The sequence below is a fragment of the sulfur-oxidizing endosymbiont of Gigantopelta aegis genome (assembly GCF_016097415.1).
Classification (GTDB): domain Bacteria; phylum Pseudomonadota; class Gammaproteobacteria; order GRL18; family GRL18; genus GRL18.
On sequence record NZ_JAEHGE010000001.1, the window covers coordinates 197146 to 254816 of the forward strand.

At 41.1% G+C, this 57671-nt stretch carries 53 protein-coding genes and 6 pseudogenes (2 of these 59 only partly in view); 21 read left to right on the forward strand and 38 right to left on the reverse strand.

Annotated features, from left to right (window positions below):
- The 9 genes from mnmL to JEU79_RS01120 form a co-directional block, all read right to left on the reverse strand.
- Positions 1-361: the 5' end (the start) of a tRNA modification radical SAM protein MnmL/YtqA gene (mnmL, locus tag JEU79_RS01085; protein ID WP_198262609.1), read on the reverse strand. 569 nt of this gene lie to the left of the window's left edge; the window shows 361 of its 930 coding nt (coding positions 1-361); its start codon is at positions 359-361; the stop codon falls past the left edge of the window.
- 65 nt (positions 362-426) lie between these two features.
- Positions 427-597: a hypothetical protein gene (locus JEU79_RS25720; RefSeq protein WP_214660467.1), complete on the reverse strand. Its 171-nt coding sequence runs from the start codon at positions 595-597 to the stop codon at positions 427-429.
- 149 nt (positions 598-746) lie between these two features.
- Entirely contained in the window at positions 747-998 is a 252-nt protein-coding gene (locus tag JEU79_RS01090) for an acyl carrier protein (RefSeq protein ID WP_198262610.1), read from the reverse strand.
- Positions 999-1060: 62 nt separating this feature from the next.
- Entirely contained in the window at positions 1061-2185 is a 1125-nt protein-coding gene (locus JEU79_RS01095) for a GNAT family N-acetyltransferase (RefSeq protein ID WP_198262611.1), read from the reverse strand.
- Positions 2182-2697, reverse strand: coding sequence for an acyltransferase (locus JEU79_RS01100; RefSeq protein ID WP_425511158.1), 516 nt, complete (start codon positions 2695-2697; stop codon positions 2182-2184). Before JEU79_RS01100 ends, JEU79_RS01095 begins: the two co-directional genes overlap by 4 nt.
- A complete protein-coding gene (locus JEU79_RS01105; RefSeq protein ID WP_198266121.1) occupies positions 2684-2932 on the reverse strand; it encodes a hypothetical protein in 249 nt (82 codons plus the stop codon). The genes JEU79_RS01100 and JEU79_RS01105 overlap by 14 nt, the downstream gene beginning before the upstream one ends.
- Positions 2914-3207: a type II toxin-antitoxin system RelE/ParE family toxin gene (locus tag JEU79_RS01110; protein WP_198262613.1), complete on the reverse strand. Its 294-nt coding sequence runs from the start codon at positions 3205-3207 to the stop codon at positions 2914-2916. Before JEU79_RS01110 ends, JEU79_RS01105 begins: the two co-directional genes overlap by 19 nt.
- Before the next feature lies 1 nt (position 3208).
- Complete coding sequence (locus JEU79_RS01115; protein WP_246539885.1) at positions 3209-3496, reverse strand: addiction module protein; 288 nt, start codon at positions 3494-3496, stop codon at positions 3209-3211.
- Between the two features lie 51 nt (positions 3497-3547).
- Positions 3548-3865, reverse strand: a complete 318-nt coding sequence (locus JEU79_RS01120) for a pepsin/retropepsin-like aspartic protease family protein (RefSeq protein WP_198262614.1) — start codon at positions 3863-3865, stop codon at positions 3548-3550.
- Positions 3866-4059: 194 nt separating this feature from the next.
- Between JEU79_RS01120 and JEU79_RS01125 the strand changes: the two genes are divergently transcribed.
- A complete protein-coding gene (locus JEU79_RS01125; protein WP_198262615.1) occupies positions 4060-4458 on the forward strand; it encodes a polysaccharide deacetylase family protein in 399 nt (132 codons plus the stop codon).
- A gap of 542 nt (positions 4459-5000) precedes the next feature.
- On the opposite strand, the pseudogene JEU79_RS01130 reads toward JEU79_RS01125, so the two are convergent.
- Positions 5001-6154 (reverse strand): annotated as a pseudogene (locus JEU79_RS01130) (IS3 family transposase).
- Positions 6155-6347: 193 nt separating this feature from the next.
- Here JEU79_RS01130 and JEU79_RS01135 point away from each other — a divergent pair.
- The 6 genes and pseudogenes from JEU79_RS01135 (at position 6348) to tnpC (ending at position 10181) form a co-directional block, all read left to right on the forward strand.
- Entirely contained in the window at positions 6348-6791 is a 444-nt protein-coding gene (locus JEU79_RS01135) for a hypothetical protein (protein ID WP_198262616.1), read from the forward strand.
- A 216-nt stretch (positions 6792-7007) separates the two neighbouring features.
- Complete coding sequence (locus JEU79_RS28245; RefSeq protein WP_425511159.1) at positions 7008-7544, forward strand: sulfatase-like hydrolase/transferase; 537 nt, start codon at positions 7008-7010, stop codon at positions 7542-7544.
- Positions 7468-7824 (forward strand): annotated as a pseudogene (locus JEU79_RS27245) (sulfatase-like hydrolase/transferase); the annotation flags it as partial. The gene JEU79_RS28245 and the pseudogene JEU79_RS27245, both read left to right, overlap by 77 nt.
- Positions 7825-7903: 79 nt before the next feature.
- Positions 7904-8134, forward strand: a complete 231-nt coding sequence (gene tnpA / locus JEU79_RS01150) for an IS66 family insertion sequence element accessory protein TnpA (protein WP_198262617.1) — start codon at positions 7904-7906, stop codon at positions 8132-8134.
- 142 nt (positions 8135-8276) lie between these two features.
- Positions 8277-8578 (forward strand): annotated as a pseudogene (gene tnpB / locus JEU79_RS01155) (IS66 family insertion sequence element accessory protein TnpB).
- Between the two features lie 74 nt (positions 8579-8652).
- Positions 8653-10181 (forward strand): annotated as a pseudogene (gene tnpC, locus JEU79_RS01160) (IS66 family transposase).
- Between the two features lie 29 nt (positions 10182-10210).
- On the opposite strand, the gene JEU79_RS01165 reads toward tnpC, so the two are convergent.
- Positions 10211-10423, reverse strand: a complete 213-nt coding sequence (locus JEU79_RS01165; RefSeq protein WP_198262619.1) for a hypothetical protein — start codon at positions 10421-10423, stop codon at positions 10211-10213.
- Between the two features lie 186 nt (positions 10424-10609).
- Entirely contained in the window at positions 10610-12124 is a 1515-nt protein-coding gene (gene ilvA / locus JEU79_RS01170; RefSeq protein WP_198262620.1) for a threonine ammonia-lyase, biosynthetic, read from the reverse strand.
- Positions 12125-12492: 368 nt separating this feature from the next.
- On the opposite strand from ilvA, the gene rpiA reads away from it, so the two are divergent.
- On the forward strand, positions 12493-13149 hold the full coding sequence (gene rpiA / locus JEU79_RS01175) for a ribose-5-phosphate isomerase RpiA (protein ID WP_198262621.1): 657 nt from the start codon (positions 12493-12495) through the stop codon (positions 13147-13149).
- 154 nt (positions 13150-13303) lie between these two features.
- On the opposite strand, the gene JEU79_RS01180 is transcribed toward rpiA, so the two are convergent.
- Positions 13304-17215 (reverse strand): DUF3683 domain-containing protein, encoded by a 3912-nt coding sequence (locus JEU79_RS01180; protein WP_198262622.1) that lies wholly within the window; start codon positions 17213-17215, stop codon positions 13304-13306.
- Positions 17216-17855: 640 nt separating this feature from the next.
- Entirely contained in the window at positions 17856-18086 is a 231-nt protein-coding gene (locus tag JEU79_RS01185; protein WP_198262623.1) for a hypothetical protein, read from the reverse strand.
- 205 nt (positions 18087-18291) lie between these two features.
- Between JEU79_RS01185 and JEU79_RS01190 the strand changes: the two genes are divergently transcribed.
- Entirely contained in the window at positions 18292-18996 is a 705-nt protein-coding gene (locus tag JEU79_RS01190) for a transposase (protein WP_198262624.1), read from the forward strand.
- Between the two features lie 198 nt (positions 18997-19194).
- On the opposite strand, the gene JEU79_RS01195 is transcribed toward JEU79_RS01190, so the two are convergent.
- The 8 genes and pseudogenes from JEU79_RS01195 to JEU79_RS01230 form a co-directional block, all read right to left on the reverse strand.
- Positions 19195-20361: a porin gene (locus JEU79_RS01195; RefSeq protein WP_198262625.1), complete on the reverse strand. Its 1167-nt coding sequence runs from the start codon at positions 20359-20361 to the stop codon at positions 19195-19197.
- Between the two features lie 440 nt (positions 20362-20801).
- A complete protein-coding gene (locus JEU79_RS01200) occupies positions 20802-21239 on the reverse strand; it encodes a hypothetical protein (RefSeq protein WP_198262626.1) in 438 nt (145 codons plus the stop codon).
- A 28-nt stretch (positions 21240-21267) separates the two neighbouring features.
- Positions 21268-21552, reverse strand: a complete 285-nt coding sequence (locus JEU79_RS01205) for a nucleotidyltransferase domain-containing protein (protein ID WP_198262627.1) — start codon at positions 21550-21552, stop codon at positions 21268-21270.
- A 72-nt stretch (positions 21553-21624) separates the two neighbouring features.
- Positions 21625-22500: a Uma2 family endonuclease gene (locus tag JEU79_RS01210; protein ID WP_198262628.1), complete on the reverse strand. Its 876-nt coding sequence runs from the start codon at positions 22498-22500 to the stop codon at positions 21625-21627.
- A 267-nt stretch (positions 22501-22767) separates the two neighbouring features.
- Positions 22768-23157, reverse strand: coding sequence for a 30S ribosomal protein S9 (gene rpsI / locus JEU79_RS01215; RefSeq protein ID WP_198262629.1), 390 nt, complete (start codon positions 23155-23157; stop codon positions 22768-22770).
- 12 nt (positions 23158-23169) lie between these two features.
- Positions 23170-23598, reverse strand: a complete 429-nt coding sequence (gene rplM, locus JEU79_RS01220) for a 50S ribosomal protein L13 (protein ID WP_198262630.1) — start codon at positions 23596-23598, stop codon at positions 23170-23172.
- 160 nt (positions 23599-23758) lie between these two features.
- Positions 23759-23914 carry a hypothetical protein gene (locus JEU79_RS01225; RefSeq protein ID WP_198266122.1) on the reverse strand — a complete coding sequence of 52 codons (156 nt, stop codon included), beginning with the start codon at positions 23912-23914 and terminating at the stop codon, positions 23759-23761.
- Positions 23848-24791, reverse strand: a pseudogene (locus JEU79_RS01230) (IS1595 family transposase). The gene JEU79_RS01225 and the pseudogene JEU79_RS01230 overlap by 67 nt, the downstream one beginning before the upstream one ends.
- A 409-nt stretch (positions 24792-25200) precedes the next feature.
- On the opposite strand from JEU79_RS01230, the gene JEU79_RS01235 reads away from it, so the two are divergent.
- The gene (locus JEU79_RS01235; protein ID WP_198262631.1) at positions 25201-26118 is read left to right on the forward strand and encodes a DUF4351 domain-containing protein; all 918 of its coding nucleotides are present in this window, start codon (positions 25201-25203) and stop codon (positions 26116-26118) included.
- Between the two features lie 11 nt (positions 26119-26129).
- Here JEU79_RS01235 and JEU79_RS01240 read toward each other — a convergent pair whose 3' ends face one another.
- Positions 26130-26444 (reverse strand): (2Fe-2S) ferredoxin domain-containing protein, encoded by a 315-nt coding sequence (locus JEU79_RS01240; protein ID WP_198262632.1) that lies wholly within the window; start codon positions 26442-26444, stop codon positions 26130-26132.
- A gap of 88 nt (positions 26445-26532) precedes the next feature.
- Between JEU79_RS01240 and JEU79_RS01245 the strand changes: the two genes are divergently transcribed.
- The gene (locus JEU79_RS01245) at positions 26533-27768 is read left to right on the forward strand and encodes a (Fe-S)-binding protein (RefSeq protein ID WP_198262633.1); all 1236 of its coding nucleotides are present in this window, start codon (positions 26533-26535) and stop codon (positions 27766-27768) included.
- A gap of 8 nt (positions 27769-27776) precedes the next feature.
- Positions 27777-28427: a 2-polyprenyl-3-methyl-6-methoxy-1,4-benzoquinone monooxygenase gene (gene coq7 / locus JEU79_RS01250; protein ID WP_198262634.1), complete on the forward strand. Its 651-nt coding sequence runs from the start codon at positions 27777-27779 to the stop codon at positions 28425-28427.
- Between the two features lie 121 nt (positions 28428-28548).
- On the opposite strand, the gene JEU79_RS01255 is transcribed toward coq7, so the two are convergent.
- The gene (locus JEU79_RS01255) at positions 28549-29421 is read right to left on the reverse strand and encodes a putative metalloprotease CJM1_0395 family protein (RefSeq protein ID WP_198262635.1); all 873 of its coding nucleotides are present in this window, start codon (positions 29419-29421) and stop codon (positions 28549-28551) included.
- 210 nt (positions 29422-29631) lie between these two features.
- On the opposite strand from JEU79_RS01255, the gene fabA reads away from it, so the two are divergent.
- Positions 29632-30147, forward strand: coding sequence for a 3-hydroxyacyl-[acyl-carrier-protein] dehydratase FabA (gene fabA / locus JEU79_RS01260; protein ID WP_198262636.1), 516 nt, complete (start codon positions 29632-29634; stop codon positions 30145-30147).
- A gap of 114 nt (positions 30148-30261) precedes the next feature.
- On the opposite strand, the gene malQ is transcribed toward fabA, so the two are convergent.
- The 3 genes from malQ to glgC are packed head-to-tail and all read right to left on the reverse strand — an operon-like array spanning position 30262 to position 34891.
- Positions 30262-31785, reverse strand: coding sequence for a 4-alpha-glucanotransferase (gene malQ / locus JEU79_RS01265; RefSeq protein ID WP_198262637.1), 1524 nt, complete (start codon positions 31783-31785; stop codon positions 30262-30264).
- 16 nt (positions 31786-31801) lie between these two features.
- A complete protein-coding gene (locus JEU79_RS01270) occupies positions 31802-33589 on the reverse strand; it encodes a glycoside hydrolase family 57 protein (RefSeq protein WP_246539886.1) in 1788 nt (595 codons plus the stop codon).
- A 33-nt stretch (positions 33590-33622) separates the two neighbouring features.
- Entirely contained in the window at positions 33623-34891 is a 1269-nt protein-coding gene (glgC, locus tag JEU79_RS01275) for a glucose-1-phosphate adenylyltransferase (RefSeq protein ID WP_198262638.1), read from the reverse strand.
- A gap of 269 nt (positions 34892-35160) precedes the next feature.
- On the opposite strand from glgC, the gene glgB reads away from it, so the two are divergent.
- Together glgB and glgA are read left to right on the forward strand one after the other, a co-directional pair.
- On the forward strand, positions 35161-37368 hold the full coding sequence (glgB, locus tag JEU79_RS01280; RefSeq protein ID WP_198262639.1) for a 1,4-alpha-glucan branching protein GlgB: 2208 nt from the start codon (positions 35161-35163) through the stop codon (positions 37366-37368).
- 19 nt (positions 37369-37387) lie between these two features.
- Positions 37388-38947 carry a glycogen synthase GlgA gene (gene glgA / locus JEU79_RS01285; RefSeq protein ID WP_198262640.1) on the forward strand — a complete coding sequence of 520 codons (1560 nt, stop codon included), beginning with the start codon at positions 37388-37390 and terminating at the stop codon, positions 38945-38947.
- Between the two features lie 79 nt (positions 38948-39026).
- Here the strand turns inward: glgA and zwf are convergent, their stop codons facing one another.
- The 8 genes from zwf to JEU79_RS01325 form a co-directional block, all read right to left on the reverse strand.
- Positions 39027-40541 (reverse strand): glucose-6-phosphate dehydrogenase, encoded by a 1515-nt coding sequence (zwf, locus tag JEU79_RS01290; RefSeq protein ID WP_198262641.1) that lies wholly within the window; start codon positions 40539-40541, stop codon positions 39027-39029.
- Positions 40542-40553: 12 nt separating this feature from the next.
- Entirely contained in the window at positions 40554-41972 is a 1419-nt protein-coding gene (gene gnd, locus JEU79_RS01295; RefSeq protein ID WP_198262642.1) for a decarboxylating NADP(+)-dependent phosphogluconate dehydrogenase, read from the reverse strand.
- A gap of 188 nt (positions 41973-42160) precedes the next feature.
- Entirely contained in the window at positions 42161-42544 is a 384-nt protein-coding gene (panD, locus tag JEU79_RS01300) for an aspartate 1-decarboxylase (protein ID WP_198262643.1), read from the reverse strand.
- A gap of 95 nt (positions 42545-42639) precedes the next feature.
- Entirely contained in the window at positions 42640-43524 is an 885-nt protein-coding gene (panC, locus tag JEU79_RS01305; RefSeq protein ID WP_198262644.1) for a pantoate--beta-alanine ligase, read from the reverse strand.
- Positions 43525-43626: 102 nt separating this feature from the next.
- A complete protein-coding gene (gene panB, locus JEU79_RS01310) occupies positions 43627-44424 on the reverse strand; it encodes a 3-methyl-2-oxobutanoate hydroxymethyltransferase (RefSeq protein ID WP_198262645.1) in 798 nt (265 codons plus the stop codon).
- Positions 44425-44648: 224 nt separating this feature from the next.
- Positions 44649-45152 carry a 2-amino-4-hydroxy-6-hydroxymethyldihydropteridine diphosphokinase gene (gene folK / locus JEU79_RS01315; protein ID WP_198262646.1) on the reverse strand — a complete coding sequence of 168 codons (504 nt, stop codon included), beginning with the start codon at positions 45150-45152 and terminating at the stop codon, positions 44649-44651.
- Between the two features lie 221 nt (positions 45153-45373).
- Positions 45374-46690 carry a polynucleotide adenylyltransferase PcnB gene (gene pcnB / locus JEU79_RS01320; RefSeq protein ID WP_198262647.1) on the reverse strand — a complete coding sequence of 439 codons (1317 nt, stop codon included), beginning with the start codon at positions 46688-46690 and terminating at the stop codon, positions 45374-45376.
- Between the two features lie 170 nt (positions 46691-46860).
- Complete coding sequence (locus tag JEU79_RS01325; protein ID WP_198262648.1) at positions 46861-47484, reverse strand: CNP1-like family protein; 624 nt, start codon at positions 47482-47484, stop codon at positions 46861-46863.
- Between the two features lie 247 nt (positions 47485-47731).
- Between JEU79_RS01325 and JEU79_RS01330 the strand changes: the two are divergent.
- From JEU79_RS01330 to JEU79_RS01345, 4 genes and pseudogenes are all read left to right on the forward strand, one after another.
- Positions 47732-47992: pseudogene (locus JEU79_RS01330) on the forward strand (exodeoxyribonuclease VII small subunit); the annotation flags it as partial.
- Positions 47993-48004: 12 nt separating this feature from the next.
- Complete coding sequence (ispA, locus tag JEU79_RS01335) at positions 48005-48889, forward strand: (2E,6E)-farnesyl diphosphate synthase (protein ID WP_198262649.1); 885 nt, start codon at positions 48005-48007, stop codon at positions 48887-48889.
- A gap of 122 nt (positions 48890-49011) precedes the next feature.
- The gene (dxs, locus tag JEU79_RS01340; protein ID WP_198262650.1) at positions 49012-50994 is read left to right on the forward strand and encodes a 1-deoxy-D-xylulose-5-phosphate synthase; all 1983 of its coding nucleotides are present in this window, start codon (positions 49012-49014) and stop codon (positions 50992-50994) included.
- A 128-nt stretch (positions 50995-51122) separates the two neighbouring features.
- Positions 51123-51734: a response regulator gene (locus tag JEU79_RS01345; RefSeq protein ID WP_198262651.1), complete on the forward strand. Its 612-nt coding sequence runs from the start codon at positions 51123-51125 to the stop codon at positions 51732-51734.
- Here JEU79_RS01345 and JEU79_RS01350 read toward each other — a convergent pair.
- Positions 51707-52567, reverse strand: coding sequence for a DUF2797 domain-containing protein (locus tag JEU79_RS01350; RefSeq protein WP_198262652.1), 861 nt, complete (start codon positions 52565-52567; stop codon positions 51707-51709). The two genes, JEU79_RS01345 and JEU79_RS01350, sit on opposite strands and share 28 nt — an antisense overlap.
- 14 nt (positions 52568-52581) lie before the next feature.
- The gene (gene ampD, locus JEU79_RS01355; protein WP_198262653.1) at positions 52582-53130 is read right to left on the reverse strand and encodes a 1,6-anhydro-N-acetylmuramyl-L-alanine amidase AmpD; all 549 of its coding nucleotides are present in this window, start codon (positions 53128-53130) and stop codon (positions 52582-52584) included.
- Positions 53131-53724: 594 nt separating this feature from the next.
- On the opposite strand from ampD, the gene JEU79_RS01360 reads away from it, so the two are divergent.
- Entirely contained in the window at positions 53725-56142 is a 2418-nt protein-coding gene (locus JEU79_RS01360; RefSeq protein WP_214660468.1) for a DUF1631 domain-containing protein, read from the forward strand.
- A gap of 62 nt (positions 56143-56204) precedes the next feature.
- Positions 56205-56678 (forward strand): retropepsin-like aspartic protease family protein, encoded by a 474-nt coding sequence (locus tag JEU79_RS01365; RefSeq protein ID WP_198262655.1) that lies wholly within the window; start codon positions 56205-56207, stop codon positions 56676-56678.
- A gap of 57 nt (positions 56679-56735) precedes the next feature.
- Here the strand turns inward: JEU79_RS01365 and JEU79_RS01370 are convergent, their stop codons facing one another.
- Positions 56736-57671 carry the 3' portion of an alanine/glycine:cation symporter family protein gene (locus JEU79_RS01370; protein ID WP_198262656.1) on the reverse strand. It continues 420 nt past the right edge of the window, so only the last 936 of its 1356 coding nucleotides appear in the window; its start codon lies beyond the right edge, outside the window; its stop codon occupies positions 56736-56738.

Below are 57671 nucleotides of genomic sequence, written 5' to 3' on the forward strand. Positions count from 1 at the left end.
GAGTACCCACCGATAGGCCGATCACATCGGGGTGCGACAAGGCATTATCATAGAGTGATTTTAAATCATTAATATCAGCATAAGTATTCGTATAGGCTTGGAAATAAGCCAAATAGTGAGTTGCCCCCGTGCGTTTCACAATCACCTTTCGCCCGGCATCTAACTGCTCATCTATCGAGGGGGGCTTGCGACTATTGGGACTAAATGACGTATTATTACAAAAAGTACAACCACCGATGCCTTTCGTTCCGTCACGATTTGGACAGGTAAATTGTGCATCAATGGCTAATTTATGTACCTTATGGCCATATTTTTCACGCATGGCACGGCCAAAAGTCAATACAGATTGATCAAGATACATAGAATATGGCTAATTTCTGCTTAGTGATAATAAAAAATCGGCTATTAGCCAAGCTCAAGTAAGGCTTAGCTAATACAAAGACTGTCAATAATATCAGCAGCAACCACCGATGTGCGATTCCTTGCACGCCGGTCTTTACCCATGCGGCGCTCAAACGTGATCTGTTTGCCGTGACAATCTACAAGAGGAAAAGAGGCTTTTTTACTCTGCCTTCTATCGCTACCGATCTGATGCATTTGCTATCCTTTAAAATCATCAAATTTATTAAAAACTACACTTTATTTAAAGCCATATTTAATTTAAAACCCTATACTTCATCAGTATAGTAACTTCTAAAAATTTCGCAAGATTAATACCAAACTGAAAATTTCACCTAAATAGAGCCCTAAGCCCCTATTTTTGTATCAAGAAATTGATCCAGCGTCCCTAATGTTTCAAAAGTATCACCACTGATATCATCATCTTCCACAATAATACCAAATTGTTCCTCTAAAGCAGTAATCACAGAAATCACTCCCATTGAGTCAAATTCTGCAACATTCCCCAACAACAATGTCTCTGAATCACTGTCATTAAAGGATTCATCTAGTTCCAGTGTTTCAATTAAAATACGTTTTATTTGCTCTAAATGTGTCAAAAAAAGTCCCTAACATAAAATTTTATAACGATTATAGCATTCTCACTCTAAAAACCCATTATTTAGGCTTTTAAAATATATTTTTTTACCCAGGGGGCTACAATGGCTTTTAAACCATACCCAAAACCCCAAAGCGTCTTTTTATTGTACGCAACAACAGCCCACCTCTCTCGTCGCTGCGTCATCCAGTCCTTTTTGTAGGCATCGTCACCGGTCAAACAATCAATTTCACTCACCCGATCTTTTTCAATCACAAATTCAAACAAGGCCGCTGTCAAAATAGAACCAATAGAGGTATTTTTAAAGCGTGGGTCATAAGCCAATTTATAAATACTGGCAATCGCACCATCCACCCCATCACTCACCAACCAAATTTGGGCGGCCGCAGGCACATTGTCAATAGTGGCCACGCCCAAACGCAATTGATTTTTTTTAGCCAGCGACAACACCATATTTTCAACAAACAAGGGATAAGTTTCAGCCGTTTTCCAGCTGGCTGCATAAATCGCCTGGTACTGGGGTAACAATGCTTGTACCTCATCAAAAGAGGAGACAATGGTTATTTCAACAGCCTCCAACTTTTTCGCTTTACGACGAATGGTATTTCTTAATTTAGAAGGGCGTTGCTGATAATAGGCTGAAAAATCATCTGAAGTCACCCTCTCATACCAATTACCGAAGGAAAAATAGGCATCCACAAAATAACCACAACGCTTGAGCGATGAAAGCAGGCAAGCATATTCAACCTTGCCATTATCTAAGGGTTCAAAAGTAATGCTCTGATAGTTAAAACGATCAATTGCTTTAAATAAAGTCAAAAAAAGCGCATCCAGCGGCACAGATTCCGTTGCCACCAAAGGCATAGTAAAAAGAGAGGAATAATAATTACTCAAAACATGCAAGTGCCGGCCTTTGTTAACGGATTCATAGCAAGGCAAAATTAATAAGGGCTTTCCATACTTTGGCTCTGGCTCTGGCTCTGACTCAAATTCCAAGGCAAAAATACGCACCGACTCGGGAAAAACATAACGCTCCAACAACTCAAACCAAAGCCGTGAAAAAAAAATACTCTCACGCGATGCTTGTTCAAACAAGGGATTAAAACGCTCCGGCACACTGGCCATCGAATCAAATTCGCCGAACTGAATGCCTTTTATGACAGTGTCTATAGCAATAGGGCTGGTCATTTTCGCATTTTAACCACTTTAGCCGGATTGCCAACCACAATGGCATAATCAGGCACCTCGGTCGTCACCACAGAGCCCGCGCCGACCACACAATGCTTGCCCACATTGGCCATAATCAATGCGCCATTACCAATCCAGCAATCTTCGCCAATGCTAATTTTTTCAAAATGCCCACCTTGCTGCTGTATCGGTTGCTCCAAATCGGCAAAATCATGCTGATGCTTACCACTCATAATATGCACACCACTGGCAATCAAGGCATTTTTGCCAATACGACACATACCGATATTACATTGCGGACCAATATAAACCCCTTCATGGATCTCCGTATCCGCTTGTGAAAACAAGGTCGCAAACGAGATCACCACATTAGGATGACAATAAGCCATCGTATGGCGATAAAAGGCAATTCGCAGATAGCTCCCAAGCTTGCCTGGCAACAGACTCAGCAATTGTGAAAAGGACATAAAAGGACTTTCACGCAATAGCTTTTCACTGCTAAAAAATAACATCAACAATGGCGAAATAACCACCACCAATAATAGGCCTATAAGCCTTTTCAAATTCTGTTTCACCTTGTATTCCTAAAAAAATCATTCCAACACTCACATCAGCAATACATTTTTCTATTTTGCTATTAGCAGGAAGGATATGTTGGAGAGCTTGGCCTATTAAGGACTCACATCTTGCTCTATAATTGAAACAACTGCACCATGAGCAAATTTTTGTTATGTTCGTTTTAGCCAATATTTCGGTTTTCTGCTATTATGCATAATAGCAACAACATAAACAAACTCATTAGCAGTTCGATAAATGATAGAAAAAGGGAATTTACTTAACAGAAATCGTCGGAAGTTATTTTGGAATTTAGGCCATGTATTAGGCATTTCAGAAACTGCTTGATATGCAGATTCCAACTCATTTAAAAAATCATCCCCTAAACCATCCGCCTGTTTTTGATACCAGTCAAATGATTCTTTAATATCAGTAGCGACCTCTGGATGAAATTTAATTTCTTCCATTTTAATTTTTTATTGATTTTTTTAACGTTTGCCAAGAAACACCTTTCACGGTACCTGACTCAAGTTCTAGGTAGCGTTTTTCTGCTAATTCGGCCCATGCATCATCAACACCATCTTCTTGTTTGCTCTCTAGGGAAGAAATCAAACAATGTGCGACCAGCGCTTTATCTTGAGATGAAAGTTCTTTAATACTTTCAATAACTTGCTTTACATTAATAGACATATCAATACCAACTATTTGTAATTGTAAATAAATTCTAGCACACACGGCTATTTTTTCATATTGCAAAAACGGAGTGCTAGTGTTCCCATCAGCAACACGTTTTTCTATTTTGCTTTATTAGGAAGGATATGCTGGAGAGTTTGGTCTAACAGTCACTTTGTGTCTTGGACAATCAACTAACAAATCCAAGCCTTCTAATACCATTTGTCCTATTAAAGGCTCAACACCATAATCACTGATCAGAAGAGGATTTTCGGTTGTTGAATCATCTGCCAAGTAAACAAGCGCTTTGCTATCCGCTTTTAAACCAATAGCTTCTGCAACATCTTTACCTATAATTGAAACAACTGTACCGCTATCAACCAGAGCATCAAGCTCAATAGATTGACCATTGAAAGGATTAATTAATGTAAAATCCCCTCTCACTTCGCCCATGACTGACACCCTTTAATTTTTTAATTTTCTAATTGCGTATTCATAATTTAGTTTTTCCATTTTTCTTTATCGTCATTCTGAAAAATTCGAAATTTCAGTATTTTTTACAATGCGATACCATGATTCTATCAGGTAAATTAACACAAGTAATAAAAAAACTAAAACAGGGCATTTAATGATGTTATAATCCCAATATGCTCAATTACCATGCCCCCATTCGCTTAGCGACAGACACAAGCCCACAGCTGATCGTCGTCATTGATACTGAAGAAGAATTTGACTGGTCTTCCCCACCAGACAAAAATGCAGTTGCTGTCACCGCAATGGAAAAAATCTACCTGGTTCAAGACATATTCGATGAATATCAGATAAAACCCTGCTATATCATCGATTATCCTATCGCTAGCCAAGCTGCTGGCTATGAACCATTACTTGAAATCTATCAAAAAGACAATTGTGAAATTGGTGCGCACCTTCACCCCTGGGTCAATCCACCCTTTGAAGAAGCCCTCACGATCAGCAATATGTACCCGGGCAATCTAAGTCGAGCACTTGAGTTTGCAAAGCTTAAAAATCTCAAAAAGGATAAGTAAATAATATGCAAGTTGATTTCATGATCATAGGTTCCCAAAAATGTGGCACTAGGTAAGCGATCAATCAGCGATTAGATTTCCCCTACTTAACCAAATCGGATAAAAAAGTAACCTTCCAGTATTTTCAATTTTTTTAGCTTGTACCTCAATATAATAGTTGTTAAAGTGACTCTAATTATCATTAATATCACTCGGAAGTTCAATAATAACCTGTCTAAAAAAATAATATTAAATACACGTATTTAATATTATTTTAGCAAAGGAATATCGTGTTTTTTAAATTGAAAATTCAACCAGTTTTTTTTGTTTTTTTATTTGTACTTATTATTAGTTTAGTCATTGAATACAGTGGACCCCATTGTCAAGACAGCTTTCTCAAATATTAAGATATAATTCTGTTGGTTATTTATAGTATTAGTCTTATCCACATATCCACAGGTCTGCCAGTAGTCCAGAGACGCTTGCGATATATCTCAGGGCTACTGGCTTGGCCTGTGGATATGTGGACAAGGCGGTTGCCAGTAAAGTTGATTATCCTCTCATCATGCTGCCCGTTTTAAGTCTGGAACAACTTCTTTCATCACGCCATAGATCTCTGCAGGCGTTTTTCCACCGTGTGTACTGTGTGGTCGTTCATGGTTGTAAAACTCAAAATATTCCTTTAATGAGCTCTTTAGCTCATCAATACTTTGGTAATCCTTGAGGTAAATTTCCTCATATTTTACACTTCGCCAGAGTCGTTCAATCATAATGTTATCCATTGCTCTGCCTTTGCCGTCCATGCTGATTTTTATATCATTGGCCTTTAGAACACCTGTAAATGCTCTGCTAGTATATTGAGCACCTTGATCCGTATTGAAGATTTCTGGCTTTCCATATCGTCGCAGTGCTGTTTCCAGACTACTGATACAAAAGCTTTCTTCCATGCTGGTTGACACTTCCCAGGACAGCACAAAACGGCTACTCCAGTCCATAACAGCACTTAGGTAGACAAATCCATGTGGCATCCGTAAATACGTGATATCTGTGCACCAAACCTGGTTATTCCTATTAATATCAATTCCTTTGAGCAAATATGGATAGAGGTTATTTACTTTGCAAGGCTTGCTGGTATTGGGTTTTGGTGCCACTGAAACCAATCCCATGATCCGCATAAGCCGTTGAACTTTTTACGATTAATTTTATAACATTTCAATCTTAATGCATTACGAATTTGACGACTGCCATAGAATGGATGTTTTATGTACAACTCATCAATCAAATTCATTAATGTTAAATCTTTATTTTGCAGAGGCTTTTTAGGTTGATAGTAATAGCTTGAACGGTTCAGGCCGATAAGCTCACATTGTTTTTGATGCTCAACTGAGGGTGCTCTTTTTCTATGCAACACCGCTTTTCTGCTCTACTCAGTTGAACATCTTCAACTTTTTTGACAGCCAGTCAGCCTCTACTTTTAGTTGACCTATTTGGCTGTAAGGTGTTCTTTTTCCTTTTCATGTTCAGCATCTTTATTCTCTAATTTTTTTTGAAAAAGTATCGGCTGCACCATCAAGCATCTGCTTTTTCCAGCTATTGACCTGGGTGGTGTGCACTTCAAATTCTGACGCAATTTCTGCGACTGTTTTTGACCTTTCAAAGCCTCAATGGCTACTTTTGCTTTAAATTTGTTGTTGAATGTTTTTCTTTTTGTGCTCATTTTTTTGTTCCCGTTAGGTTAGCTCTTATATCTTAACCTATTGTCCAGTTTTCGGGGTCCACTATAGAATTAGCACTTGTGGAAAGAAAGTTCGCTATTTTTAACGGTGGTTTTTTATCTTCTCATGTACTTGATTCACCTTATGAAATCACGTTATTCTTTCTCACATTATTATTAGCCCAAGCTACTATAATTGCAATTATTTTACTCCCATTCCTTAAAACAAGTAAAAAAAAATAAAGTTATAGTCTATTATAATTTTATTTTTTTTTTTTTTTTAGCATTAAATGCAATTCTCCTTGGTCTAAAATATAAATTACTAAGCTATTTTAGTGATGCAGTCAGCTTTGAATTAATAAAGAATCTTGGTGGCGGAAGCATTTTAGACGCATTGCTTTATATAATTGATGAGGCTGTACTTATTTTAGTAGTAATACTGGCTATCACTGGTTTGTACTGGCTTGGCTATAAGTTAATTAGCAATATTAAATATTTAAATGAATTAATACCACCTGAAAGAAATATAAAAAAATACCCATTAACATCCAAAATCATATACTTCACATCATTTTTTTTTTATACTCGTAGCAAGCCTCTTGCTTTCAAATCAACAAAGAGACATAAAATATGGACTTAACAGCTTTCTTAGTTATAATTTAATAAATTCAGTTTTCTCACAAATAACAGATTTTGATAGAGATAACTATAGCTATTTTACCTCTCAAGCGATAAATTCCCCTTTGATGCAACAAAATACCCCTTTGCACTTGACAGACCTAACAATGGAATTGATGAAGATGGCCTTTTAGGCGATTTAAAATTTCACCCGCCTCAACCAACCATCAATATTACTATCCCCCCTAACCAAAAGAATTTTGTCTTAATTGTTCTTGAAAGTGCAAGAGGTGATTTACTCGAAAAAAAAATTAATGGCATAACCGTTGCGCCCAACATCAATGCATTAGCAACTGAAGGTACTGCTATCAAGGAAGCATATAGCCATGTAGGTTATACTTCACCATCACTGAAAACTCTTTTTACTGGTAGTATAAATCCAACAAAATCAAGCCCATCATTATTTCGTGAGTTTAAAGCTAGTGGTTATCAAATAGCCGTTTTCTCGGGGCAACCCTCTTCATTTGGGAGTATATCAGAAACAGTTGGTATGAGAAAAAATAGTGATGATATATTTTTTGATGCTGAAAAGTTAAAGGAAAAGCGAGCGTTTAGCTTCGAGCAAAAGGATCGCTTTTGCTCGATGGTCAGGTTTTATTGGGTGAATTCGATAATCGTTAGGAAACAAAAACCAATGGAAAAAACCAAGATTTATTTACTTCAATTTCCAATCTGCTCATTTTCCTTATTTTCACCCGGGAATGAAAAAGAGTAAAATTCTGTCAAAAGGTCCTATTTCTCGTAGTAACATAAGTAAGGATAATGAAATACACCTCAGAGAAACCTATTGGAATGCTATTCATTATGCAGACTGGCTCGTTGGACAAGTGATCGAAAGATTAAAAAAGCTTGGAGTATACAATAACACAGTAGTACTTGTAACCGCCGATCATGGTGAGTCATTGTTTGATGATGACTTTTTAGGTCATGGCCACTTTATTAATCAACAGCAAACGCACATTCCTTTAATCGTCAATATTCCTAACATAACGTAAACGTCAATTAAAACCCACGTTCACAATAAGCTTCAGTTAGCTCAAACTATGATCTTCAATTCGTAATTTGGAGATACAAATGAGCAACCATTCAAAAGATGCTTCGATGAAGCAACACATAGAGGCCTGCCAAGCCAGTAACTTAAGCCAGGCAGTTTATTGTCAACAACATAAGATACCCTCTCATATTTTTAGCTATTATCGAAAGAAGTTGGGTTATGTTAGCTCATCAAAACAGGTCAACACCAACAATCAACTCATTCCCATTAATTTACTGGCCAATTCCCCACAAGCAATGCAATTAAAGTAAGCCATACCAATGGTTTCAGTTTGGAAATCAATTCTGATACGAACCTGAATCAGCTCAAGTCCATTCTGGATTTGCTCAGGACTGTTTCATGATAACGGGCATCACAGTCAATCAGGTTTATCTGGTTTCTGGTGTTACCGATATGAGAAAAGCAACCAATGGGCTATCACTGATTGTCTCAGAGCAATTGGAACACAATCCCTTTGATGGCAGTGTCTTTGTTTTTGTAATCGTCAGCGAGATAAACTTAAAATACTGTACTGGGAGCGTAATGGTTTCTGGCTTTACTATCGTACACTTGAAAAAGGGAAATTCCAGTGGCCGATGGAAAAAGAACAACCCACTCTTTCGTTAACACTGAGAGAATTACAGTGGTTACTGGATGGTTTATCTTGCACACAACACCATGCTCACCCTGAAATTCATGGTCTGGAAAACAACTAAAAAAGTCCCTTTAGATGCGCATTAAACAGAATAAATACAAGCATTTAACGCTCATTTTTAGTATAATATAACGCATGAGTTCAACAGACAAAATACTACCAGAAGAGATACCAACGCTCAAAAACAGGGTGCTTGAACTCCAGTCAAAAGTGGACTGGTATGAGGAACAATTTCGTCTGTTGCAACATAAACGGTTTGGTACTTCCAGTGAAAAGAAGTTCACCCCGACTTCTTTAATGAGGCAGAAACGTTCGCCGAAGAAGCACCGGAAGTCCGTGAAACCATTACTTATGAGCGTAAAAAGCCCGGTCGTAAGCCTTTACCTAAAGACCTACCTCGTAAAGTTGTTCGTCATGAGTTATCTGAAGCAGAACAAGTCTGTGACTGCGGTCATCACTTGCATGAAATTGGTGAAGAGACCTCAGAGCAACTGGAAATTGTTCCTGCTCAGGTATATGTTGTAGAACATGTTCAGGTTAAATATGCCTGTCGTGCTTGTGAGGAAGGCGTTAAAACTGCTCCTAAGCCTGCACAGCCCATTCCTAGAAGTTTTGCATCACCCAGCCTGCTGGCCTATATCATTGTTTCTAAATTCCTAGACAGCTTGCCTCTCTATCGACAGGAAGCGATATTTAAACGCTATAAGATAACACTTTCCAGAGCCAGTATGTCCAACTGGGTGCTTAAATCAGCTGAATTACTCAAACCCTTTTATAATCGGTTGTTGTATTATCTCATTAGGCAGAAAATCATCCAGGCCGATGAAACAACGATGCGAGTGATCCATGATGGACGTGAGAATTGCCCTAAATCTTATATGTGGCTCTATCAAAGTGGCGGCTATCATTCCAAGTGTCCCATTGTTTTGTATGAGTATCAGCCTACTCGTGCAGGCCAACATGCCAAAACCTTTTTAACGGGGTTTTCAGGTTACCTGCAAACGGATGGCTTTCCCGGTTATCATATATTCGAAAATGAGAACAGTGAAGTCACTTTATTAGGCTGCATGGCACATGCTCGTCGCAAGTTCCATGATGCCTTAAAAGCATTACCCAAGAACAGTCAGAAAAAGCCTGGCATGGTACAAATGGCGATCAGTAAAATTGCTAAATTGTATGCGATTGAAAAACAAATCAAACCGCTCAATGCTGAACAACGTTACCTGATCCGTCAGGAAAAAAGCAAACCACTACTGGATGACTTTAAAAAGTGGTGTGATGATAAAGTGACTAAAACAACAAAAGACAGTAAGTTGGGTGTCGCTATTCGTTATGTGATCAATCAATGGAAGTATCTGACTGTCTATCTTGAAGAGGGCAACCTCCAGATTGATAATAATATGGCAGAGCGGCGGATCAAACCCTTTGTGATTGGGCGCAAAAACTGGGTCATGAACCAAAATCCTCGTGGTGCTGAGGCCAGTGCTATTTTATATTCAATCGTGCAAACAGCGAAAGCAAACAACCTAGAGCCCTTTGCCTTTTTAACACACATTCTGACTGAGTTACCTAAGCTGGGCAGGCATTATGATGATGAGGCTTTAGAGCAATTGTTGCCATGGAATTTGACTGAAAAAATTCAGCCTTTAAATAAAGTGGAATGATACGTCAACGTGGGAAGTTTTGACGTATACTATAAACCGAAAGAAGCCAAACCGCTAATCAGTACACCGACTAGAACAAAATAGCTTAAAATCAGCACGGGATCACGTCTAAAACTCGATTTTTTACGTGATAATTTATTATGACGAGACAATTTATTATAAGAAAGTGAAATTAAACGCTCATTGGAATTACTACCAGGACGGCTCAATCCATAACAACCTGTAGAACTATAACTACTCACAGCAAACCCCTCAAAAAATCCATTATTTTATTATTATTATCAGTACTTTTTATTATTAATTTATTTAAGTACTTTTTTAGCTTTTTACATTAACTTTTGTAGCTTCTAGGGATTACACCTAGGAAGTATGGGTATATTGCCAATTTTTGTTTTTGAATGCAAGGATTTTCCTACTTTATCTGACAATTAAATAAGAAATTCTTTGTAGGCCGGATTTTCCGTTTCATCCTTATAGCTATAACCCAAGTCATCGAGGAATCGATGAAAATTTTCCAGTTCAGCATCCGGCACCTGAATGCCTGCCAATACCCGTCCAAAGGCCGCGCCATGATTGCGATAGTGGAACAAACTGATATTCCAGTTCTGCCCGATACCGCGAAGAAATCGTAATAATGCACCGGGACGCTCGGGAAATTCAAAACGATACAAGTGTTCATTTTTCACCACCGGTGCATGACCGCCCACCATGTGACGCAGGTGCAACTTGGCAATTTCATTATCACTAAAATCAACCACCGGATAGCCCTTAGAAGTCAATGCATCAAACAATGCCTGCTTTTCTTCTTCGGCATTACTGGTTTTAACCCCAACAAAAACCCGTGCTAGTTCATCATGAGCATAACGATAATTAAATTCAGTAATACCGCGATTCCCAACAATCTTACAAAACTTATAAAAGCTACCAGGCGCCTCATCAATCGTTGCTGAAAATAAAACTTCGCGATGTTCACCCAACTCAGCTCGCTCGGCAACATGACGCAGGCGATCAAAATTAATATTAGCGCCACTATTAATGGCAACGAACATTTTATTACTAATGTCATGCTCGCTGATATATTTTTTCAATCCTGCGACAGCCAAAGCACCGGCAGGTTCAGTCACCGTTCGAGTATCATCAAAAATATCTTTAATCGCGGCACACATTTCATCGGCATTGACCAAAATGACTTCGTCCACACATTTTTGCGCGACCTTAAAGGTTTCTTTTCCGACTTGTTTAACCGCGACACCATCAGCGAAAATACCGACCTGCTCCAAAATCACTCTTTCATTAGCTTTTAGAGCGTCATGCATTGAGGCTGCATCATCGGGTTCCACACCAATGATTTTAATATTAGGGTAAAGATACTTAATATAAGCAGAAACGCCGGCAATCAGCCCACCACCACCCACCGGTACGAAGATAGCCTCCGGCTCTTGTTCACATTGCTGCATAATTTCCATCGCAATGGTTCCCTGTCCGGCAATCACATCGGGATCATCATAAGGATGCACAAAGGTCCAACCATGCAGTTTTTCTAATTTTTTTGCATGTTCATAAGCTTCATCATAACTATTGCCATGCAATTCAACTTTTGCCCCGAGACGTTTGACAGCCATCACTTTAATATCGGGGGTCGTTTTAGGCATCACAATCAAGGCATTTATGCCCAGTTTATTGGCGGATAAAGCAACCCCCTGAGCATGATTGCCCGCTGAAGCTGCAATAACCCCTAGGTCTTTTTCTGTCTGACTCAGTTGCACCATTTTGTTATAGGCACCACGAATTTTAAAGGAAAATACCGGTTGCAAGTCTTCGCGTTTGAGTAGGATTTGATTACCTGTACGCAGGGATAAATTAACCGCTGGATCCAGTGGTACTTTATCAACGATATCGTAAACATGGGATTTAAGTATCTTTTTTACATAATTTTCTAACATAGCCGCTAAGTTACCAATATTTTGAAATTAAGTCTAATGAAATGTGATAGTAGAGGCGTTTACAGCGCAATTAGCACAAAAAACCATTAGCTACGAGACTTCTGGCACTTTGGCCTGAAATCAAGGATAATATCGCCAAAAATGAATTCAACCTAAAATAATCAGTTGAATCGTAGCGAGAGCGACTTAGGTGCTGAAGATTAAGGGTTTTACAGGTTATTTTGGCTTTATTCGTAGTCACCTACGGGTGAAGTCAAAATGTTCTGGAAAATCCTTAAGATTCAGTGCATAAGGCGGTCGCAGTAGGTTCAACTGATTTTTTTAGGTTCAAAGAAATCGGCTGAAAAAACAGCAAGAAGGAGAACATGATGAATCAAGATGAAATGAAACAAGCAGTCGCAAGGGCGGCTATCGAGCACGTCGTACCGGATACAATTATTGGTGTTGGTACGGGTTCTACCGCCAACTTTTTTATTGATGAACTAGCCAAAATCAAACACAAAATTAATGGTGCAGTTGCCAGTTCAGAAGCCACTGCCGAGCGTCTACGCGGTCATGGTATTGAAGTATTTGACTTAAACTCCGTCAGCGAAATGTCCGTTTATATTGATGGCGCTGACGAAACCAATAAAGCCTTTCACCTAATCAAAGGTGGTGGTGGTGCTCTAACGCGTGAAAAAATCGTTGCTGCGGTCGCTGACAAGTTTGTTTGTATTGTTGATGAGACAAAATTAGTCAGCTATATGGGTAAATTTCCACTACCTGTTGAAGTGATTCCGATGGCCCGCAGTTATGTAGCGCGTGAAATCGTCAAATTAGGTGGCGAGCCAGTCTTACGTGAAGGCTTTACTACCGACAATGGCAACATTATTCTGGATGTACACGGCATGGAAATTATGGAGCCGGTGAAATTAGAAAATCAACTCAATGCCATTGTCGGTGTTGTCACTAATGGCTTATTCGCTCAACGCCCTGCGGATGTATTGCTAGTTGGTACACCCAATGGCGTTAGAGAAGGTTTTTAAGAATATTATTTAAACCATTTGTTTGAACCCTTTGTTTGAACATCGATGATGCGCTTCGTACCTCAGCAGCATCCTACACATACAAAACCGTAGGATGCTGCTGAGGTACGAAGCGCATCAACTTCAATTACCGACATACTCCCTACACTAAAATCTACAACAGCACCCGCTCAATTCCACCATGGGTGGCATCATCAATAAACTGCTTCTGCCATTCATCCCCTAAGGTCTTCTGACACAATTCCACGACAATATATTCCGCCGTCATCTCAGTTTCACCGCGATAGCGATTCAAACCTTGCTGGCAAGCAGGGCAAGTCGTTACTAATTTAACCGGCGCTTTCTTAACTAACTCTTTTTTATCAGCCACTTGCTCAAAATGATTGATGTTTTGCTGCAATTCTTCCTGCTTACGATAGCGTAGCTGACTGGAAATGTCCGGTCTGGACACCGCCAAGGTACCCGACTCACCACAGCAGCGATCCGACAAAATCACATTATCGCCCAAAATAGCCTTGGCCACCGCCAAGGGTTGCTGGGTTTTAATCGGTGTATGACAGGGATCATGATAAATATACCCCACCGCCTGACTATCAGCATCCAGCGAATAACCTTTTTCCGCTAGGTATTCATGAATATCCAATAAACGACAATTAGGAAATATTTTCTGAAATTGATATTTCAATAATTGATCCATACAAGTACCACAAGACACCAATACGGTTTTGATATCCATATAGTTCAGGGTATTAGCAATACGATGAAACAAGACCTGATTATCCGTTGATATCGCCTGCCCTTTTGCGGCTTCACCACCCGCCGTTTGAGGATAACCACAACAGAGATAGCCCGGCGGCAATACTGTTTGCGCACCGGAATGATACAGCATCGCCAAGGTCGCCATGCCCACCTGACTGTATAAACGCTCCGAGCCACAACCGGGAAAATAAAACACCGCATCCGATTCTTCGGCATTTTTTCCGATAAGCTCGGCATTACGCAAAATAGGAATAGTAGTGCTGTCTTCTACCCCTAATAACTTGCGCATCGGCTGTGATGGAATATCCGCTGGCATGGGCTTTTTAACAAAGTTAATCACCTGCTCTTTAATGGGCATTTTTCCATGGGTAGTATGGGGAATTTTACCTGCCACCAAAAAACCAAAACGCTTGGCGAATTGATGTCCCAGACGCTGAGCTTTATAAGACCATTCGATCATCACTTTACGCATGACGTTGATCACTGCCGGATCAGTCACATTAAGATAGGCCATGGCCAGCTTATTCATCAGCGAAAAGCGTTTTTGTTTGCGATTGCGTAAAATCGTACGCATCTGAATAGATACATCACCAAAATCAATGTTCACCGGACAGGGATTCAAGCACTTATGACACACAGTGCAATGATCGGCGACATCATTCATCTCATCAAAATGACGGATGGAAATACCCCGACGAGTTTGCTCTTCATAGAGAAAAGCTTCCATGATCAGCCCCGTGCCCAGAATTTTGTTACGCGGTGAATAGAGTAAATTCGCTCGGGGAATGTGGGTACTACACACTGGCTTACATTTGCCACAGCGTAGGCAATCTTTGATCTCATTATTCAGTGCACCCAGCTCACTGGCCTCAAGGATCAGTGCTTCTTGCTGCAACAATTGCAAGGAAGGCGTATAGGCATTTTCCAGTCCTGCATTCGCCATCAATTTGCCAGGGTTAAAATGATTATCCGGGTCGACTTTATCTTTATAGGTTTTAAACGCCGCTAAAATATCATCATTTAAAAATTGTAACTTAGTAATGCCAATGCCATGTTCACCGGAAATAACACCACCTAACTGTTCCGCCAGCCCCATGATTTCTTCCACCACCTTATCAGCGGTTTGCAACATATCATAGTCATTGGAATGCACAGGAATATTAGTATGCACATTGCCATCACCGGCATGCATGTGAGTGGCAACAAATAATCGACCCGGACGAATATCAGCATGGATTTTATCCAACTGTTCATTAATATCCGACAGATTCAGGCCACTGAATAATTCTTTTAATGGCCACTCAACTTCATCACGATAGGAAACCCGTAACACTCTTTTTTGTAATAGCTCAAAAAAGGTGAGCGATAATTGCTTTGTGTCTAATGAATAGGCGCTGGCAATACTGTCATCCAGTTGCCCTGCCGGTGTATCCAGTTGTTCCAATAAGCTATTCCAACGATATTGGACAGCATTAATCAGTTTCAATGCCGCTGTTTTCTTATCCTGCAGTATCGTATTGGTTTCTTCTGAGCCTTCAAATTCAGGGTTTTTTGAGCTGATTTTTAAATCACTATGTAAATATTTATCCACCGCCGCAACAATTTTTAACTTGTTTTTGATCGAGTGAATGATATTAATACGTTCAATACCCAGGGTATATTCTGCCAATTTATCCAGAGGAATAACGACATCTTCATTGATTTTAAAGGCATTGGTATGAGAGGCAATCGCCGCCGTTCGAGCACGATCCAACCAGAAATATTTTCGTGCTTCCGGGCTCACAGCAATAAAACCTTCGGCATCACGGGCATTGGCTAATTGCACAATTTTTGAAGCGGCACGTGCCACCATATCTTCATCATCCGAAGCGATATCAGCAAGCAATACCATTTTGGGTAATTCAGTACGGGGGGATTTAGTGGAATAATCAACGGCCTTGATATAACGCTCATCAAGATGCTCAAGACCGGCTAAGACCACCCCTTTTTGCGTTTTAAGATAGTCGATGGTTTCAACAATGGCGGGTACTGAATTGCCCATGTCCGAACCGAAAAATTCCATACACACCGTACGAATATGTTGTGGCATAGTATGCAGGATAAACACGGCAGAGGTAATAATACCATCACAGCCTTCTTTTTGAACGCCCGGCAAGCCACCCAGAAACTTATTGGTGACATCCTTGCCCAGCCCCAATTTGCGCAAATCGGCACCGGGAATTTCTAACACAGTTTCAGATTCGATGTCTTTATTATTGGCCGCCATGCGCGTGACTTTAAAGCGCACGGTTTCGACCTCGTGGATCTTACCCAGATTATGATCCAAGCGTTCAATAGTCATCCAACGTGCATCCGGTGTGACCATTTTCCAAGACAATAAATTATCCAGCGTCGTACCCCACATGACCGCTTTTTTACCACCGGCATTCATGGAAATATTGCCACCGATACAGGAAGCATCTTGTGACGTGGGATCAACAGCAAACACAAAGCCCTGCTCTTCTGCGCGTTCAGAGACTCTTCGTGTCACCACCCCGGCACCCGTTGCCACCGTCGGCACCGATATCAACTCACTGGCATCTGCATTATTCACCTGACAGCTCAATTGCTGCTGCACCACAGCACCTAGAGTATCCAGTTTTTCGGTATTAATCACCACTGAATAAGCCGTCAGCGGCACCGCACCACCGGTATAGCCTGTGCCGCCACCACGCGGAATAATTGCCAGCCCCAAATCAATACAGGCTTGTACCAGCGCCTGAATTTCATCTTCGGTATCCGGTGTTAGCACCACAAAAGGATATTCCACCCGCCAGTCACTAGCATCTGTCACATGACTGACGCGGGACAGCCCATCAAAGCAGATATTATCTTTACGGGTGATTTTATTAAGTGTTTTAAACACCCTGCGACGTTGTATCGCACTATCAATCAAGCCCTGCTGAAAGTCATTCACTGCCTGTTCAGCACTGGCTAATAATAACAATACCGATTCATTACCATCCGCACGCAGACGAATTTGTGTCAAACGATGATTTAAAGCCTCTAGCAAGGCATCACGGCGCTTGGGGTTTTCAATTAAGTCATCTTCAATAAATGGATTGCGCGACACCACCCAAATATCGCCTAATACTTCAAATAACATCCGTGCCGAACGTCCCGTCACACGTTTAGAACGTAGGGTATTTAAAACATTCCAGGATTCCTCCCCCAAAAAACGGATAATAATCTCTCTATCAGAAAAAGAGGTATAGTTATAAGGGATTTCACGAATATTGGTTAAAGCTATTTTTTTTGGGTCATTCATCGGGTCATACAAGACGGCTAGGAAAAGAGGCTAATTGTAACAATTTAATCAGCAAAAGAAAAAGGATAGAAAATGAGGAGATTGTTTTTAGTTGAGAAACCACTCAATATGTTTTAAATTAATATCTATACCCGTGATACGCTATTAAAAAGAAAAATAGACACTCAAGCAATCTGACCTATTGTTTGATTGGATTGTACCCCCTGATTGTAATTATTTTAATTAATCGTTTTACAGGTTATTTTGGCTTTATTCGTAGCCACCCTACGGGTGAAGTCAAAATGTTCTGGAAAATCCTTAAGATTCAGTGCATAAGGCGGTCGCAGTAGGTTTAACTGATTTTTTTAGGTTTAACGCAAGGCAACAAAAACTTCTTCAACGAATGTTAGAAGAAGGCGCTTTTAGTGATGGTATTAGTCGCAAGAAATACAAAAATTTAGTACGCAGTTCTGATATAACAATAAAAACCAATAAAAACCAATAAAAAAGACTAAATAAGCAGGTTCAGAATCATTGTAAATACTGACTCTATTGACTTCTCACTCGCTCAGCTATTCTTCTGATAATTTAACAACAGCAAATAACATAACACCAGCAAATAGAATACCTATGAAAATGATTGCCAATGCAGCGTAATCCATTATAACTCTCCTATTTCTTTGGTCTTTTTTGAAATATTGACCACTAATGCGATAATAGTCCCCAAAATAAAAATTGAAAAAACAACTCCAGCCCAAAAGAGCATGTCTATAAGAGCATCATCATAGCGTTTTAATAAACTACCAATAGTTATCACTAACACGCCGAACGCAATAGTCATTGCAACACGCAGAGTGGTCAGTATTTCCTTCACTTCATCAATTTTTCCCATAAACCAAGTATAGCAAATCACAGCTCTATTTCAATTGATATAAAATTAACCGCTAGAAACTAAAAAAGAGTCGTTACTGACGCATACAAATCAAAGAAATCAAAGCAAAATCAAAGCAAAATCAAAGGGTCAGAGTCATTGAATATCTTTTGATATCAAATATAATCAGTAATATGCAAGTAAAGACATATCAAAAGGATTTTATATGGCTCGTTTACCCCGGTTTAACTTACCCAACATTCCTCAACATATTATTCAAAGAGGCAATAACCGACAGGCGTGTTTTTTTTCAGAGCAAGACAACACTGTCTATCTCGATAAATTAAACGAGTATAGTTTGCAGCATGAGGTTGCTATTCATAGTTATGTGCTAATGACAAATCATGTCCATCTACTACTAACACCTTCTACCCCTCAAGGTGCGAGTTTGCTCATGCAATCCCTAGGCCGATATTATGTTCGATATATTAATCAAAAGTATAATCGAAGCGGTACATTATGGGAAGGTCGGTATCGTTCAACAATTGTTGATGATGAAAGCTACTTATTAACTGTTTATCGTTATATAGAATTAAATCCCGTGCGCGCAAAAATGGTCATTAACCCCGCTGAATATCCTTGGTCAAGCTATAGAAAAAATGCAATGGGCAAAGCCATTAAACTCATCAACCCTCACTCTTGCTATCAAGGATTAGGCAATAATGAGAAAAACAGACAGGAAAGTTACCAGTCACTATTTAAGCAAATAATCCCGGATTTTCAATTACAAGAAATTCGAGATGCTACTAATAAAGCTTGGGTTCTCGGTAGTAAAAAATTTAAAAAACAAATTGAAGATCAAACAGGTCGATGTACCTCACCATCAAGGCATGGGGGGGATAGAAAATCACATGAATTTAAACTTAGATAGAATCAACCAATCTGACCCCTTGATTTCGTGACCCCTTGATTTCTTAACCAATCTGCCCCCTTTATTTCTTTCAAAATTAACCGCTAGAAACTAAAAAAGGGTCGTTACTGACGTAACGACCCTTTTTTTCTAAAGTCTGAGTGCTATTTATAAGGCTAGCTTATACATAGTTCCTCAGGATTCTTATCGAAATAAGATTTAGAATTTGTGGATAATACCAACAGAGAATGCATCTGCATCATTACCAATTGAAGGTGAGTTAGCACTACCGTCGTGACCAGAGTTAGTCCAAGGAGTTGAAATAGAGTTCTTATTATTGTCTATGTCAGAGTAGGCTGCATATACAGTAGTACGCTTAGACATTTTGTGATCTAAACCAACAGACCACATAGTCGCGCCATCTTTACATTTTAAAGCACCTGAATTTGCAGCACTGTTACCACCATTACAAGTTTTCAGACCTGAATCATCACGGTCAACTAATTGCATCTTAATAGTATTGTTACCCATCGTATATGCTGCACCTAAAGTCCAGATTGATGGATCAATATCTTTAGTAAAGTTTTGGCTTTCCATGTCAACATAAGAAGCAGCTACTTTTAAGTCACCAAACTTATAAGTACCACCTACACGCCATGCACTGGAATTATCACGATCAGCTGGACGTGCTCCACCTGTAGGAACACGTCCATCTTCGTTATAATCAACATAAGCAACACCAGCCATTAAAGGACCATTTTTATAGATGGCATTAAAAGACCATGCACTTGCATCAGAATCATCACCACTTAAATTAACACCAGTACCGGCATCAATTACATAAGCAATAGTTGAGCTAAAGCCATTCATGTTAGGTGTGACATAAGCGACAACATTGCTAGCACGATTGTTGATTGTGCCGTTACGATTGTTGATTGTGCCGTTTTTAGCTAAACCAACACTAGTGATAATTGAACGAGTGTTACCCACTTGGTCATTAAATAAATCAATCTTACGACCAAAAGTTTTCATTGGTGAATCCCAACGACCAGCTAAAGCAGTACCCCAGTCACCCGATAATGTAATTGCACGGTTACGAAGACTCATGTCTTTGCCGCCTTTATTACCGTCCATACTCACGCCCCACTCGATTAAGTAACCGACTTTCATGCCGTTACCTAAATCTTCAGAACCTTTAACACCGATACGTGAAGAGTTTGAGCTCATAGCCCACTCTTTATATTTAGTACCTTCGTTGTTACTAGTGTTGTTATCTAAATAATCAATAGATGTATGAATCTTACCATATAGAGTAGGACCAGCAGCAATAGCCATCGCAGGAGCGATAACGGCAGCAGCTACAGCAGCAGCAATTAATTTTTTCATTGTATTTCCTTGGTTTTATTAAGAACTTATAGTTTTTAAAATAGGTTATTAAAAACTAAATCTTGTTAGTGCTTCAAATGCAGTTGACTCAACTGCTTTAAAGCAATGTTTCACTGACATGGGTTAATTTAGTCTCTTTTTATCGAAAATGCAACAGTTATTTTTCAAAAAAACGACATTTATTCCAATTTTGTAAGATTTTTTGTCATTTATTTGTAACAAAACAACAAAATTTTAAGTAAAATCGCTTTTTCAAGCACTTATTTGCTTTTTATGTCGTGTTTTATAATTCATTCACTGCTTTTTTATGTTGTTTTATTGCCACTAACATAGTTCGTAGGGTGGGCACGCCTTTTTGTGCCCACCTTTTGTACCTATGCAAGAAGAGTCGCTGAAACAGCGATGTTGACACAGCATGGGCAGATAAAGCCGTGCCCACCCTACGGGTGATGACTTTCAATATACTTCAATGTTGTTTTTGCGATAAAAATAAGCCGTTCACTATAGTCCAATAATTCAGCAAAGAGTTTTTCTAGTTCTTCATCGATATATTCATGAGCAATGGAATTTCTTAAATCTTTGATAGCACGAATATCTTCAATGTTTTCAAATAGATGACGTTTATGAGCATTATTAACCACATCAATTAAGGTTCCCTGTGGTTCAAACTCTGCTTCGTCAATGCTTCTAAACACTTTGCGGATTAAAAAGTCGGTACTGCGGGCAAAACGACTGGACAAGTTTTCAAAAATATCAAAATCAGCCATACTATAGCTATCTTTTAATCCGATAGATTTTGCCTGCTCATAGGAGTGTTGCAACCAAGCGAGCTGCTTGATGAGAAGCCCAGCATTATATTGTAGAACATTCGTTTTCATCTTATTTGTCATGTTTTAGATTGAAGTCTTATAGTTTGAGTGCTTGAGGATAGATCAGTTTTGCAAAAGGTGTATTAAAGCGACCATCATCAAGGATGATATCCATTTTTTGCTCACCAAAGCGTTCATAAAAATCCCAACGCAATTTGGCCAAGTCTTTTTTGGCTAATTGTTTGGATATAACCAATAAATCAATATCGCCCCCCTTTTTATAATCATCCACTCTTGAGCCGAAGAGATAGACTTGAGCTAATTTATCCAGCTCTGCTAGGGAAGTCTTGATGGTGTTAATTTCTTCGGTGGATAAGCGCATGTTACTCAATATCTTAGATAATGAAGTCTATGAGTTTTAATTATAACACATGAATTAATAGGCTCAGGCTTATCAATTCAGCTTATTTCGAAGAACCTCTAACTCTTTTTCTAAAGCATCTGCACGAATTTTTTCTTTTTCTTTCGCTGCAGCAATTTGTTTTATTTCATCTTCTTTTTGGTTTATCACTTCCTCTTTTTGATTTATTTCGTCTTCATTTTGCTTTCTTTCTTCTTCCATGAGTCGTCGTGTTTGTTCTATCATTTGATCTTTATCAGATAATTTATCGTTTAACTGATTAATTAATTCATCACCAAATGGAATATCAATATCCTTGAGAACAAAGCGTAATTTATAATTATCCACTCTCATATGCAGTCCAAGCATGTTGGAATAAACACCTTTACCTGATACGGCTGGAATTTCCTGATATGCGCTACCGTCCAGGCTGTATCCTTTTAATGTATATTTATCTGGATCAAACATAAAATACTCTGGAATGCCTATACGGGCAAACAAGTTTAGCTTTTCTACTTTATCTTTTCGCCTTGTCCCTTTGGACAAAATCTCCAATGCAAAATCAAGTCCTTTTTTCTCCCGCAAAACATTCCAGCTACTGCGATGATGATCGCTGACATCAAAAACTACCAGTAAATCCGGGTAAAATGCTCTTTCGCCTGGATATAGAGTATGTAAATCGGATGCAATAAAAACTTTCTTTCCCTGATTGCCATAGAAACGCCGTAAGACTTCTGTCGCTGATACCCGAGCCTGAAAGTGCATGGTGGTTTCACCCATCAGATTAAACTCATTTTCAAGTGCTGCAATAATCCTTTCTTCAACCTGCTTCTTTTGCGAAAAGGTTAATTGTTGCCATTCTTTTTCAGTAGGTACCAGAAGTGGATCGCTTTGTGAGGGTTTAGTGTCTTTTATTTTAGTTGGATGCATAACAGCTTTCCTGATTATTCTCTTTTATATGCTCGTGATACTTGAAAATGCAGACTTCATTATTTTAACTTAAAGCCTCGCTACGTTTCCAAGTATCACGAGTATACATAGTAGCACGAACCTATAACAAAAAAAGCCCTGCCAGTTTCCCGGCAGGGCTTTTTTGTACAACTTTTATCTTACATAGAGAGTAAGAAAAAGCGGTAAAACGAATTAACGTTTTGAGTACTTTTAACGCTTAGAGTGCTTTTAACGTTTAGAGTACTTTTAACGCTTAGAGTACTGGGGACGCTTACGGGCTTTATGTAGACCGATTTTCTTACGTTCAACTTGACGTGCATCACGGGTAACGAAACCGGCTTTGCGTAGGGCTGGGCGTAGGGCTTCATCATACTCTATCAAAGCGCGTGTGATTCCGTGACGGATAGCACCGGCTTGACCGGTGTTACCACCACCGCTGACGTTAACCATGATATCGAATTTTTCAAGTAATTCTGTCAATTCTAGTGGCTGACGAACAACCATTCTGGACGTTTCACGACCGAAGAATACGTCGATTGGACGACTATTAATAGTGATATCGCCTTTGCCTGGACGTAAATAAACGCGGGCAGATGAGCTTTTACGACGACCTGTTGCATAATATTGTGTAGACATAGTTTATCCTGCTTAGACATCTAGGGTCTTAGGTTGTTGAGCGGTATGTGGATGTTCGCTTCCGGCATACACTTTCATTTTCTTATACATAGCACGACCTAAAGGATTTTTAGGTAACATACCTTTAACTGCCGCTTCAATAATGCGCTCAGGTGCTTTTTCTTGCAACTTTTCAAAGCTGATGCTTTTTAGGTTACCCACATAACCGGTATGGTGATGATACATTTTGTCAGTTCTTTTGTTACCAGTAACGTGAATTTTTTCAGCGTTAATGACAACGATATAATCACCGGTATCAACGTGTGGTGTAAATTCTGGTTTATGTTTACCGCGAAGACGTCTGGCAATTTCCGTTGACAGACGACCCAGGGTTTTGTTTTCAGCATCAACGATATACCAGTCACGTTCAACAGTTTCTGGTTTCGCACTATATGTCTTCATTTTTACAGCGCCTGTATATTAATTTGTTTATTCTACATGTTTATTGAGTCGTCTGTGGTTTTATCCAGCAGAAGAATTGTTAATAAACACTTGTGTTTCAAAGAGCCCGAAATTATACATGAGTTTTCTAATTTTAAAAAGGGTTTTGCTTAAATTAGTTTTATTTATGTCTTTGTGCTTGAAAAATGCTTGAAGTAAGGTTGGGAAATGAATTTTTTGTGAAGATTTGAGGGATAAAAAAATACTTGATTACCCATAAAGCTCCGCCATTTTTAGGAGCTTTCCATTCATAGGTGGCGTTTTCATCGCCACGCATAAAAACCTTGGCATCATGTCTTTTAAGTTAAAGCGTCAAACCGATAACAAAATTCAGCAAGATACCGAGGTAAATGTTTTGAGTTAATGGAATGATAGCTTCCCTTCATAGAGTTTTTAATATTACCTATCATAGTGTTAACCCAGATAAACTCAATTTTATCAACACTTGCCGCACCACCACCCGTGACGATTGGAACATGCTTACAGTCAGCTTCTTTAACCGCAGGAAAACAATTTAACCCATCTGAGTAAACAGTACTTCCAGGTGTTAAATGAGTTTGTGCCCATCGTTTTATTTCACTGGATTTAAACCCTTTAAGCACATTTAAATTCATTGCAATCGGGTGTCCATCTTCATTAGTAGAAACGGCTGCAACGAACGGTGTTTTATTTTCTGAACCACGACCTCTGGAGCCGCCTCTGTGCTCACCACCCCAGTAGGCATCATCAATTTGAATGATGCCTGATAAAGGTTTACTGTCATCACGTTCTTTCATAACCTGCATGATCTTTTGTTTCATACTCCAGGCTGTATTGTAGCTTACCTTAAGCTGTCTCTTTAATTCTAATGCTGAAACCGCTGTCTTCAATTGAGTCATAAGATGAATCGCTAAAAACCACTTAGATAAAGGCAGTTTGGTACTATCAAATATTGTCCCACAGGTTGCTGATGTCTGATGATGACAATGGTGGCACTGATAAAGATGGCGATGTTCTAGAGTGCAATAAGTCTTATTGCCACACTCTGGGCAAACAAATCCATCAGGAAATTTCCATTTAAATAAGGCTTGTCGGCACTGTTTGTCAGTGCCATAATCATTAAAAAGCTCAAATAAACTATAACCTTCTTGAAACTGAATTTTATTTTTTGACATCATTCTACTCCACACATAATCTATACTTTAATTATAGTATAATTATAGTATAATTATAGTATAATTATCGAAATATGGCGGAGCTTTGTGGGTAATCAAGAAAAAATAAGGCGCAACCAAGGGGGGGGAGTTACGCCGTTATAAAAACCACCAAAGGAGGATGGAGGTAAAAGTAACTGCTGGTCACTTCTTGTGAACAGTAATCAGTTAAATAACAATATACTGATATACTGATATACTATTATTTTGTCAAGTCTCTTTAAAAAATCAGTCTCTTTTTTTATGAATACATCGTTTCCATAAGGAATGCATTGTTATTAATACCTCAACTGAATGTATTTCTTTTAATTATTGATTGCTGTTCGTTATTCATTTGGGTAAACTATTGTTCTTATCATACGGAGGTGATATGACACATAGCCATGATCAAAATTTCAAAAATCTCATTTTAGATTATCCCATTCAGGCCATTCAATTTTTTGCCCCTCAGGAAAAGCTACCGAGTAATGAGTCTATCAAGGCTACCCCTTTGCGCCAGGAACAACTAAAGGAAAAATTGGGTGCTCGCTATAGAGAGCTTGATACACCCATTATGCTTGAATGGCCAAACAGTGATAAAAAGGCATTGATCTTTTTACTGGAAGAAGAAAGTCTAACGGCCCGTTTTTCTATTCGTCGTCTGGCTCACTATTGTTTGGATATAAGTGAGCTCTATAAAACAAGCTATATAGTGCCTGTCGTTATTTTTCTTAAGGGAGGGATTTACCCGCAATCTTTAAAACTTGGTAGTGAGCATCATATTTTCTTAAATTTTCATTTTATTGCCTGTGATCTGAGTACCTTGGATGCCAACCAATACCTTGAAAGTAACAACCTTGTTGCGCGATTAAATCTCCCCTTAATGTGCTATAATGAGTCTCAGAAAGTGTCTATTTACGCACAGGCAATCAAAGGCTTGATGACTATTGAGCCATCCATTAATCAACAAATGAAATATATTGATTTTATTGACCAATATATTGAACTCACTACTGAAGAACAGAAACTTTATCAAGATCGTTATTTAGCAGAAAATTCTGAAGGAGAACAATCAATGGGACATGCACAATTGCTTCGTGATGAAGGTATAGAACAAGGTATGCAACAAGGCATGCAGCAAGGAATGCAACAAGGTGAGGCAATGTTATTGCTCCGCCAGATTGAGCGTAAATTTGGTAAGGTACCCGCCACGATTCAACAAAAGATACAACAGGCAGATACTGACAGTTTATTATTATGGGCTGATAATATTTTAGTGGCTCAGCATTTGGAAGATGTTTTTGTATAACATCTTGTCGCTTAGCTCGGCAATTGCAGACGCTTGACGACGTTGCCATTGACTAAGTGCTGCGCGATAATTTCATCGAGATCGGCTTCATTTTTAAAGGTATACCAGATCCCTTCGGGGTAGATCACTAACACCGGGCCCTGACCACAGCGTCCCATGCAACCTCCGCTATTAATTCGTACCTGTCCGGCATTATGGATACCTAAATCTTTGCATTTATTTTTCATATATTTACGCATTTCGCGAGCATTGGAGCGCTGACAGCAATTACTGCCGTCTTCACGGTCATTGGTACACATAAACAGGTGCTTGGAATAATAGGACATTTTGGCAGGTGTTCTCCGAATTTATTTGCTTTGAGTGGTATAATAGCAGAATCTCTCTTAAAGAAATATTAGTGCTAGTGGATTATTTTTGACTATTCAACAAACAATTTCTCAGCTTACCAACCAGTGTGTTCTCTGTGGCTTATGTATTCCTCATTGTCCTACTTATCAGATATTTAGAACTGAGAATGAGTCACCACGGGGTCGGATTACACTTTATAAAGCGTTGGCTGAAGCGCGTTTTGAAGTCTCAGATGAGAGTCGTGAAGGTTTGCTAACTTCATTGGATCACTGTCTGAGTTGCCGTGCCTGTGAAAAAATGTGCCCTTCTCAAGTGCAATATGGCCTTATCAATACCCTGGGTCGGGCATTAGTCGCCGAGCAATTTGCACAGAAAAAATCTTTATTGAAGTCCTTTGATAAGCAGCGATTAGTTGAGAAAGTATTGGTGACACCGGCTCTACATTCTTTAGTTAAATTTTCAGCAAAGTTCATAGCACCGCTTGAATCATTGACTACTGGCAGTACTTATAGTGATGAGATTGCCCTTCAGCCATCTAAACTACGGGATTTTTATCCTGCCAATGCACCTCAAGCACAGGTAGTTTTGTTTAAAGGCTGTAGTAGTGACTTGTTTGGGCAACAAACATTGCTTGATGCCATTGTATTATTAAATGCCTGTCAATTTGATGTCATCGTACCGACTAAACAACACTGCTGTGGTGGCATCAGCGCTCGTCAGGGTGATCAACAAGCGATGGCACAATTGACAGAACAGAACCGGCAACAATTTAAGCCGCTATTGAAAACCAGTCAGGCACTGATTTCTATCACCAATAGCTGCACGGCACAGCTTAAAGACTATGCTGATGTGGATTTTACTCATCAAGTGAATGATATTATTACTTTTTTAGCTCCGGCAATCAAAAGCAGTGGGCTACAGTTCGCGCCACTACCTATTGGATCGGGTTCACAACAGGTCGGGGTTCATGTGTCTTGCAGTTTGAAAAATGTGCTCAAGGGAGATGATTTGTTATTTGATTTGCTGGCACAGATACCTAATATTGAATTAATAAAAATTGATGATCAATTTTGCTGTGGCGCGGCCGGTAGTTATATGATCCAATATCCCGATGTTGCTAATCGCTTGCTGGATGATAAAATAACTGCGGTGATAGCTCAAAGTTATGAGTTAATTGTGTCTTCAAACATTGCTTGTAGTTTGCATTTTAAGCAGGGGTTGAAAACACATGAAGAAAAAATTGGCCGTCATGTTGAGGTCATTCATCCGATACAATTATTAGCACGGCAGTTAATTACATAGGAATCAATATGTCTACTCATCAACGTCAATATTCTGCACTGGATCATTTGCTGTTTAATATTGATACCGGCGTGCGTACTTTGTTAGGCGCACCGCAGACAACTGAAAGGAAAAATCCTGCTGAGGCACAGCCTGAGAGCGATCTCAGTGAGGCTGATAAGAAGCTTTCCGGACGTTTGATGCGCATTAATCATGCTGGAGAAGTGTCGGCTCAGGGACTTTATCAGGGGCAGGCATTAACCGCGAAGCTACCGCATATTCGTGAACAAATGGAGCGTTCGGCACAGGAAGAAAATGATCACCTCGACTGGTGTGCCACTCGCTGTCAGGAGCTTGGCACACATGTTAGTTTATTAAGCCCGCTTTGGTATTTAGGCTCACTCACCATTGGGGCTATTGCTGGTCGTGCTGGTGATAAGTGGAGTCTGGGCTTTGTTTCTGAAACGGAGCATCAGGTGGTGCGTCATTTGGATAGTCATTTGCAGCAGATGTCAGCAGAAGATCTTAAAAGTAGAGCGATTTTAGAGCAAATGAAAGAAGATGAGCTGCATCATGCAGTGATTGCCGAAGATGCTGGTGGGGCGAGCTTGCCTGCGGCAGTGAGGGCGGCGATGAAGCTTTCTTCTCAGGTAATGACACGCAGTGCGTATTATTTGTAGTGTTCATGGCGGGTATTGTGATGCGCTTCGTACCTCAGCAGCATCCTACGAAAGCCTTTAGCAGCGATGGAAAGCCTTTAGCGGCAATGGGAAGCCTTTAGCGTAAATAAAAAGCCTTTAGCTAAATAAAGAAGTCGATGAAGCTCTTTTGTTCTAAGACGCTGGCATTTTGAATGCGTTTGTAGGTATTTTGAATGTTTTTATCATTTTGATCTTGTTGTGGACTTAGAAAATCACTTTCAGGGGTGTTTGCATCGATATATTGAGCCTGAGTATCACGCACTTGTTGAGAAATATCGACTCGAGCCTGCACTTCCATTCGAGAGGCCTGGGCAGCAACGGAGCGATCTTGTGACGATGGATCGGCAGGTGCTGAAGCCGCACGACGAATACGTTGTGCTTTGTTCAGGGTTGCTTGGGGATCGCCTGCAACGGCAGAAGTATCAATGCTCACCTCACCACCCACCGCATAGCGTTTGTTATCGGGGCCAGTTTCATAGTCAAAACTAGCACCGCCTTGGGCTAAATCACCGGCAGCAGAAAGATGTGCCTGCTCATGCGCTTTGACTTCGGTGTCTCGGCTACGTAACTTTTCAACTTCTAAACGCTCTGATTCGCTTAGTTCAGATGAAAATTGCTCGGCTGGTTTGGTCTTATCGGTGGGTTCTTTTTCATCAGTGCTATTTTTATCAGTGCTATTTTTACCGGCAATGCCCGTCTGCTTTGCTGGTGCTTCACTGACCTCAGAATCACCTTTTGCACCGAGTATTTTCGGCTGCTGTGTTTTTGTTTGCGCTGTTTTTGTTGCTTCTGTTTGTGTAGCCTCTGTTTGTGTAGTGCTTGTATTTTGCTTATCAGCAAATGCGATCTGGCGTGCTTGAGCTGAGAAAGTCGCTGTATCTTGAGGCGCTGCGGCAACACGAAGCCCTTCTATCTGTCGAGCAGAATAGACTTGGGGGCTGATGCTTGAATTGACGGCACTATTAATGTTCATTAGCGTTTATTCGTATTCACAAATGCTCTCAAATATTGACAAAATCTTCTCTCAACAAAAAATGAGACTCCTCTAAGCCATTGGCGGCCAGATAAATTGAAACTTTAGGGTATAGGTAAAATTTTTTTGCAGATGCCATAAGAATGAAAATCTGTTAAAATGCCCGAAATTAAATTTAGAACAACGCTTTATAAAAAGTAAAAGGTTTTTATGAACAGACAAAACTCATTCAATAGAGAAGAGTTATTGCAATGTGGTCGTGGTGAGATGTTTGGCCCCGGCAATGCGCAATTACCATTACCCAATATGCTGATGATTGATCGTATCGTCGATATCAATGAAGATGGTGGCGCTCATGGTAAGGGCGGTATTATTGCAGAACTGGATATCAATCCTGATTTGTGGTTTTTCGATTGCCATTTTAAGGGTGATCCGGTGATGCCGGGTTGCCTTGGACTGGATGCTGTTTGGCAACTGGTTGGCTTTTATCTGGGCTGGCTAGGTAGTCCCGGTCGTGGCCGCGCCTTAGGGGTTGGTGAAGTAAAGTTCACTGGACAAGTGTTACCTACAGCGAAAAAAGTGACTTATAAATTGGATCTAAAGCGAGTCATTACCCGCCGTCTGGTCATGGGCATTGCGGATGCCAGTATGTTGGTGGATGATAAAGAAATTTATACCATGAAAGACCTTCGAGTCGGTTTGTTTACTTCTACTGAAAACTTTTAATTTGTAGGGTGGGCATGGCTTCATCTGCCCACGCGGAAGCATGATTGTACTATTGTAAGTCTACCCAGCGTGGCCACAAAAAGCGTGCCCACCCTACGGGTAAACAGTTCGTGTCTACGAAACCAGTCGTCCATAAAGCGTATTCATTTGTCTGCCCAGGTTTTTTGTTTCCTCATCCAGTTGTGCCCAGCTAAATTGCCATTGCCAGTTTCCTTCGGTGGTGCCCGGCGTATTCATGCGCTCTCCTTCTGCCAAGCCCATTAAATCCTGCATGGGGATAATCGCCAGCTTAGCCACCGATGCCATTGCTGTGTTCATGAGCACTTGGTTGAGTTGTTCATACGGGAAATTAAAATATTGCTGGAGATAATGTTTTTCATCGTCATTCAGCGTATTTAACCAGGCTTGTGTAGTGTCATTATCATGCGTGCCGGTATAGACCACACTATTGAGCTGATGATTATGGGGCAGGTAGGGATTACTGCTTTCACCGGAAAAGGCGAATTGTAATATTTTCATACCCGGTAAGTTAAATTTTTCACGCAGTTCGTTGACTTCATCGGTAATAATACCCAGGTCTTCTGCCACCAAGGCCAAATCGGGATAGGCCTGATAGAGAGCTGTGAGTAATTTTTCACCGGGGGATTTCACCCAACGACCATTAATGGCTGTCTCTTCTTCTGCGGGAATTTCCCAGCTGGCTTCAAAACCACGAAAATGATCGATGCGTACCAAATCAAATAGGCTCTTTTGGGTCTGAATACGTGCTTGCCACCAGCTAAAATTGGTCTTTTCTATATTTTCCCAGTGATAATGAGGGTTCCCCCAACGCTGGCCGGTGGCAGAGAAATAATCGGGAGGCACGCCCGCCACAACATCAGAATGTCCCTGCTCATTGAGCTTAAAAAATTGTCGTTGCGCCCAGACATCAGCACTATCATGTGCGACAAAGATCGGTAAGTCACCAAATAAATAAATGCCCTGCTCATTGGCATAATTTTTTAGTGATGCCCACTGGCTAAAAAATAAAAATTGCTCAAATTGATAGGATAAAACTTGCGCTTTCAGGCGAATTCTCGCCTCATTTAAGGCTTCTGCTTCTCTGTTTTTCAGTGTGTCCGGCCAATCAACCCAGCTTTTTTGCTGCTGCTCATTTTTTAATGCACAATAAAGGGCAAAGTCATCCAACCAAAAAGCTTGTTCCTGAATAAAGCGATAAAAGTGCTGGGACTCTTCACTTTTATCAGTCTCAGACTCCAATTGCTTATGAAAATGATTAAAGGCGATAGAGATACATTTTGAACGGCCATACTTTGAAGTATAAGGGGCATCGGTAAAACAATGGTGCAAATCATATTCAGCCAGCCAACCCCGTTCAACCAACCATTGCAGGTCAATAAAATGTGGATTGCCCGCATGAACTGATAAAGATTGATAAGGTGAGCCATCACCATGAGTCGGCCCAAGCGGCAGGGTTTGCCAGACGGTAAAACCCGTCGCTTTGAGAAAATCGACAAAACGGTAGGCATCTTCACCAATAACGCCCTGCCCATAAGGCCCGGGCAAAGAGGTCAAATGCAATAAAACACCTGAGCGACGGGTGTCCAGCGGTGCTGACTGATTATATTGACAATTCATTTAGTTTTTCCAGATCTCATTCTTTTCCCGGGCGCATGGTACCACCGCCCGCAGGTGAACCACTGCCCTGGGTAAAGACTTGAGTGAGATAGCTGGGCGGTAAAACTCCCAGATATTGATATAATATGGATAAATTCAAGCGAAATAGGGATTCAAAACTACTCACAGAATCGGCAGGATTGTAATCGCCAAACCACCAGAACCAGTCAGAGCCTTCGCAAACGGCCAATTGCTGTTCTGCTCTAGCCAGTTCGCCCGGATCAAGTTCTCTTCTGGCCACGACACTATCAAAACATTCTTTGGCCTGAATCAACATATCCCAACCACGGTTTTTTGCCCGATCACCAATCCAAGTGGAAAATGAGCCATAAACCCAGCTTCCAGCCACTAAAGAAGGCAATTTGGTGGGTGTTACATCGCTAGTAACGCAATCAGCAAACGTGCTTAATTCCATATCAGGGTGTTCAGCCAAACGCTGATACAGCGCTGTTAGGAAATAGTAGCCATTTTCCGGGTAATGCTCCCAGGCATTCTCACCATCCAAAATAATTGACACCACTCGACCGCGTTGATCGTCACGGTAGTTTACTATCGTTTCCAGATGCTCAACCAGATTACCTACTGCGTCATCGGCATGCCATTTAGAATAGGTAAAGCCAATTAAGTCCGACAGGCCATCATCACGGAAAAAGCATTGAATGGGGCTGTTTTCGGTCTGTGAAGCATCTTGTGTGTCTGCTGCAGCAGCGTCTATAGTATAAGCTCGGTGCACACCCACATGATTATATACATCGTCCAACATATCCGCACGACTGAGGCTATTGTTGAGTACGCTACCGCCGGTTGCAACCCATTGAAAGCCATATTCTGCTAAGATTTTCAGGGTTTCATCACTCACCGCCCCTTCTGACGGCCAACAGCCCACGGGCTTAAAACCAAAGTGATTTTTAAAAATATCCAGACCCTGTTTAATATGCCAATGCACCCGCTCTTTGCCACCCGGATAAGTGGTTTTTTCCGGTAATGGCACATCTGGCATAGCCTCTCTGGCAGAGTTTATGTCCAGCATTAAGGGCATAATCGGGTGGGCATAAGGGGTGACTGATAGTTCAATCTGTCCTGTCTGCGCCAGCCTACGATAGCGGTCAATAATATTATTATGAATATCACCAATGACTTCCAACAATAAATAACGATCATTTAAGGTATAGTCACTTTCTTTGTACAGTAGGCGTTTTATGCGTGGGTCATTGCGCTTAACCGTTTCGCCAATCCAGGCCAGATGATGCCAGGTCAGCATATCAAAGAGATATTGTTCATGCAGATAAAAAACGGTATCGGGATTATCAATGAACCATTGCGACATATTAGCCAGTTTTTGATAAGCCGGAAAACGATCAATCAGACGCTCACGATTAGCACGCAAGCAGTCATTAATCAGTTGCAACCTGAATTGCGGGCTGGAAGGTAATTTTTCACTGGTCAAACTGGCCAATAAGGGATCGCGCAGCGGGGTGTTATGACGTAAGAAGTCTTTGATTTGTTCTTTATAGTCTTCAATTTGTTCTAATAAGGTGGGGGTAAAGTTAACGACAGCGCGGGCACCGGGAATATTTTCCAGATGATCCACCATATCCACATAGTCTTTAATGACGTGTAGATAGGTCCAGGGCAATTGGTATTCGTTCTTTCTTAGATCCCGATATTCTGGCTGGTGCATGTGCCAGCAGATGACAACTTTTAATTTGTCGTCACTTTTCTCTTCACTTTTTTCTTCAGTAAGGTCTTCATTTACAGTACTCATCAAGGTCCCTTTTAGACTTTTTTAGCTATGACATCATCTCACGGTATGTTTTTTCGGCCCAATCATATCTGAGGTCACTAGGACGATACCACCTTCTGACACCCGGAAATTCTTTTTATCCTCAGCGCGATCAACGCCAATTTTTGTACCCGCAGGGATCTGCGTGCCCTTGTCAATCACCGCATTTTTAATAATGCAATTTTGTCCTATCACCACTTCCGGCAAAATCACCGAATCTTCTATCAGCGAATAGGAATTCACCCGTACATTGGAAAACAGCAGTGAATGCGATACTTTAGCACCAGAGATAATACAACCACCGGATACCATGGAATCAACGGCCATACCTCTGCGTTCATCGTCATCGAAGACAAATTTTGCCGGTGGTAATTGCTCTTGATAGGTCCAGATAGGCCAGATGTCATCATAAAGATTCAATTCTGGTGACACACCAATTAACTCCTGATTCGCCTTCCAGAAAGCATCCAGTGTTCCCACATCACGCCAATAAGTTTGACTCTGCTCTTCTTTGTAATTAAAAGAGTAGGCAAAAGCACGGTATTTATCTACCACATGCGGAATTATATCCTTACCAAAATCACGAGAGGAATTAGGATCATCCGCATCACGGATGAGTTGCTCGAATAAAAAGTCTTTATTAAAAATGTAAATGCCCATAGAAGCCAAAGCACAATCTGGGTTGCCCGGTGAATGCTGGGGGTTTTCTGGTTTTTCAGCAAACTCAATAACGCGGTTATTCTCATCAACAGCCATCACACCAAAGGCTTTAGCTTCCTCCACTGGTACTTCAAAACATCCCACGGTTAAATCCGCCTGGTTTTCAACGTGCTTGGCGAGCATGGCACCATAGTCCATTTTATAAATATGATCACCGGCCAGAACCAGTATGTATTCAGGATTATGTACGCGCAAAATATCAAGATTTTGATAAATTGCATCCGCAGTCCCTAAATACCAATTGTCTTTGATACGTTGCTGTGCCGGCATGAGTTCCACAAATTCGCCAAACTCACCACGAAAATGCCCCCAGCCTTGCTGAATATGGCGGATCAGTGAATGAGATTTATACTGGGTGGCAACAGCAATACGACGGATACCGGAGTTAACACAATTTGATAGCGGGAAATCAATAATGCGGAATTTACCGCCAAAGGGCACACTGGGCTTGGCTCGCCAGGCAGTCAGTTCTTTTAAACGTGAACCCTGCCCGCCAGCCAGGATAATGGCCAAGGTTTCACGGGTAATACGACTAACAAAGCGATGGGTGTTTTCAGTGGACACTGAGCTCTCCTTGAGTGCTTGCGTTGAAAATAGGAACAAAAGTGTTGAAATAAAAAGTGTCAGGATAAAATACTAGGTGCTCGATCCACTTCTACACTTTAATAGATAGGTTCAATTTAGCATAAAAGCAATACGACATACTGTTAATCACATCTATTTATTGATCGGAATCAATAAATAGATGTGATGCTTCAGCAATATAAATTTAAACTATTATAATTCTTTCAAATGACAGTATAATGAATCACTATCTTAGTTAGGAATAGATCATGCAAAGAAAAAGGAAAAAAGACAAGGAAAGGGAACAATCGTCACTACAACATGATTTATCCCGCATCATAGAAGCCAAACACCATGATCCCTTTTCAGTTCTAGGCTTTGATCAAGAAAACCAACTCATTCGCGTCTTTCTACCCGCGGCTGAAAACGTACAGCTCGTGCTACCTAGCAAGCCTGATGCAGAACTTAGTCGAGTGCCTGAAAGTGATTTTTTCCAATGGCAGGGTGATCTCAGTTTACTGGACAAACACTTAGAATTAAAGTGGCTGGATAAAAGCGGCTATCAACATCAGGGCTATTACCCCTATACTTTCGCCCCTCAAATCAGTGACTTTGACCTACATCTTTTCAGCGAGGGCAAGTTATTACAATGTTATAACGTGCTAGGCTCACACCCCAGAACCATCGATGGCATTGAAGGCATGTTCTTCGCTACTTGGGCGCCGAATGCCGAGCGAGTCAGTGTCATTGCAGACTTTAATCAATGGGATGGACGTGCTCACCCCATGCGGGTACGTGGTGATAGAGGTGTTTGGGAGTTATTTATTCCCGGGGTTAAAAATGCATATTTATATAAATATGAAATTCTTAATCGCCATAGTGGTGAAGTCTTAGAAAAAATTGATCCCTATTCACAACAATATGAATATCGTCCTGCAACGGCCTCCATCACCTCAGCAACCGATGATTATCAATGGCAGGATGCACAATGGTTAAGCCAGCGAGAAAAAGATAACTGGCAACACAGCCCCTTGTCCGTTTATGAACTGCACTTGGGTTCTTGGCAGCGAGGCTCACAAAATGAATTTCTTAACTACCGTGACTTGGCACATCGTATTGTTGACTACATAAAGCCGCTCGGTTTTACTCATATTGAGCTATTACCGATTACCGAGCATCCGCTGGATGCTTCCTGGGGTTATCAGGCAACGGGCTATTTTGCCCCCACCAGTCGCTTTGGCAGTATTGACGATTTTAAGTACTTTGTTGATTATTGTCACCAGCATCATCTTGGCGTACTTGTTGACTGGGTGCCTGCTCACTTCCCTAAAGATCCCCATGGTCTGGCGCAATTTGATGGCAGTGCCTTATATGAACACGAAGATCCTCGACTCGGAGAACATCAGGACTGGGGGACTTTAATTTATAATTTAGGCCGCAATGAAGTTAAAAACTTTTTACTTGCTAGCGCCCTATTTTGGCTAGATAAGTTCCATATTGATGGACTCCGCGTGGACGCGGTAGCATCCATGCTGTATCTCGATTATTCTCGTGAAGAGGGTCAATGGCTGGCCAATAAACATGGCGGCAATGAAAATCTCGAAGCCATTGATTTTCTCAAAGAGCTTAACCATCTGACCCATGTTGAGTATCCCGGTACCCTCGTCATCGCCGAAGAATCAACATCTTGGCCTCAAGTTACGCGCCCTGCTTGGTTAGGAGGCTTAGGCTTTACCATGAAATGGAATATGGGCTGGATGCATGATATTTTAAATTATATGCAACTGGATCCGATCCATCGTCATTACCATCATGACAAACTCACTTTTGGCTTGCTGTATAGTTTTTCTGAAAACTTCCTGCTACCTTTTTCTCATGATGAAGTCGTACATGGCAAAGGCTCAATGCTAGGTAAAATGCCCGGTGATGATTGGCAACAATTTGCTAACTTACGCCTGCTTTATACTTTTATGTTTACTTATCCGGGTAAGAAATTACTCTTTATGGGCAGTGAATTTGGCCAACGTGCAGAGTGGAATTTTGATCAGGCACTTGAATGGCATGAGTTGGAAGCCGACTCACATCGAGGGGTGAAAGATTTGGTGGCTCAACTGAATCATTTATACAGTGAAATTCCGGCATTACACTACTATGACTTTGATGCTCAAGGCTTTGACTGGGTCGATTGTCACGATTCTGACCAATCAATTCTTATTTATCAACGCAATGGACCCACTGATTCGGTCATCATTGTGTTAAATTTCACCCCCGTTGTCCGAGAAAACTACCGGATTGGCGTACCTTTTGGCGGTCATTATGAAGAGCTTTTAAATTCTGACTCCAGTTACTATAATGGTACAAATATAGGCAATAATAACCCCATTGTCAGTGAAGCAATACCTTGGATGGATAAAGATCATTCTATCAGTATCACTTTACCGCCTTTGGCAGGTCTTATTATAAAAATGATTGATTGAAACAATAATAGATTAAGCAATGAAATCTAACTATAAAATATTATTTATCAGTAGCGAAGTTTATCCCTTTGCCAAAACCGGCGGCTTGGGCGATGTCTCCAATAGCCTACCCAAGGCATTAAAAGATTTGGATCAGGACATTAGAATTTTAATGCCCGCCTATCCCTTTGCTATTCAAAAAGCAGACTCGATTCAGTATGTTGCTAAAATTGATTTACCTGAACGGGGTTTTCCCGGTCATTTAGGCTTGTCTTATCAGCAACATCGTTCCAAAGAAAAAAATCAACAAAATAGTGTTGCCATAATCGAAACCACTTTACCGGATAGCAAAGTCAAAGTCTGGATGCTTGAATCCGAATTATATAATCGCTCTGGCACACCCTATTCCGATGAAGACAATCAAGAATGGCCGGATAATGATTTTCGCTTTGCGCTATTAAATTATATCGCTGTTGAAATCGCCATGGGACGTACTGAGCTCAATTGGCAGGCTGATATAATACATGGCAATGACTGGCAGGCAGGTTTAGCAGCCGTGTTATTAGCTCAAGAAACAGTCGCTAAACGACCTGCCAGTGTTTTTACTATTCATAATATGTCACACATGGGGGTTTATTCTCGCAAGCGTTTTGATCAATTAGAACTTGATCCGCAGTTATGGAATCATCATGAGTTAGAGTTTTACGAGAACTTTTCTTTTATTAAAGGCGGGCTAATTTTTTCTGATCGTATCAATACCGTTAGCCCCTCTTATGCCAAAGAAATTCAAACCGAAGAATTTGGCTATGGCTTAGCGGGTTTATTAGCCCACCGAAAAGATCGACTTTCTGGTATCTTAAATGGCATCGACATGCAGGAATGGGATCCTGAAACCGATCCAATGATTGAAAAAAATTATTCCCTTAAAAACATTGCTGATAAGCAGGCGAATAAACTGTCTCTACAAAAACATTTTCATTTACCCGTCAATAAAAATGTTTTGCTATTAGGCATGGTGGCGCGACTGGTTTATCAAAAAGGCGTTGATCTGATCATCAAAGACATGGAGGATATTTTAGAGTTGCCCGTGCAGTTAGTGATCCTTGGCTCAGGAGATGAGGAATTAGAGAAACAACTCACTCAATGGGCGAAAAAATATCCCGAAAAAATTCAAATCCAATTAGGCTATGATGAAGCATTATCTCACCAAATCGAAGCCGGTGCAGATGCTTTTCTAATGTCTTCACGTTTTGAACCCTGCGGCTTAAATCAATTGTATAGTTTGCGCTATGGTACCATTCCTATTGTAAGAGAAACCGGTGGTTTGGCTGATACAGTGATTCATGCATCCAATGAAAACCTGAATAATAAAACGGCCACTGGTATTGTTTTTCATGAAGACAAAGGCTCGACGGTATTAGATGCAATCAAACTCACATCACTTTTATATCAAAGCAAAACCATTTGGCGCAAACTCACCAGCAATGCCATGAAGCAACACTTTTCCTGGCAAGAAAGTGCCGAGCATTATCTCAGCCTCTATACACAGGCCATTGAAGATAGAGATAAAATAAAAACTCAGAAGCCAATGATAAAATAACATAGAGCCTCCCCTTTTCGCCTCAGGGTGCCTACTTTTGGCAAAGGGGGAAACTCTATGTTACTTATCTTGTCTTATATTAGCTGTCACAATTTTTGGCATCTAGTTTATTGCGCCAAAACTGATCGTTGGAATCAAATAAACGAGAGGACACATCAGGACCCCAGGTGCCCGCTGGATAGGTGTGAATATAGTCCTGTTCTTCCATCCAGGAGCGTAATACCGGATCGACAATTTGCCATGCCCATGAGACTTCATCAAAGCGTAAGAATTGTGATTGATCACCTTCCATGACTTCTAATAATAAGGCTTCATAAGCATCAATTTTAGCTTTGTTATCACAAGAATGGGCTTCAAGTTGGGTGATTTCCGTTTCCAATTCCAGGCCTGATTTTTTGACCTGCATTTCAATTCTCAAACATTCTTCTGGCTGAATATTTAATAAAATCCAATTGGGTTCCATTTGTTTTAATGCAGTATCTTTAAACAACTGCTGTGGCGGACGCTTGAAACGAATGCTCACTAAGAAGTTATTTTCTTTCATGCGCTTGCCGGTACGCAGGTAAAAAGGTACACCTTTCCAACGCCAATTATCCACATAGAGCTTCATTGCTGCAAAAGTTTCCGTGGTACTTTTTTCAGCCACCCCTTCTTCTTCAAGATAGCCTGGCACTCTTTCACCATCAACATGACCACCGGAATATTGCGCACGAAAGGCATGCATATTCACCGAATTTCTACTGATAGGACGAATGGAACGCAGTGCTTTTACTTTTTCATCGCGTAAGGCATTTGCGTCTAAATTCGCCGGTGGTTCCATCACCACAAGGGCCAGCATTTGCAGTAAGTGACTTTGAATCATGTCTCGCAAAGCACCCGCAGAGTCATAATAATGCGAACGACCTCCCACACCGGAGCTTTCAGCATGGGTGATTTGTACATGGTCAATATAATTGCGATTCCATAGCGGTTCAAGCAACAAGTTAGCAAAGCGGAACACTAAAATATTTTGTACCGTATCTTTACCCAGATAATGATCGATACGATAAAGTTGCTCTTCTCTAAAACTCTTGTGCAATTGTGTATTTAACACTTCGGAACTTTCTAAATCATGGCCGAAGGGTTTTTCAATCACTAGGCGACAATAGCCATTATGCTCTTCATGTAGGCCACTACTCACTAGATGCTTGGTGGTGAAATTATAATCCTGTGGGCGTATCGCTAAATAAAAAATATGATTAGCTGGGAAAGTATCTACATTTTCCAAGCGTTTTTTTAAAGCAACGAAAGACTCTTCATTTTGTAAATCGCCTTGCTGAAAATGCAGGCGTCGGGTAAAACGCTCTAAAACCTGTGCATCGAGTCCACCACGAGCGCGGTCTTTTATTTCTTTAGTGACTTCTGTTTTCCACTGCTCATCATCCCAATCCCTGCGACCAAAGCCAACAATGGTCACTTCATCAGGCAAGCGTTTAGCTTCTTCCAGATGATATAATGCGGGAAGTAATTTATTTTTACTCAAATGTCCCGTCACGCCAAAAATAATGAGCGTACAGGGTTCTTTAAGCAGTTTTTTATGTGAATTAGCATTCATGATTCAGTAGCCTCAATTCCATTCGTGATGAAAGAATTCACCCAAGGGCTTATCTATACGTTCAAAGGTATGGGCACCAAAATAATCGCGTTGGGCTTGTAGTAAGTTGGCTGGCACCGATGCCATGCGATAGCCATCATAAAAAGTAAGCGCAGCCGCAAAACCCGGTACAGGTATGCCTGATTCAATTGCCTTTGAGACTGTTTTACGCCAGCCATTTTGGGTATCACTGATGGTTTGTTGAAAAAAGTCATCCAGTAACAAGCTTTCTAATTGCGGATTGTTATTATAAGCCGCTTTAATATTATCTAAAAAGCGACTGCGAATAATACAACCACCACGCCACATCAAAGCAATACCACCATAATTCAAGTTCCATTGGTATTCTTTGGCCGCTTCACGCATCAACATATAACCCTGTGTATAGGATATTATTTTTGAAGCATAGAGGGCTTCTTTAACAGCATTGATATAGTTATTTTTTTCATCTTCTGTATATTCAAAAGCCAGTGTCGGACCTTGCAATACTTGAGAGGCTTTGACTCGCTCTGACTTTAGAGCCGATAAGAAACGGGAAAATACTGCCTCACCGATTAGAGTTAAGGGAATTCCCAACTCTAATGAATTAATTGCAGTCCATTTACCCGTGCCTTTTTGCCCGGCGGTATCCAGTATTTTATCGACTAATGGCTCGCCGTCCGTATCTTTAACGCGTAAAATCTCACTGGTAATTTCAATCAAATAGGAGTTCAGTTCACCCTCATTCCAACTTGTAAAAATATCCGCGATTTCATCCACACCTAAACTCATGCCTTCACGTAGAAATTGATAGGCTTCACAGATAAGCTGCATATCACCATATTCAATACCGTTATGTACCATTTTCACATAGTGACCCGCACCTTCTTCACCGATCCAATCGCAACAGGGCTCACCATCTACTTTAGCGGTAATACTTTGGAGAATACCTTTGACTTGAGGCCAGCCATTTTTATTACCTCCGGGCATAATGGAAGGTCCATTTCGTGCACCTTCTTCACCACCAGAAATACCCGTACCTAAATAGATTATGCCTTGTTCTTCCAGTGCTTTTACCCGTCTTGTCGTGTCGGTATAAAGTGAGTTTCCACCATCCATAATGATATCGCCGATGTCCAGATGGGGTAGCAATAGGTCAATAAAATGATCCACAACCTCACCGGCTTTGACCATTAATAAGATACGTCGTGGTGATGACAGGCTGGCAACAAATTCTTCGATTGAATGACTACCAATAATGTTTGTTCCCTTGGCTTCACCCTTAAGAAAATCATCCACTTTGCTTGTGGTACGATTAAAGACAGCTAAGCGAAAACCGTGATCATTAATATTCAGGGCTAAATTTTGCCCCATTACTGCTAGTCCTATTAAGCCTATATCAGCCTTTTCCATGGTAGCTCCAGTGTTGAATTTAAAAAATTCCGTTAATAGATGTTCATCTATAGTATAGAACTATTTAAGTGCATTTCTAGTGCTTTTTCAGTGATATTTAGCAATGATGTAAGCTATTTAATTTTGATGCGCTTCGTTCCTCAGCAGCATCCTACGAGGCATCGCATCATGACAGGCAGGAAAAATGTTTAACTAACAGCCTGAACGGGGATCTGAGTATTGGTATGGCTAATATTATTGCCATCATCAACATAAACGAGGGTTGGTTGGTAGGTTTTCAGTTCTTCTTCATTCAAACTGGCATAGGCAGCAATGATGATTAAATCCTTGGGATTGGCCTTGTGAGCAGCAGCACCATTGATGGAAATAATGCGTGAACCAGCTTCGGCTTTAATAGCATAGGTCGAAAAACGTTCACCATTGCTAATATTGTAGATTTCGATTTGCTCGTATTCCAGAATACCTGCCGCAGTCATTAAATCCGTATCAATGGCACAGGAACCTTCATAATCAAGTTCTGAGTGAGTAACGGTGACTCGGTGTAATTTGCACTTAAGCATTGAACACTGCATGGTTTATCCTAGTGAGTAATCGATGAATCAAATATGAACCGTTAAAAAAGGTGGGGTATTTTACCATGATTGATTTTTTTTTCAAATCGGGGGTTTTATTGTTTACATACTCGTGATACTTGCAGGTTGTCGAGTAAGCGTGTCGTGCCTAGGTATGCGGTGACCAGTATGACCAGTTCTTTATCATCGTCAGTGGGTAATGCTAAATTTCTTGCTCGAATACAGAGGTAGTCGGTTTTAAAGCCTTGGGCATCTAATTGTTTGATTGCATCTTGTTCTAATTGTGAATAATCACATACTTTTAGCTTGGTGGTATTATTTTTCAATTGTGTTGCTAATGACTTTAAGGTTTTAAATAATGCTATTGCTTGTTGTTTCTGAGAATCACTCAGATAAGCATTGCGAGAACTCATTGCCAGACCCGTGCTTTCACGCACAATGGGATGGGCAATAATTTCAATCGGTAGGCACAAGTCCTTCACTAATTTATAAATGACTTGTAATTGCTGGTAGTCCTTAGCGCCAAAAATGGCCTTGTCGGGTTGCACCATATTGAACAGCTTGGTCACGATAGTGGCTACACCGGTAAAATGTCCGGGACGAGCAGCACCTTCCAGAATATCCGCTAGTTCAGGTGGCACTATCACTTGCATTTGATCTCTGCCACCGTTTGAGGATTCCGGATAGATATCAGACACTGCCGGAGCAAAGAGAATATCACAGTCTATTTGACGCAATTGCGCAGCATCTGCATCCAGAGTACGAGGGTATTCTGCAAAATCTTCCCCCTCACCAAATTGCAGGGGGTTGACAAAAATACTACAGACTATGATATCAGCCTGGGCACTCGCCAATTCGACCAATTGCAAATGCCCTTGATGTAAATTACCCATGGTGGGCACAAAGCCTATGCTTTTTCCGGCACTTTTGTGCTCTGCAATAAGCTGTCTTAGTTGAGCAATATGATGGATGATTTGCATGAATATAAAATCTTTGACTGTGGTTAAAAAGCTAACTAGTGCCCATCCGTCAATAGGTTTTTTTATATAAAGAACCGTAGGGTGGGCACTAACTAAAAAAATCTAATTAAAACTATGTTCTGCACTGGGAAATTGCCCATTTTTTACTTGTTCAACATAGGCTTTAAAAGCATCTTGAATGGAATTACTGTCATTTAAGAAATTTTTCACAAAGCTTGCGGGAGTTCCCTGAGTCAAGCCCAGCATGTCATAACTGACTAGGACTTGGGCATCACAAGCAGCACCAGCACCGATGCCAATGACGGGGATTTGTACGCTGGCGGTAATTTGTGCCGCTAATTCAGCCGGTACACATTCTAATAATAAAATATCCGTACCTGCCTGCTCTAAAGCAATAGCATCTTTGAGTATTTGTTCGGCTTCTTCTGGAGTACGTCCCTGAATTCGATAACCACCCATTTTATAAACTGATTGAGGCAATAAGCCCAGATGAGAACAAACCGCGATGCCACGATTTGCCATAAACTCGATGCTGGCTAATAACGTTGCACCACCTTCAATCTTAACGATATGCGCACCACCCTCACTGATCAGGCGGGCAGAATTGCTATAAGTTTGTTTTTTGGTGACATCAGCGGCAAAAGGCAAGTCAGACATAATCAATGACTTGTAGCACACTCTGGAGACATTGGCGGTATGGTAGACCATCTCATCCATAGTGACCGATAAGGTACTCGCCTGACCCTTAACAACCATGCCTAAGGAATCACCCACGAGAATCACTTCAACACCGGCATTTTCCTGAGCCATGGCAAAACTCGCATCATAAGCTGTTAGACAGGTAAATTTTTCACCTGCTTGCTTCATTTTTTTCAGTGTCGTTGTGGTTATTTTATTCATATTATTACAATGTTTCAGTCTCTATTTAGGCACAGATCAAACCTTGTTTACACTTCAGATGTAGGATGTGGTGAGGAACGAACCGCATCAATGGTTTTAAATGTACGTCTTTGATGCGGTTCGTTCCTCACCACATCCTACCAGTGTAAAGACAAATGCCTCGCTGCGCCCTGAAAGAAGTGCCCTTGGGGTGTATCTCCAAGTATTAGGGGTATATATTTACTCTAAATCCGCTCTAAACCTGCCCAACTTGTCTGTTTGGCTAAATCAGCTAAATGACCCAATGCTGGAATTTCAATATCAATACTCTGCTCAATGGCTATTTCAAACAAGGGGTGTATGACAAAATTACGCTGCTTGATTTGCGAGTGAGGAATCATCAGGTTCTCTGCCTGTACTATTTCTTCACCACGCTCACCAGCCAGTAAAATATCCAGGTCCAGTGTTCTAGCGCCCCATTTTTCCAGGCGTTTGCGCCCTTGTCTGGCTTCCAATTCATGTAATTGTTGCAATAATTGTTGTGGGTTTAAATCACTGTCAATCAAGACCACCGCATTAATATAGTCATTTTGCCTCGGTGTATCAGGCAAGGTCAACGCCCGGCTTTGATAAAACGATGACTGACTGACAATCACCATGACACCCGTATTGGCCATATTGCTCAAAGCGGTTCGTAGTTGCTCCACTGGCTTATCTAAATTACTGCCTAAACCGATGTAATAATTCATAACTGATTAACTACTTTGCTTAATTATTTTGCTTAACTAGTGCCCATCCGTAAATAGGTTTTTTATATAAAGAACCGTAGGGTGGGCATGGCTTTATCTGCCCACGCTGACTCAAGCGCTTATTATGTACACTTTCAGCGTGGGCACAAAAAGCGTGCCCACCCTACGGTCAAAATTATCAAATAATCCTAGAATAAACGGATGGACACTAGCTATTTTACTTAGCTATTTTTGCTTAAAACAGGCGTACGGCGACGCTTGCGCCGTTTTGATTTCTTTTGCCCCTTCACTAAAGCATCACACATCGCTTCCTGTTCGGATTGGTTTTTCGTTTGGATATCCGTCCACCAGGTACACAATGACGCTAATTCAGTTTCACCCACCTTATTTCTTAGCAATAGGAAATCATAACCGGCGCGAAAACGCTTATTGGTCAAGGTACGCATCGCACGCTTTCGCGTGGGATGTTGCAATTGTGACTGCATGTGCCAGATTTCCCGTATCATTAAACTAAAACGCTTGGGAATTGAGGTATAAGCCTGCTGACGAGTAAGCACTTCACGGCTGGCACTGATTAAAGCTTCAATCTCATGCTCACCACGCTCTATAAAGCGATTTTTGTATTCATGCATGGGATACCAGAGCAATACCGCAAGAAAAAAGGCTGGATTGACTGATTTACCCGAAGCAATACGTTCATCAGTATTTCTTAAGGCCTGTTCAACAATTTTAAGTGTCTTCTCATCCTCTTGTGAGCCGATGATGGATGTTTCCGTCATCGGAAACAACAGCTCAAATAACTGGTATTCTCTGAGTAACTGAAAACATCTTAGGCCATAGCCACCCTGAAACAATTTAATGGTTTCATCAAATAAACGTGCGACCGGAATATCTTCTAGTAAATGCCCTAATTCAAAAATCTGGTTGTTAGTTTCTTGCTCCATCTGAAAATCTAATTTAGCAGCAAAGCGCACAGCTCGCAGCATTCTAACGGGATCTTCACGATAGCGCGTTTCAGCATCACCGATCATACGCAAAATTTTATTGTTTAAATCCTCCATACCACCTGTAAAATCAACAATCGAGTCATCACGAATATTGTAGTACAAGGCATTAATGGAAAAATCACGCCGCAGGGCATCTTCTTCCAGACTGCCAAACACATTGTCACGAATAATGCGGCCTTCTTTGTTTTGATCCGCATGACTAGGGCTTTTGCCTTCGTGCGGGCCTCTAAACGTCGCCACTTCAATGACATCACGACCATAGAGAATATGCGCCAAACGAAAGCGACGACCGATTAAGCGGCAATTGCGAAACAAGCGTTTCACCTCATCCGGATGGGCATCAGTGGCGACATCAAAATCTTTGGGCTTTTTCCCCAGTAGTAAATCTCTTACTCCCCCACCCACAAGATATGCCTGATAGCCCGCGTCTTTTAGACGATAGAGCACCTTTAAGGCATTAGCACTGATGGCATCCCTGGAAACTCCATGCTCTTGACTGGAGATAATCTGCTTTTTTATTTTTATTTTCATTCCTGATTTTCCATTGGAAAAAACAATCATCCTGAAACTTATCAACTCATAATAATGAGTTATATTACGTTTTTATTATGTTTTTTATTAGTTTGTTATTGAATTTATTATTGTTATTATCAAATTAAGCAATATTTAGTCTCTGTTTTAACATATACAGCTATAAACGCTCAATAATAAAGTTCTTCGGAGCTACTTTCACCGTATTTTATATTATTGATAATTTCATGCAGCTTTAAACTCAGATCATAACGACTACAAAAATAATTCGTTGCTAACACGGGTCCATAAGCTGTAAATCCTGAGTTCTGCAGGGGTTTCCATCGGGGGCGTTCCCTAGGCAAAAACACCTTCTTACCGCTTTTATCAAGCGCACCATAGGCGTAACTCTTTAAGTGTTGATCCGTGCAGCGCAGGCCATCATAAACCACATTGTCGGCACCACTTTTGGAACGAATCACCAAACTATAACGAACCACTCTATCATGACCAATAACGATACTACTTTCATCAATAAAATATTGATAACTTTGATGTGTGGGGGGAGCATCAATAGGCAATAAGTTTTTTTCTAACGGGTATTGCGGTAAATTCGATGCATCCTCTTTCCAGACAAAATCTTCTACCCCTTCATTGTCCAGATTTTCATCAAAATGAGCGTCCCAATTGTCCCACACATCAGCACTCGTTCCCGTGCTAATACCCGCACTAAAGATAAGTAAAACAAGGCAAGCCAATCGCTTTGCCTTTAAAGCTTTTCTCTCAACACCTAATATTTTAACAGCCTTATTCATTCATAAATCTCAAATATATTCAATTATAGTAAGGTCTACCTAGAGTACACGCACCTAGTTTTATACACATTCAGCGCAGCTTAACATTCTATTTCACTAAAAAGCTTTACCATCTGCTAGCGCAATATTACAATTATGCTCAAATTTAGAGCGATTATAGCATTGAACGCACCGGAAACACTGAATAAGCCAAACTATATGATAAAAAAAGTCAGTACTAGCAAACAAACAAGCAAGCAATAGCCGAAAAAAAGCAGACCAATCATTCAATTTTGAAGCCTCACTCAATGAGCTGGAGAAACTGGTTGATGCCTTAGAAAACGGTGATTTAAGTCTGGAGCAATCCCTACAGGATTTTGAACGCGGCATTCATCTGACCCGTGCCTGTCAAAGCGCCTTAACGGATGCCCAGCAAAAAGTACAAATTTTATTGGAGCAAGATCAATCCAGCTCGCTTGAAGATTATATTTCTCCCAGCACTTTGCCTTCTCAACCAGATAAAGCATAGGATAGTCAGCCCGTGCAGCTAAAACAATTAACTCAAGACTATCAACAGCGTGTTGATCAGGCGCTTGAAACAATTCTTCAAAACAGTTCAAATATTGCCCCTGAACTACATCAGGCCATGCATTATAGTGTTTTTAATGGTGGCAAGCGTGTGCGTCCCTTATTAGTCTACCTGACTGGAATGGCATTAAACATTGCACCAGAAAAACAAGATGCCGCCGCCTGTGCCGTGGAATTAATTCACTGCTACTCTCTGGTGCATGATGATATGCCCGCCATGGACGATGATGATTTACGCCGAGGCAAGCCCACCTGCCATAAACAGTTTTCCGAAGCCACCGCATTACTCACCGGTGATGCCCTGCAAACACTGGCTTTTGAAGTGCTGGGAAAAAATACGCAGATTGATGCTGAGCAAATCGTAGCCACTATAAACGCCCTGGCTCATGCCAGTGGCGCTGCGGGCATGGCTGCTGGTCAGGCCATTGATTTAGCGGCGACCGGACAACAACTATCACTGCAACAACTAAAACTCATGCATGAACACAAAACCGGGGCATTAATTCATGCCAGTGTCAAAATGGGGGCTTTATGCGCACCAGAAACAAGCGCAACTGAATTGGCTGCGCTGGAACAATATGCTAACAATATTGGCCTATCATTTCAGATCAAAGATGACATTCTGGACATTGAATCCGACACCGAAACATTGGGCAAACAACAAGGGGCTGATATTAGTCTCAACAAGGCCACCTATCCAGCCTTATTAGGTTTGGCTGGTGCCAAAGAAATGGCACAGCAATGCCATCAAAATGCATTGGATAGCCTCAATATTTTTGACCAAAAGGCCGATCCACTACGCTGGCTGTCAAAATATATAATTACCCGTGATCACTAATTTAAGGTATAATCCCAAGTTGACCTGAAGCGCTTGCAGTAAAAACACTCTTTTAGACCGCTTTTTATTCAGCTTTTTTGTTCCGTTTTGTAATTGCACTCTCATGATGATACCCCAATAATATGACTGATCTTTTGCGTTATCCTTTACTTGCCACGATTAAATCACCGGATGATTTAAAAGGCCTGGATAACGAACAACTCTTATTACTCAGTCAGGAACTACGCACATTTTTATTGCACACCCTGAACGAAGTGGGTGGTCACCTGTCTTCAAATCTCGGTGCCATTGAATTAACCGTTGCTTTGCATCATGTTTTCAATGCCCCTGCTGATAAAATTGTCTGGGATGTCGGCCATCAGGCCTATCCACACAAAATACTCACCGGACGCGCCCAAACATTACGCAGCATACGCCTAAAAGGTGGCCTTTCTGGATTTCCAAAACGCTCAGAAAGCCCCTATGATGCCTTTGGTGTAGGTCACTCAAGTACCTCAATCAGCGCCGCCTTAGGCATGGCAATTGCCGCCAAACAAAACGGTCGCCATAGCAAGTCCATTGCCGTTATCGGCGATGGTGCAATGACCGCAGGCATGGCCTTTGAAGCCCTGAACCATGCCGGTGATCTGGATGCTGATTTGCTGGTGATTTTGAACGACAATGATATGTCCATCTCACCCAATGTGGGTGGTCTATCCAATTATTTTGCCAAAGTCCTATCCGGAAAGTTTTATTCAACCGTTAAATCGAATTCCAAAAAGGTGCTCAGTTCTATGCCTTCAGTTTGGGAATTAGCCTGTCGTGCGGAAGAACACATGAAGGGTATGGTCGTGCCCGGTACACTCTTTGAAGAATTAGGCTTTAACTATATTGGCCCAATTGATGGCCATGATTTACCCGCCCTGCTGACCACCTTAAAGAACGTTAAAGAATTACCTGGGCCACAATTTTTACATGTCGTTACGCAAAAAGGCAAAGGCTTCGAAGCAGCAGAAAAAGAACCCACTAAATACCATGCTGCGCCTCCGGGCTTTTATAACCAGGTACTGAATCAAACACAGCAAGACTCAGAAGACAGTTCAAAGGATAGCACACAAGAAACTGCTGCCTTAGCCACAGCGCCTATCGGCCTGACCTATACCCAGGTTTTTAGTGAATGGATTGTCGATGCCGCCCATAAAAATGAACAATTAGTCGGCATCACACCCGCAATGCGTGAAGGCTCCGGACTGGTGGCTTTTTCAGAGCAATTTGAAGATCGCTACTATGATGTCGGCATTGCAGAACAACATAGTGTCACTTTTGCCGCTGGTATGGCCTGTGAAGGCTTAAAACCCGTTGTTGCTATTTATTCCAGCTTTTTACAACGTGCCTATGACCAACTGATTCATGATGTCGCCATCCAAAACTTACCGGTATTATTCGCCATTGACAGAAGCGGTATCGTCGGTGCGGATGGTGCAACGCATAGCGGTAATTTTGACTTAAGTTTTATGCGCTGTATTCCCAATATGACCATTATGGCACCGGCGGATGAAAATGAGTGTTACCACATGCTGGACTTTGGTTTCGCACTGAATTCACCCGTTGCAGTGCGTTATCCTCGTGGCAAAGGACCTGGCATTGCCATTAATAAACAACAAGACTTAGCCATCGAAGTGGGCAAGGGCAAATTAGCGCTTGATAATCAAGGCCTAAACAAAGAAAGCAAAGCAAACCAAGCTCTCCAGCGTGTTACTATTTTATGCTTTGGCAGCTTACTCAATGAAGCCTTACTCGCTGCTAAAGCATTAGCCGCAAATTATCATATTAGCGTCTTCAATATGCGCTTTATTAAACCACTGGATAAACAACTGGTTCAGAAACAAGCTCAAAACTGCGAACTACTCATTACTTTAGAAGATAATAGCATTATTGGTGGTGCCGGCAGTGCGGTCAATGAATGCCTGGCCATGCAAACAAAAAGCTCTGTCATGAATCTCGGCTTGCCCGATGAATTTCCTGAACATGCCACTCAACAACAGGTTCATCATGATTATGGCCTTGATTGTGAGGTGATTATTAACACCATTAAGCAGCAACTCTCTCAGCAAATCCCTCAGTAAATCACCTAGCGATTATGAGCTATGCTTGTTATCTCGCACATGGATGCCTATAATTTGATAATAATACAAGAAAAAGCATTATCCTAGAAAAAATGCTTTGATAGTCGCTTTAGGAAATAGGGAAATAAATGGGTCTTCTAACACTGCTAAAAAATATTTTTTCGTCACCCGAGCCGGAAAAAATTCCAGCCCCCGTTGCGAAGATAGAAATGCTGCAAGCCGGTGACGCTGAGCGTTTTAATAATGCGGGCAATGCCGACTCACCAGCCAATAAGGATGATTTTAATCACTCAAGCATTGATAGTGACACCCCCCATAAAATCGATGCCACGGTGCTGATCGTTGATGATTCAAAAACACAGATCGCCGCCTGTCAAAAATGGTTGGGCGCTGCGGGTTATAAGACCCTTACTGCGCTCGATGGTAAAGAAGGCATTATTAAGGCCACCAAGAAACAACCCGATCTCATCCTGATGGACATCGTGATGCCCAATGTTAACGGCTTTCAGGCAACACGCTATCTCAAGCGTCAAAGCACCACCAAGCACATTCCTATTGTCCTCATTAGTGGCGAAGAGCAATCTTCGGGCAAAGCCTGGGCAAAGAAATTAGGCGCGTGCTGCTTTATGGTGAAGCCCATGGATAAGGACAAACTGCTAAACCTGACTCAGCGGATCGTCTCTCACTACAGCATTGCTCATGCGAGCTCGACTCATGAAGAGAACGAAAAATCGACATGATAACCAGAGAATTTTCGGATATTGATCACGCCAGTATCAAGGATTAAATACTGCCCTTTGATCCCCATCAACACCCCTTCGACCAAGGCTTGTTTATCCAAATTAAATGATTTCACCTTTTGTGGGTATTCAACGACTGGATAGAGAATTTCCGTCATCGCCTCATTATCAATTTTACTCACTGCACCCTCAGGCAATTCAGCTGATAATTGTTCAATTTGTGCCGCAAAAAATGCTTGTAATTCCTCTTGATGCAGTAGCAAATCAATTTCTTCCACCTGACCTTTGAGCATTCTTTGCCACTGCGTGCGATCAGAGATTTTTTCTTTGTATAAAATTTCCATCAAGCCGGAATAATAGCGCTGACTGACTTTAAAAATAGCCAAAGCCTGAATCGCCCCCTGATCAATCCAACGGGTAGGCAGTTGATCACCACGGGTAATACCCACTTTTATACCTGATGAATTTGCCAGATAAACATAGTGTGATTGCATACAATGATCTTGCCCCCATTGCGGTTCACGGCAAGTACCCTGCTCAAAATGACATTTTTCCGGACTCATGATACATTTATCACAAGAAGCCAGACGGGTAAAACAAGGATAACAATGCCCTTGATTAAAGCTTTTATTGCTTTTACGACCACAGGCCACACAATGAATCTCATTTTTATAGCTGATGATCAGGCGCTTGCCCAGCAAGGCATTTAAATCAATTTTTTGTGGCTCAGCCCCTTCAAGCTCATCGACCAGAAGTAGCGAATAATTCACCGGTGTGGTGGCATTTTCATAATGAGTGTGCATTTTTCGTAAATGCCCGCTATATGTTGTCATAAGTTCCTACTTTGTTATTTTGTTAATGCCATGCGCCATTGCGCCCATTCAAAACCACTCCCTGGGTCAGTTTTTCTACCCGGTGCCACATCACTATGTCCGACAATGCGTTCTGGCATAATGTCAGGATAATAAGCCAGCAAGGCACTAACAACCTCGGTTAGGGTCTCATATTGAGCTCTTTCAAAAGCACTATCATCGGTACCTTCCAACTCAATACCAATGGAAAAATCATTGCAGTTTTCCCGCTCACCTAATTTCGATTGCCCTGCATGCCAGGCACGCAAATTCAGATCCACATACTGCAGCAACTCACCATCTCGGCGGATCAGTAGATGAGATGAGACTTTTAACTCACGCAGCGCATCATAATAGGGATCTTTATTACAATCCAGCTCATTAGCAAAAAAAAGACTAATATCATTCCCCTCATAACACCCCGGCGGCAAGGATATTGAGTGCACGATAATGGCATCAATAGGCATTTTTTCAGGTCGTTCATTATGATTCGGTGAAGGATTTTTACGGGCTTGTTTGAACCAGCCGTCAGATATATCATACATAAGCGAAAAAAATACCCATTGTTTTGTTTTAATTAAGAAAAATGGCGTGAAAATATCTATAAAATAGTCTATTATTAGCGTTGAGTGAGAATATAGTCACTTTAAAATATTCAAATTAATAGCTATTGACGAATTAAACATCAGAAACGACAAAACGAGCAGTAAAATTCATTATGAGTAATTAAATTTTTTTGTTATTGCGGACTGGCTCAAAGACATCATGGCTCAATAAATTTATGCTCTAAATCATACTCAGAGTTTATAGATTAGAGTTTATAAATTTTAGCTTAATTTAGTTTCACATACTGTTTTTGGTTCTAAGCATTTTCTGCGCTAACAAACACCTGATTTATCAGGGTTCCAGCGGTAAAATCAACACCAAGAATAAAACATGGTATAGTTCAAATGCAACCGAAGAATAATATATTACAGTTCAGTAGACAAGAAACAAGTGTCTCTAAAAACGGGCGTTCATTACAAAAAAATAGTCTACCACAAAATTATCAATCACAAGACTCTCGTTTACAAGATTCTCGTTTACAAGATTCTGAATCTCAAAATCCTCAATTGCAAAAGAATAGGGTACAAAGTTCAATGACACCTGAAGGTCCGTTAGGAGATTTAATCAAGTATGCCAGCCAGTGGGCGAATAATGCTGTATCTAAATTATTTGATAATGTTGATACACAACTATTCGAGATGGCTGAAAAATCTGAAAACTCAACTGATCAAAACATTTACTTCGACGCAATGCGCATTATCCGCTTACGTCGTAGCATCGCCTATGAAGAGTTTACCGCACGCATTCTTGAAAGCTTCAGTCTGCAAAGCATTCAAAACGGACAAAAAATCAATGCCACCAACGGCACTGATGACGATATTAATATAGACAATCTCACGCTTGTTGAAGACGATAACCTTGAAGAAGATTTAGCAACCCATAATATGATTGCTAAAGCTGAGAGAGATAACAAGGATTCACTTAACCAGCTTAACCAGAGAATGGTTTATCTTTATAATGATTTGAAAATCAATACCCTTAATAGCCCATTAGGCCCCACTTCATTGTGTAATTCATTTGCTGTGGCAGTGAACACCCTAGAAGCTGAAATTAAAGTTAAGTTATTAATTTTCAAATTATTTGACATCAACTTCATCAGTCAGGTTAATGAGCTCTATGAAAATTCCAACCGACTCCTAGTTGAAAAAGGCATACTCCCAAACCTTAAAGCAAGTTACAAGGATGCCGTTAAGAGAAATCCTCGTCCTGCTGGTGACGGCTTAGGGGGTCTAATCAACACCCCCGTGCAAGACGGTGGCGGAGAAATGGGCGATACAGACTTTCCACAGTATGCCGAGCAAGGCATGGGTAGTGAAGAAGATGCACAGGCCTTTGCCCTGATTCAACAACTTATTTCTCAAAATAGACCTCAGCAACAATCGGTGCCTCAGGCACAATACGCTTCAACCGAAGATGTCGTGTCATCCTTGTCACAATTACAAATTTCACCGGACATGCTGGCAAACAATAATACGGTCAACACCGGCGGTGTCATGGCAGGTAGTGGCGCAGGGGCTATCACTAGCGGTTTACTTAAAGAAGCCTTAAAACAGTCACTACAATCCAGTCAACACAAGCAAGCTATCAACCAGAATGATGATGACTTAATTGATGTCATTGGAATGTTATTTGATTTTATCCTTGATGATCACAATCTTGTTGACTCTGTTAAGTCCCTGCTGAGCCGTCTGCAAATTCCAATCATTAAAATTGCCTTACAAGACAAAGGTTTTTTTAGAAGCAAAAGTCACCCAGCCCGCAAACTCCTCAACGAATTAGCCAATGCGGGCTTAGGGGTGACCGATGCCACCAATGCCCAAGACAGCCCACTATTTCTTAAGCTAGAAAGTCTGGTCAGCCGTGTAAGTAACGAACAGGCCGACGAAAGTGATAGCGCTTTTTTTGAAGAACTACTCGAAGATCTACATCGATTCTTAATCCAGTTCAACCAGGGTAATGGCCATAGAAAAGGCCCTTCAAAAGAAGCCGCATTGAAATTGGTCTGTACCGAACTCAATTCACGTATGAGCACAAAGACACTACCCAGAAATATTGTGCTATTACTTGAACGAGTCTGGAAAGATGTCATGTTTGATATATTTTTCACTGATGGCATGGAAAGTGACGAATGGGATATGGCCATGACCTTTGTTGATACCCTGATTTGGAGTATTGATCCCAAGGCCGATATTCAAAGCCAAAAACAATTGGTGCGAGTCATACCAGGAATTTTAAATGCATTAAATGCTGGCCTCGATAGAATTCACTACCCCAAAGAACTCCGCGAACAGCTATTACAAGATTTACAAAACTGCCATCTCGCCTGCATGAAAGGTCAGGATATCAATGATAGTGAGCTATCACAAAATGAAGCAATCTATCTTTCTAAAGAGCATTTAAATGCTATTCAGCGTCGTCGTAGTACCGACGCTCACGATCTACCACCAACAGCGACAACAGCAGCAGAGGCTGGTACTGCCGCGCCGGTGACTGAGACATTCGATGGTAGTGAGTTAACGCCTGAAGAGTTGGAAAGCATCGATGCTGGTATTGATATCATGTTGGATGGTGACTTATCTAACTTGGATGCCCTAGAAGAAGAAGACCTACTCGCCTCCTTAGAGGATGGCTCAGAAGAAGCCATCGCCGATGATGGTGATACAGATTTAATAGAAGACAGCTTTACCCAACAGGCACGTGCTCTAACAGCCGGAGCCTGGGTCGAATTTCAAGGCAGTGACGACAAAAGCTATCGCGCAAAAATATCCTGGATGAGCGAAGATGCCAGCGCCTATATTTTTGTCACCCAAACGGGTCAGATTGCCGAGAAATCCTTACAAGGCCTAAGTGAATCACTCAGAAACAAGCAAGCTGTCATTTTAGATGAGTCGCCGGTCTTTGAACGTGCCATGGATGCAGTGCTAGAAGGCCTGCAAGAAAACGTGGAATAACGATCTTCAATAAATACCCGCACCTTAAGACACAATCAGGAAGCCAGCAACTTGGCGTGATCATGATGGTCATTGCCATGGCTGTTGGCCTGTTCTTATTGACCCAATATTTTCAAGACGTCCTAAGCACGCAAGATAATCCCAATCAAAATATTGCCACCACCCATGATGGTCAAGTTAAGGAAGTTAGCCTCAAACGTAATCGTGCTGGTCACTATGTTGCCACGGGCAGTATTAACGGCCAGCAGGCAGTCTTTCTGCTGGACACCGGGGCAACCTATGTGGCTATCCCCGAACATCTTGCTGCCCGCCTGAACCTAGCAAAGGGGCAACAAATTCAACTTTCTACCGCCAATGGCCGTAGCATCGGTTATCGAACCCGCATCCAAAGGCTCAGTATCGGTCAAATTCATTTATACAATATAAAAGCTGTCATTACGCCGAATCTTGAAGATATTTTGTTGGGTATGTCGGTCTTAAAACAACTGGAATTTACCCAGCGGGGTAAATTCCTTACCATACGACAGTATTTATAAACTAAGATTCAGGCTAACGACTGTGCAGATTGATGCGCATCGTGCCTCAGCAGCATCCTACGAATAGGACTTGTTTTTCATTGCCTCACGGGTGAGTTTAAAAATCACTGGACTGAGTAATAAGAGGGCAATCAAGTTAGGCAATGCCATGAGCGCATTTAAAGTATCGGCTAATAACCAGATAAAACTTAAGTCCCCCAACGCACCAATTGGCACAGCCACAATCCATAAAACCCTAAAAATCATGACCGACTTTACTCCAAACAAATATTCCGTACAGCGCTCACCATAAACACTCCAACCCAAAATAGTCGTAAAAGCAAACACCGCCTGTGCTAAAGTCACCACGATGCCACCCATTTCCGGCATCACCTGCTCAAAAGCCGCAATTGTCAATGCAGTGCCCTGAATACCTGACGTCCATACTCCCGTGATAACAATCGCCAGACCAGTAATACTACAAACAACAATGGTATCAATAAACGTCCCAAGCATAGCAATCATGCCCTGACCGACAGGGTTATTTGTTTTCGCCGCCGCATGGGCAATCGGCGCACTACCCAAGCCCGCTTCATTAGAAAAAATACCCCTTGCAACCCCCCATTGAATGGCCATAATAATCGTTGCCCCAGCAAAGCCTCCCGTTGCCGCTACCGGATTAAAAGCACTCTCAACAATCAAGGCCAATGCAGCAGGAACCTCAGAAAAATGGGTCAGCAAAATAACTAATCCAGCGCCCACATAAGCAATAGCCATAATCGGCACCAACTTACCTGCCACCTGGGCAATACGTTTAATGCCGCCCAAAACCACTGCACCAGTCAAAATAAACAAACCCACCGCAGTCACCCACTCAGGAATATTAAATTGCGTCACCAAGGCATTAGCCACCGAATTAGCCTGCACCGTATTACCGATACCAAATGAGGCTAAAGCGCCAAATAAAGCAAAGGAGAAACCCAGCCAAAGCCATTTTTTCCCCAGACCATTTTT

Excerpts from the sequence above, each read along its gene's own strand:
- JEU79_RS01240 (WP_198262632.1), bottom strand. The coding sequence starts at position 26,444 with ATGTCCTATTATTCCAAGCACCTGTTTATGTGTACCAATGACCGTGAA.
- panC (WP_198262644.1), bottom strand. The coding sequence starts at position 43,524 with ATGCAAATCATCCATCATATTGCTCAACTAAGACAGCTTATTGCAGAG.
- JEU79_RS01180 (WP_198262622.1), bottom strand. The coding sequence starts at position 17,215 with ATGAATGACCCAAAAAAAATAGCTTTAACCAATATTCGTGAAATCCCT.
- JEU79_RS01185 (WP_198262623.1), bottom strand. The coding sequence starts at position 18,086 with ATGGGAAAAATTGATGAAGTGAAGGAAATACTGACCACTCTGCGTGTT.
- rplM (WP_198262630.1), bottom strand. The coding sequence starts at position 23,598 with ATGAAGACATATAGTGCGAAACCAGAAACTGTTGAACGTGACTGGTAT.
- JEU79_RS01190 (WP_198262624.1), top strand. The coding sequence starts at position 18,292 with ATGGCTCGTTTACCCCGGTTTAACTTACCCAACATTCCTCAACATATT.
- rpiA (WP_198262621.1), top strand. The coding sequence starts at position 12,493 with ATGAATCAAGATGAAATGAAACAAGCAGTCGCAAGGGCGGCTATCGAG.
- JEU79_RS01235 (WP_198262631.1), top strand. The coding sequence starts at position 25,201 with ATGACACATAGCCATGATCAAAATTTCAAAAATCTCATTTTAGATTAT.
- ampD (WP_198262653.1), bottom strand. The coding sequence starts at position 53,130 with ATGTATGATATATCTGACGGCTGGTTCAAACAAGCCCGTAAAAATCCT.
- zwf (WP_198262641.1), bottom strand. The coding sequence starts at position 40,541 with ATGAATGCTAATTCACATAAAAAACTGCTTAAAGAACCCTGTACGCTC.
- gnd (WP_198262642.1), bottom strand. The coding sequence starts at position 41,972 with ATGGAAAAGGCTGATATAGGCTTAATAGGACTAGCAGTAATGGGGCAA.
- JEU79_RS01100 (WP_425511158.1), bottom strand. The coding sequence starts at position 2,697 with ATGTTATTTTTTAGCAGTGAAAAGCTATTGCGTGAAAGTCCTTTTATG.
- JEU79_RS01195 (WP_198262625.1), bottom strand. The coding sequence starts at position 20,361 with ATGAAAAAATTAATTGCTGCTGCTGTAGCTGCTGCCGTTATCGCTCCT.
- JEU79_RS01225 (WP_198266122.1), bottom strand. The coding sequence starts at position 23,914 with ATGCGTGGCGATGAAAACGCCACCTATGAATGGAAAGCTCCTAAAAAT.
- fabA (WP_198262636.1), top strand. The coding sequence starts at position 29,632 with ATGAACAGACAAAACTCATTCAATAGAGAAGAGTTATTGCAATGTGGT.
- JEU79_RS01110 (WP_198262613.1), bottom strand. The coding sequence starts at position 3,207 with ATGGAAGAAATTAAATTTCATCCAGAGGTCGCTACTGATATTAAAGAA.
- ilvA (WP_198262620.1), bottom strand. The coding sequence starts at position 12,124 with ATGTTAGAAAATTATGTAAAAAAGATACTTAAATCCCATGTTTACGAT.
- panB (WP_198262645.1), bottom strand. The coding sequence starts at position 44,424 with ATGAATAAAATAACCACAACGACACTGAAAAAAATGAAGCAAGCAGGT.
- malQ (WP_198262637.1), bottom strand. The coding sequence starts at position 31,785 with ATGAATTGTCAATATAATCAGTCAGCACCGCTGGACACCCGTCGCTCA.
- JEU79_RS01360 (WP_214660468.1), top strand. The coding sequence starts at position 53,725 with ATGACACCTGAAGGTCCGTTAGGAGATTTAATCAAGTATGCCAGCCAG.
- JEU79_RS01120 (WP_198262614.1), bottom strand. The coding sequence starts at position 3,865 with ATGGGCGAAGTGAGAGGGGATTTTACATTAATTAATCCTTTCAATGGT.
- JEU79_RS01200 (WP_198262626.1), bottom strand. The coding sequence starts at position 21,239 with ATGAAAACGAATGTTCTACAATATAATGCTGGGCTTCTCATCAAGCAG.
- rpsI (WP_198262629.1), bottom strand. The coding sequence starts at position 23,157 with ATGTCTACACAATATTATGCAACAGGTCGTCGTAAAAGCTCATCTGCC.
- folK (WP_198262646.1), bottom strand. The coding sequence starts at position 45,152 with ATGAATTATTACATCGGTTTAGGCAGTAATTTAGATAAGCCAGTGGAG.
- tnpA (WP_198262617.1), top strand. The coding sequence starts at position 7,904 with ATGAGCAACCATTCAAAAGATGCTTCGATGAAGCAACACATAGAGGCC.
- JEU79_RS01125 (WP_198262615.1), top strand. The coding sequence starts at position 4,060 with ATGCTCAATTACCATGCCCCCATTCGCTTAGCGACAGACACAAGCCCA.
- glgA (WP_198262640.1), top strand. The coding sequence starts at position 37,388 with ATGAAATCTAACTATAAAATATTATTTATCAGTAGCGAAGTTTATCCC.
- panD (WP_198262643.1), bottom strand. The coding sequence starts at position 42,544 with ATGCAGTGTTCAATGCTTAAGTGCAAATTACACCGAGTCACCGTTACT.
- JEU79_RS01270 (WP_246539886.1), bottom strand. The coding sequence starts at position 33,589 with ATGAGTACTGTAAATGAAGACCTTACTGAAGAAAAAAGTGAAGAGAAA.
- pcnB (WP_198262647.1), bottom strand. The coding sequence starts at position 46,690 with ATGAAAATAAAAATAAAAAAGCAGATTATCTCCAGTCAAGAGCATGGA.
- JEU79_RS01210 (WP_198262628.1), bottom strand. The coding sequence starts at position 22,500 with ATGCATCCAACTAAAATAAAAGACACTAAACCCTCACAAAGCGATCCA.
- JEU79_RS01095 (WP_198262611.1), bottom strand. The coding sequence starts at position 2,185 with ATGACCAGCCCTATTGCTATAGACACTGTCATAAAAGGCATTCAGTTC.
- coq7 (WP_198262634.1), top strand. The coding sequence starts at position 27,777 with ATGTCTACTCATCAACGTCAATATTCTGCACTGGATCATTTGCTGTTT.
- JEU79_RS01365 (WP_198262655.1), top strand. The coding sequence starts at position 56,205 with ATGATGGTCATTGCCATGGCTGTTGGCCTGTTCTTATTGACCCAATAT.
- JEU79_RS01350 (WP_198262652.1), bottom strand. The coding sequence starts at position 52,567 with ATGACAACATATAGCGGGCATTTACGAAAAATGCACACTCATTATGAA.
- glgB (WP_198262639.1), top strand. The coding sequence starts at position 35,161 with ATGCAAAGAAAAAGGAAAAAAGACAAGGAAAGGGAACAATCGTCACTA.
- JEU79_RS01255 (WP_198262635.1), bottom strand. The coding sequence starts at position 29,421 with ATGAACATTAATAGTGCCGTCAATTCAAGCATCAGCCCCCAAGTCTAT.
- JEU79_RS01325 (WP_198262648.1), bottom strand. The coding sequence starts at position 47,484 with ATGAATAAGGCTGTTAAAATATTAGGTGTTGAGAGAAAAGCTTTAAAG.
- JEU79_RS01345 (WP_198262651.1), top strand. The coding sequence starts at position 51,123 with ATGGGTCTTCTAACACTGCTAAAAAATATTTTTTCGTCACCCGAGCCG.
- dxs (WP_198262650.1), top strand. The coding sequence starts at position 49,012 with ATGACTGATCTTTTGCGTTATCCTTTACTTGCCACGATTAAATCACCG.
- JEU79_RS25720 (WP_214660467.1), bottom strand. The coding sequence starts at position 597 with ATGCATCAGATCGGTAGCGATAGAAGGCAGAGTAAAAAAGCCTCTTTT.
- JEU79_RS01205 (WP_198262627.1), bottom strand. The coding sequence starts at position 21,552 with ATGCGCTTATCCACCGAAGAAATTAACACCATCAAGACTTCCCTAGCA.